Annotated in this window: 64 protein-coding genes and 1 riboswitch (2 of these 65 only partly in view); of the genes, 13 read left to right on the top strand and 51 right to left on the bottom strand. The window is 47.8% G+C overall.

What is annotated here, in order from left to right; all coding sequences use genetic code 11:
* On the bottom strand, positions 1–555 hold the 5' portion of the coding sequence (gene yeiL / locus OQ477_RS08630) for a transcriptional regulator YeiL (protein WP_265972111.1). 117 nt of this gene lie to the left of the window's left edge; the window shows 555 of its 672 coding nt (coding positions 1–555); it begins with the start codon at positions 553–555; its stop codon lies off the left edge, out of view.
* A gap of 81 nt (positions 556–636) precedes the next feature.
* On the opposite strand from yeiL, the gene OQ477_RS08635 reads away from it, so the two are divergent.
* Both OQ477_RS08635 and OQ477_RS08640 read left to right on the top strand, forming a co-directional pair.
* On the top strand, positions 637–1,821 hold the full coding sequence (locus tag OQ477_RS08635) for an MFS transporter (RefSeq protein WP_061581978.1): 1,185 nt from the start codon (positions 637–639) through the stop codon (positions 1,819–1,821).
* Between the two features lie 239 nt (positions 1,822–2,060).
* Entirely contained in the window at positions 2,061–3,104 is a 1,044-nt protein-coding gene (locus OQ477_RS08640) for a BclA C-terminal domain-containing protein (RefSeq protein WP_265972113.1), read from the top strand.
* Between the two features lie 20 nt (positions 3,105–3,124).
* Here the strand turns inward: OQ477_RS08640 and OQ477_RS08645 are convergent, their stop codons facing one another.
* From OQ477_RS08645 to OQ477_RS08660, 4 genes are all read right to left on the bottom strand, one after another.
* Entirely contained in the window at positions 3,125–4,252 is a 1,128-nt protein-coding gene (locus OQ477_RS08645) for a glycosyltransferase (protein WP_265972115.1), read from the bottom strand.
* Positions 4,253–4,256: 4 nt separating this feature from the next.
* A complete protein-coding gene (locus OQ477_RS08650; RefSeq protein WP_265972117.1) occupies positions 4,257–4,718 on the bottom strand; it encodes a hypothetical protein in 462 nt (153 codons plus the stop codon).
* Between the two features lie 20 nt (positions 4,719–4,738).
* A complete protein-coding gene (locus OQ477_RS08655) occupies positions 4,739–5,323 on the bottom strand; it encodes a hypothetical protein (RefSeq protein ID WP_265972119.1) in 585 nt (194 codons plus the stop codon).
* 140 nt (positions 5,324–5,463) lie between these two features.
* Complete coding sequence (locus OQ477_RS08660; RefSeq protein ID WP_061581974.1) at positions 5,464–5,874, bottom strand: organic hydroperoxide resistance protein; 411 nt, start codon at positions 5,872–5,874, stop codon at positions 5,464–5,466.
* A gap of 73 nt (positions 5,875–5,947) precedes the next feature.
* Here OQ477_RS08660 and OQ477_RS08665 point away from each other — a divergent pair, with 73 nt between their 5' ends.
* Positions 5,948–6,457, top strand: coding sequence for a MarR family winged helix-turn-helix transcriptional regulator (locus tag OQ477_RS08665; protein WP_061581973.1), 510 nt, complete (start codon positions 5,948–5,950; stop codon positions 6,455–6,457).
* A gap of 27 nt (positions 6,458–6,484) precedes the next feature.
* On the opposite strand, the gene OQ477_RS08670 is transcribed toward OQ477_RS08665, so the two are convergent.
* The 8 genes from OQ477_RS08670 to OQ477_RS08705 form a co-directional block, all read right to left on the bottom strand.
* Positions 6,485–6,910: an organic hydroperoxide resistance protein gene (locus OQ477_RS08670; protein ID WP_007610880.1), complete on the bottom strand. Its 426-nt coding sequence runs from the start codon at positions 6,908–6,910 to the stop codon at positions 6,485–6,487.
* Between the two features lie 113 nt (positions 6,911–7,023).
* Positions 7,024–8,271: a glutamate-5-semialdehyde dehydrogenase gene (gene proA / locus OQ477_RS08675; protein ID WP_022553456.1), complete on the bottom strand. Its 1,248-nt coding sequence runs from the start codon at positions 8,269–8,271 to the stop codon at positions 7,024–7,026.
* Positions 8,268–9,380, bottom strand: coding sequence for a glutamate 5-kinase (proB, locus tag OQ477_RS08680; protein ID WP_007610876.1), 1,113 nt, complete (start codon positions 9,378–9,380; stop codon positions 8,268–8,270). Before proB ends, proA begins: the two co-directional genes overlap by 4 nt.
* Before the next feature lie 369 nt (positions 9,381–9,749).
* Entirely contained in the window at positions 9,750–10,652 is a 903-nt protein-coding gene (purU, locus tag OQ477_RS08685; RefSeq protein WP_007407234.1) for a formyltetrahydrofolate deformylase, read from the bottom strand.
* 74 nt (positions 10,653–10,726) lie between these two features.
* The gene (locus OQ477_RS08690; protein WP_007407235.1) at positions 10,727–11,041 is read right to left on the bottom strand and encodes a DMT family transporter; all 315 of its coding nucleotides are present in this window, start codon (positions 11,039–11,041) and stop codon (positions 10,727–10,729) included.
* Positions 11,041–11,379, bottom strand: a complete 339-nt coding sequence (locus OQ477_RS08695; protein WP_007407236.1) for a DMT family transporter — start codon at positions 11,377–11,379, stop codon at positions 11,041–11,043. Before OQ477_RS08695 ends, OQ477_RS08690 begins: the two co-directional genes overlap by 1 nt.
* Positions 11,380–11,444: 65 nt before the next feature.
* Positions 11,445–11,553: riboswitch (guanidine-I (ykkC/yxkD leader) on the bottom strand.
* 11 nt (positions 11,554–11,564) lie between these two features.
* On the bottom strand, positions 11,565–12,110 hold the full coding sequence (locus OQ477_RS08700; RefSeq protein WP_021493807.1) for a GNAT family N-acetyltransferase: 546 nt from the start codon (positions 12,108–12,110) through the stop codon (positions 11,565–11,567).
* Between the two features lie 99 nt (positions 12,111–12,209).
* A complete protein-coding gene (locus tag OQ477_RS08705; protein ID WP_021493808.1) occupies positions 12,210–12,728 on the bottom strand; it encodes an acyl-CoA thioesterase in 519 nt (172 codons plus the stop codon).
* A 189-nt stretch (positions 12,729–12,917) separates the two neighbouring features.
* On the opposite strand from OQ477_RS08705, the gene OQ477_RS08710 reads away from it, so the two are divergent.
* A complete protein-coding gene (locus tag OQ477_RS08710; protein ID WP_265972121.1) occupies positions 12,918–13,778 on the top strand; it encodes a dimethylarginine dimethylaminohydrolase family protein in 861 nt (286 codons plus the stop codon).
* A 70-nt stretch (positions 13,779–13,848) separates the two neighbouring features.
* Entirely contained in the window at positions 13,849–14,898 is a 1,050-nt protein-coding gene (locus OQ477_RS08715; RefSeq protein WP_265972122.1) for a lactonase family protein, read from the top strand.
* 27 nt (positions 14,899–14,925) lie between these two features.
* Here the strand turns inward: OQ477_RS08715 and OQ477_RS08720 are convergent, their stop codons facing one another.
* The 10 genes from OQ477_RS08720 to OQ477_RS08765 all read right to left on the bottom strand — a co-directional run bounded on the left by OQ477_RS08720 (position 14,926) and on the right by OQ477_RS08765 (position 26,007).
* Positions 14,926–15,897, bottom strand: a complete 972-nt coding sequence (locus OQ477_RS08720; protein ID WP_265972123.1) for an ABC transporter ATP-binding protein — start codon at positions 15,895–15,897, stop codon at positions 14,926–14,928.
* 3 nt (positions 15,898–15,900) lie between these two features.
* Positions 15,901–16,800: a C40 family peptidase gene (locus tag OQ477_RS08725; protein WP_265972124.1), complete on the bottom strand. Its 900-nt coding sequence runs from the start codon at positions 16,798–16,800 to the stop codon at positions 15,901–15,903.
* Positions 16,797–17,864 carry a dipeptide epimerase gene (locus OQ477_RS08730; RefSeq protein WP_410570529.1) on the bottom strand — a complete coding sequence of 356 codons (1,068 nt, stop codon included), beginning with the start codon at positions 17,862–17,864 and terminating at the stop codon, positions 16,797–16,799. Before OQ477_RS08730 ends, OQ477_RS08725 begins: the two co-directional genes overlap by 4 nt.
* A 36-nt stretch (positions 17,865–17,900) precedes the next feature.
* Complete coding sequence (locus OQ477_RS08735) at positions 17,901–18,836, bottom strand: S66 peptidase family protein (protein WP_416346522.1); 936 nt, start codon at positions 18,834–18,836, stop codon at positions 17,901–17,903.
* An 87-nt stretch (positions 18,837–18,923) separates the two neighbouring features.
* On the bottom strand, positions 18,924–20,543 hold the full coding sequence (locus tag OQ477_RS08740) for a peptide ABC transporter substrate-binding protein (RefSeq protein ID WP_265972126.1): 1,620 nt from the start codon (positions 20,541–20,543) through the stop codon (positions 18,924–18,926).
* Complete coding sequence (locus tag OQ477_RS08745) at positions 20,543–21,568, bottom strand: ABC transporter ATP-binding protein (RefSeq protein ID WP_265972127.1); 1,026 nt, start codon at positions 21,566–21,568, stop codon at positions 20,543–20,545. Before OQ477_RS08745 ends, OQ477_RS08740 begins: the two co-directional genes overlap by 1 nt.
* Positions 21,569–21,573: 5 nt before the next feature.
* Positions 21,574–22,521 (bottom strand): ABC transporter permease, encoded by a 948-nt coding sequence (locus tag OQ477_RS08750; RefSeq protein ID WP_025284618.1) that lies wholly within the window; start codon positions 22,519–22,521, stop codon positions 21,574–21,576.
* 5 nt (positions 22,522–22,526) lie between these two features.
* Positions 22,527–23,453 (bottom strand): ABC transporter permease, encoded by a 927-nt coding sequence (locus OQ477_RS08755; protein WP_007407247.1) that lies wholly within the window; start codon positions 23,451–23,453, stop codon positions 22,527–22,529.
* A 14-nt stretch (positions 23,454–23,467) separates the two neighbouring features.
* Positions 23,468–24,292 (bottom strand): M55 family metallopeptidase, encoded by an 825-nt coding sequence (locus OQ477_RS08760; protein ID WP_007407248.1) that lies wholly within the window; start codon positions 24,290–24,292, stop codon positions 23,468–23,470.
* 155 nt (positions 24,293–24,447) lie between these two features.
* Complete coding sequence (locus OQ477_RS08765) at positions 24,448–26,007, bottom strand: MFS transporter (protein WP_265972128.1); 1,560 nt, start codon at positions 26,005–26,007, stop codon at positions 24,448–24,450.
* Between the two features lie 286 nt (positions 26,008–26,293).
* Between OQ477_RS08765 and OQ477_RS08770 the strand changes: the two genes are divergently transcribed.
* Positions 26,294–27,643, top strand: a complete 1,350-nt coding sequence (locus OQ477_RS08770; protein ID WP_265972129.1) for a S1C family serine protease — start codon at positions 26,294–26,296, stop codon at positions 27,641–27,643.
* A gap of 99 nt (positions 27,644–27,742) precedes the next feature.
* Positions 27,743–27,919, top strand: coding sequence for a hypothetical protein (locus OQ477_RS08775; protein WP_265972130.1), 177 nt, complete (start codon positions 27,743–27,745; stop codon positions 27,917–27,919).
* A gap of 87 nt (positions 27,920–28,006) precedes the next feature.
* Here the strand turns inward: OQ477_RS08775 and OQ477_RS08780 are convergent, their stop codons facing one another.
* From OQ477_RS08780 to OQ477_RS08790, 3 genes are all read right to left on the bottom strand, one after another.
* Positions 28,007–28,978 carry a glycosyltransferase family 2 protein gene (locus tag OQ477_RS08780; RefSeq protein ID WP_265972131.1) on the bottom strand — a complete coding sequence of 324 codons (972 nt, stop codon included), beginning with the start codon at positions 28,976–28,978 and terminating at the stop codon, positions 28,007–28,009.
* Between the two features lie 11 nt (positions 28,979–28,989).
* Positions 28,990–31,131 carry a glycosyltransferase family 39 protein gene (locus tag OQ477_RS08785; RefSeq protein WP_265972132.1) on the bottom strand — a complete coding sequence of 714 codons (2,142 nt, stop codon included), beginning with the start codon at positions 31,129–31,131 and terminating at the stop codon, positions 28,990–28,992.
* 183 nt (positions 31,132–31,314) lie between these two features.
* Positions 31,315–32,265: a ring-cleaving dioxygenase gene (locus OQ477_RS08790; RefSeq protein WP_265972133.1), complete on the bottom strand. Its 951-nt coding sequence runs from the start codon at positions 32,263–32,265 to the stop codon at positions 31,315–31,317.
* A gap of 322 nt (positions 32,266–32,587) precedes the next feature.
* On the opposite strand from OQ477_RS08790, the gene OQ477_RS08795 reads away from it, so the two are divergent.
* The 6 genes from OQ477_RS08795 (at position 32,588) to OQ477_RS08820 (ending at position 37,071) form a co-directional block, all read left to right on the top strand.
* Positions 32,588–33,913, top strand: coding sequence for an APC family permease (locus OQ477_RS08795; RefSeq protein ID WP_265972134.1), 1,326 nt, complete (start codon positions 32,588–32,590; stop codon positions 33,911–33,913).
* 285 nt (positions 33,914–34,198) lie between these two features.
* Positions 34,199–34,816, top strand: coding sequence for a DUF47 domain-containing protein (locus tag OQ477_RS08800; RefSeq protein ID WP_003154804.1), 618 nt, complete (start codon positions 34,199–34,201; stop codon positions 34,814–34,816).
* A gap of 12 nt (positions 34,817–34,828) precedes the next feature.
* The gene (locus tag OQ477_RS08805) at positions 34,829–35,827 is read left to right on the top strand and encodes an inorganic phosphate transporter (protein WP_265972135.1); all 999 of its coding nucleotides are present in this window, start codon (positions 34,829–34,831) and stop codon (positions 35,825–35,827) included.
* Positions 35,828–35,931: 104 nt separating this feature from the next.
* A complete protein-coding gene (locus OQ477_RS08810) occupies positions 35,932–36,678 on the top strand; it encodes a type II toxin-antitoxin system SpoIISA family toxin (RefSeq protein WP_007407256.1) in 747 nt (248 codons plus the stop codon).
* The gene (locus OQ477_RS08815) at positions 36,679–36,849 is read left to right on the top strand and encodes a type II toxin-antitoxin system SpoIISB family antitoxin (protein WP_003154807.1); all 171 of its coding nucleotides are present in this window, start codon (positions 36,679–36,681) and stop codon (positions 36,847–36,849) included.
* A gap of 96 nt (positions 36,850–36,945) precedes the next feature.
* Positions 36,946–37,071 (top strand): hypothetical protein, encoded by a 126-nt coding sequence (locus tag OQ477_RS08820; protein ID WP_003154809.1) that lies wholly within the window; start codon positions 36,946–36,948, stop codon positions 37,069–37,071.
* A 34-nt stretch (positions 37,072–37,105) separates the two neighbouring features.
* On the opposite strand, the gene OQ477_RS08825 is transcribed toward OQ477_RS08820, so the two are convergent.
* The 25 genes from OQ477_RS08825 to OQ477_RS08945 form a co-directional block, all read right to left on the bottom strand.
* The gene (locus OQ477_RS08825; protein ID WP_007407257.1) at positions 37,106–37,984 is read right to left on the bottom strand and encodes an N-acetylmuramoyl-L-alanine amidase; all 879 of its coding nucleotides are present in this window, start codon (positions 37,982–37,984) and stop codon (positions 37,106–37,108) included.
* Positions 37,985–37,997: 13 nt separating this feature from the next.
* Positions 37,998–38,261 (bottom strand): phage holin, encoded by a 264-nt coding sequence (locus OQ477_RS08830; protein ID WP_003154813.1) that lies wholly within the window; start codon positions 38,259–38,261, stop codon positions 37,998–38,000.
* A gap of 13 nt (positions 38,262–38,274) precedes the next feature.
* Positions 38,275–38,538, bottom strand: a complete 264-nt coding sequence (locus tag OQ477_RS08835) for a hemolysin XhlA family protein (RefSeq protein ID WP_003154815.1) — start codon at positions 38,536–38,538, stop codon at positions 38,275–38,277.
* Positions 38,539–38,589: 51 nt separating this feature from the next.
* Positions 38,590–39,351, bottom strand: coding sequence for a hypothetical protein (locus tag OQ477_RS08840; RefSeq protein ID WP_057079948.1), 762 nt, complete (start codon positions 39,349–39,351; stop codon positions 38,590–38,592).
* A 56-nt stretch (positions 39,352–39,407) separates the two neighbouring features.
* Positions 39,408–39,605: an XkdX family protein gene (locus OQ477_RS08845; protein WP_007610833.1), complete on the bottom strand. Its 198-nt coding sequence runs from the start codon at positions 39,603–39,605 to the stop codon at positions 39,408–39,410.
* A 4-nt stretch (positions 39,606–39,609) separates the two neighbouring features.
* On the bottom strand, positions 39,610–39,981 hold the full coding sequence (locus OQ477_RS08850; protein WP_265972136.1) for an XkdW family protein: 372 nt from the start codon (positions 39,979–39,981) through the stop codon (positions 39,610–39,612).
* Between the two features lie 12 nt (positions 39,982–39,993).
* Positions 39,994–41,616 (bottom strand): pyocin knob domain-containing protein, encoded by a 1,623-nt coding sequence (locus OQ477_RS08855; RefSeq protein ID WP_265972137.1) that lies wholly within the window; start codon positions 41,614–41,616, stop codon positions 39,994–39,996.
* A 2-nt stretch (positions 41,617–41,618) separates the two neighbouring features.
* Positions 41,619–41,891, bottom strand: a complete 273-nt coding sequence (locus OQ477_RS08860) for a hypothetical protein (protein WP_015239690.1) — start codon at positions 41,889–41,891, stop codon at positions 41,619–41,621.
* Positions 41,888–42,466, bottom strand: a complete 579-nt coding sequence (locus tag OQ477_RS08865) for a YmfQ family protein (RefSeq protein ID WP_265972138.1) — start codon at positions 42,464–42,466, stop codon at positions 41,888–41,890. The genes OQ477_RS08860 and OQ477_RS08865 overlap by 4 nt, the downstream gene beginning before the upstream one ends.
* Entirely contained in the window at positions 42,450–43,496 is a 1,047-nt protein-coding gene (locus tag OQ477_RS08870; RefSeq protein ID WP_021493826.1) for a baseplate J/gp47 family protein, read from the bottom strand. Before OQ477_RS08870 ends, OQ477_RS08865 begins: the two co-directional genes overlap by 17 nt.
* A complete protein-coding gene (locus OQ477_RS08875; protein ID WP_020955689.1) occupies positions 43,489–43,914 on the bottom strand; it encodes a DUF2634 domain-containing protein in 426 nt (141 codons plus the stop codon). Before OQ477_RS08875 ends, OQ477_RS08870 begins: the two co-directional genes overlap by 8 nt.
* Before the next feature lie 103 nt (positions 43,915–44,017).
* The gene (locus tag OQ477_RS08880; protein ID WP_007610818.1) at positions 44,018–44,284 is read right to left on the bottom strand and encodes a DUF2577 family protein; all 267 of its coding nucleotides are present in this window, start codon (positions 44,282–44,284) and stop codon (positions 44,018–44,020) included.
* Positions 44,284–45,261, bottom strand: coding sequence for a phage portal protein (locus OQ477_RS08885; protein ID WP_265972139.1), 978 nt, complete (start codon positions 45,259–45,261; stop codon positions 44,284–44,286). Before OQ477_RS08885 ends, OQ477_RS08880 begins: the two co-directional genes overlap by 1 nt.
* Positions 45,262–45,274: 13 nt before the next feature.
* Entirely contained in the window at positions 45,275–45,934 is a 660-nt protein-coding gene (locus OQ477_RS08890) for a LysM peptidoglycan-binding domain-containing protein (RefSeq protein ID WP_007610816.1), read from the bottom strand.
* On the bottom strand, positions 45,927–50,789 hold the full coding sequence (locus OQ477_RS08895; RefSeq protein WP_265972140.1) for a transglycosylase SLT domain-containing protein: 4,863 nt from the start codon (positions 50,787–50,789) through the stop codon (positions 45,927–45,929). Before OQ477_RS08895 ends, OQ477_RS08890 begins: the two co-directional genes overlap by 8 nt.
* Positions 50,777–50,929: a hypothetical protein gene (locus OQ477_RS08900; RefSeq protein ID WP_015239684.1), complete on the bottom strand. Its 153-nt coding sequence runs from the start codon at positions 50,927–50,929 to the stop codon at positions 50,777–50,779. The genes OQ477_RS08895 and OQ477_RS08900 overlap by 13 nt, the downstream gene beginning before the upstream one ends.
* Positions 50,930–50,970: 41 nt before the next feature.
* Positions 50,971–51,417, bottom strand: coding sequence for a phage tail assembly chaperone (locus OQ477_RS08905; RefSeq protein WP_032874591.1), 447 nt, complete (start codon positions 51,415–51,417; stop codon positions 50,971–50,973).
* Between the two features lie 75 nt (positions 51,418–51,492).
* On the bottom strand, positions 51,493–51,936 hold the full coding sequence (locus OQ477_RS08910; protein ID WP_003154837.1) for a phage tail tube protein: 444 nt from the start codon (positions 51,934–51,936) through the stop codon (positions 51,493–51,495).
* 1 nt (position 51,937) lies between these two features.
* Entirely contained in the window at positions 51,938–53,335 is a 1,398-nt protein-coding gene (locus OQ477_RS08915) for a phage tail sheath family protein (RefSeq protein WP_209388140.1), read from the bottom strand.
* Positions 53,335–53,544: a hypothetical protein gene (locus tag OQ477_RS08920; RefSeq protein ID WP_007610809.1), complete on the bottom strand. Its 210-nt coding sequence runs from the start codon at positions 53,542–53,544 to the stop codon at positions 53,335–53,337. The genes OQ477_RS08915 and OQ477_RS08920 overlap by 1 nt, the downstream gene beginning before the upstream one ends.
* Entirely contained in the window at positions 53,541–53,987 is a 447-nt protein-coding gene (locus tag OQ477_RS08925) for a hypothetical protein (RefSeq protein ID WP_007610808.1), read from the bottom strand. The genes OQ477_RS08920 and OQ477_RS08925 overlap by 4 nt, the downstream gene beginning before the upstream one ends.
* A complete protein-coding gene (locus tag OQ477_RS08930) occupies positions 53,984–54,487 on the bottom strand; it encodes an HK97 gp10 family phage protein (protein ID WP_265972141.1) in 504 nt (167 codons plus the stop codon). The genes OQ477_RS08925 and OQ477_RS08930 overlap by 4 nt, the downstream gene beginning before the upstream one ends.
* On the bottom strand, positions 54,484–54,840 hold the full coding sequence (locus tag OQ477_RS08935) for a DUF3599 family protein (protein WP_007407272.1): 357 nt from the start codon (positions 54,838–54,840) through the stop codon (positions 54,484–54,486). The genes OQ477_RS08930 and OQ477_RS08935 overlap by 4 nt, the downstream gene beginning before the upstream one ends.
* On the bottom strand, positions 54,837–55,220 hold the full coding sequence (locus OQ477_RS08940) for a DUF3199 family protein (RefSeq protein ID WP_265972142.1): 384 nt from the start codon (positions 55,218–55,220) through the stop codon (positions 54,837–54,839). Before OQ477_RS08940 ends, OQ477_RS08935 begins: the two co-directional genes overlap by 4 nt.
* Before the next feature lie 16 nt (positions 55,221–55,236).
* Positions 55,237–56,030, bottom strand: the 3' portion of a protein-coding gene (locus OQ477_RS08945) for a phage major capsid protein (RefSeq protein ID WP_007407274.1). The gene runs 142 nt beyond the window's last position; 794 of the gene's 936 nt are visible here — the last part of the coding sequence; its start codon lies beyond the right edge, outside the window; it ends in the stop codon at positions 55,237–55,239.

Consider the following 56,030-nt stretch of genomic DNA (forward strand, 5'->3'; position numbering starts at 1 on the left):
GAGATGACGGTAAGATACACCCAAATAATCACAGACCGTTACGTGCTTCTCTTTATAAACCCCTTCATAAGCCGTCTGCAAAATAAAATCAGCCAGCCGGTTTTCAAGCGGGAACGCCAGACTTTGTGAATATTTCGAAGCCATAAGCGTTGCCTTAGCACTTAAAAACTTAGCCAACTCACGCAGGAATTTCGCATCCTGCAGCAATTGCGCGCGGCAGCGGTAAATAGGCAGAGCAAAACAAACAGTCTTCGCTGAGGCTTGAATTCCTTTTGTGTAATACACTTCATGTAACAGTTCCATCTCTCCGATGTAATCATTTTTGTTGATAAAATTAATTAAAGAAACTTTCCCGTTTTGATGGGTTACATATATTTTCGCTTTTCCTTCAATCACGTAAAACAGGAAGTCAGGCCTCCTGCCCTCTTGAATAATCCATTCGTCCCGCTCATATTCGCGCACTTCCATAAACTCTTCAGCGGGGAAAGAGAATAAATGCGCGATTGAGTGTTTTTCTAACTGATGTTTCTTTTTCTCGCCTTTATAAATTTCCATCGTCCACCCCAAAAATATGAGATATCTCATATTGTCTTTATGTCCTTACATGATAACATGCCAATTAAAGGAGGAACGGGGATGAAAGCATATCGCTGGATGAGTCTGCATTTTTTTAGTTTTTTTATGACATGGGGTGTTTTTCTGCCCTATTGGACGGGATGGATGGTGCATATAAAAGGGGTTTCCGTATCCGAAGCCAGTTTCATTATGAGCCTGGGCTTGGCGGCAAGAGGGATTTCCACATTATTTTTCTTCCCTTATTTATCAGGAAAATTCAGCAGCAAAGCCTTATTAAACGGCGCCAGAATCGGGACGCTTCTCGCACTTTTATGTTATATTCCCGCTGATTCTTTTCAAAGCCTGCTTCTTGTCACATTAGTGCTGCATGTGTTTTACCCTGCTTTAATGCCTGCTTTAGACAGCGCTTGCGGCGTCCTTGTACAGCATAACGAATTAAAGGCTTATGGGACAAGCCGCCAGTGGGGGTCCGCGGGTTTTGTTTCAGCCGGCGTCATCCTGTCCGTCTTTACAGGTATATTCGGAGATCAAGCGATTTTATGGGCACTGCTTTTGGGCACCCTGATATTCGCATGTCTCAGCTTTATGCATGCGCCAGCTGTTCTTTCAAAACGGCCGGAAACAGACCGCGCAAGAAAAGAGGGTATGTTTGCCTTATTCCGCATCAAATATTTCGGTCTGGTGCTCGCAATCGTTATCTTACTGCAGGCGGCACATGCATCTTACTACAATTACGGTTATCTCTTTTTGCAGGAAATCGATGCGCCCGCATATGCCATCGGAATCATCATCAACATCGCCGTTATCGCGGAGATTATCTTCTTTGCAATCGCTGACCGATACTTTCATCAATTTACGGCAGGCTCTTTGCTCGCTCTGGCGGCGCTTGGTGCTACCGTACGCTGGATACTCGTATTTGCCTTTCCGCATGTCATCATTTTCTGTATTGCGCAGACGCTGCATGCCTGTTCATTCGCGATGGGACACTATGCCTTTATGAAATACTTAATTAAAAATATTTCACCCGCGCAAATCCCGAAAGCCCAAGGCATATATTCAGCCCTTGCTCTCAGCTGGAGCACTGCGGTATTTACTATTTTCGGAGGTTTTTTATATGAAATTGAACCCCGGTATGCCTTTATCGGAATGATTGTTTGTACGATCCCATCCATGCTACTCGCCCTTGTATACAGAAAACTTGAAATGAAAAAGAGAGTTTTTGCAGGAAACGCACAAGATATATAGCCATCGCAAATTAGACGATCACATGTCCCGCTGTCATTTTGACCGATTTGCGAATGCTGTGCGATGTATTTTCTCTATATTTAAAGTATTTCCTTCATATATGAGGAAATTAATGAAGGGAATTCGTTCAGAAACTTGGACAGAATCCCTGAATATAATGATACAGTACTGCTTACGCTCATTTCGGGAACTTTGTTCGTAATAAAATGATTTTCAGCCAACTCATAAGGAGGGACATTGTGTCACAGCCTAATTTGCCCAATATCACCCCTGTCGTTACACTTTCCAGAGACGATACCATTAACCTTCTTCTTTCGTCAATTGCTATGGAAGAGCTGGGAATGGCACATATTCTGAATGCGGAAGGGAAAAAAATCCAATACGCGCTCGGAACGATTCCCGGATTAACAGGACCCCCGTCAAGTCTTGCTGATATTCTTAACCTGAATGAGAGCGTCCGGGATACGCTTGACAGCTTAATGAAACAGGAGCTTCTTCTCGGTTCAAAATTGGACAGTATCTCAAATATCCCTACACTGGCGGGACCGACTGGTGCTACGGGGCCAACCGGACCGACGGGGGTCACCGGTGCGGGTCTTCAAGGGATTGTTGCTTTTAATCCGCTGATCGCCCCTACTTACACGACCGGACAGGTTGTCTTGTATAACGGCAGCTCTTACGTCGCAAACGTAAACAGCCCGTCGGGAACCCCTGGAGCCTCAGCTGACTATACACTTTTAGCTGCGGCGGGAAGCACCGGCACTACTGGCGGTACCGGGCCGACTGGAATCACCGGCGCTACTGGCGGTACCGGACCGACCGGAATCACCGGCGCTACTGGCGGCATCGGACCGACCGGGATCACCGGAACAAGTCTGACAGCAACTTCCGGCTATGCGAGCAATACGGGCGGCGGTGTTGTCGCAGTCATTGCCGGCGGCACGACCATTCCCTTACCGAATGAACAAAACCTTTCGGCAGATATTACGGCTAACGCCGCAAATACCATATTTACCGTTGCTCCGGCGGGACGGTACTATATCTCCTACCATATTAATTTAACGGCCGGCCTGCTTGTAAGTTCGCGTATTTTAATCAACGGCACTCCTCCTGCAAGTTCGATTATCGCCCCGGTCGCGTCTTTGGCAAACTTTAATAACTCCTTTATTGTGACTTTGCCAGCAGGCAGCACCATCCAGCTTCAGCTGTTCGGATTATTGGGTGCGGCCACATTGCTTGGAGGAAGCGTCGGTGCAGCTTTAAACATTATTCGATTATCTTAATGGAACATGCAAAAAAAGGATCAGGCGTTTGTCCGCTGATCCTTTTTTAATTGAGACAGAAGCTCTTGTGCGGGTTTAAATTGAGGATTGAACTTCACCGATTTTTTGGCGTAAGCGATGGCCGTCATATCATGGTTTAATGCAGCATGACATTTGGCCATATAATAAAAAGCTCTGAAATCGGCGGCACCTTTTAAAATGAAGTGATCAGCGTTTTCTCCTTCAACCTGCGTTCCGTTTTCAAATGCTTTGATTGCCGCTCTGTACTTTTCCAAATGATATAATACAAGGCCTTTATAATAATGAAGATTGCTGTAATCAGGATATAGCTTGAGCACTTTTTCAATCCCTTGTTCGGCTTCTTCATACCGTTTGAGCTCAAGCAATATTGTATATTTCAAATAATACAGGAGAGACGGAGGCATTCGTTTTTCGCTTAAAAATTGAAAAATTGAGCCGTTGACAAGATGTAATGCTTTTTCATAGTCTTTTATTCTGTAGCATTCACTTGCCAAATGATAGACAAGCCACGGATCAGGATTTTCCTCTGAAAGCTCTTCATTTAAAATGCTGATATTCCGTTTATGTTTTTGCTTGATCTTTTCTTCCTGCTCCAAGTAGCCGTAGTGATGAATCACACATGGGAGCGTGAAAAAAGCATTGTTTTCTTCCTCATTGGAAGCCGAGATATTCTCGTGAATTCTGCCCTGATACAGAAGGCCTTTATGATTGCGGAACAGTCTCGGCTGCATGCTTTCAAACGCTTCGTTTTCATCGAGCTGCTTCCCCGTATAATTGATGATTTTCAAAAGACCCCGGCTCGGTAATCCGTCATGAAGCAGCGAAGTTAAAAAGCGGCCCGTCTCCTGATCGAGCTCTTCATCCGCGTCAAGCACTAAAATCCAATCTCCTTCGGCATGCTGCAGGGCGTAATTTCTGGCCTTTGCGAAATCATTCTCCCATTCGAAATCAAATACTCTTGCCTGAAAGCTTTTGCATATATCTTTTGTATTATCTTGTGATCCGGTGTCTGCGATGACGATCTCATCAGCGATATCTTGTACACTTGATAAACAACGGGAGATGTATCTCTCCTCGTTTTTCACAATCATGCAAAGAGTCAGTTTACATTCAGCATTTCCGCTCATTTTCTCACCTTTCCCGATTTTGGAGTTGTTGATTGAACCAAGGCCGTTCAGGAGTGCCGTTCATCGTTATGACGACAGGCCGCACCCATCTGACGGCAGGTTCGGCAGTTTCCGCATCCCATTCCTGAAGCTGCCTGACAGCCCGCTTCGTAATGGGATGCGCCCGGAATTCGCGCGGGCTTTCAAAAATGAATTTTTTCGTTCGTTCCGTCACTGTCTTCATTTCAAGAAAGTGCCGCTCATACATCTGCTTCTGCTCTTCTTCCAGGCTGATCATTAAAAACAGACGGCCGCCTGTTTCCATCTGCCAGCGGCACAATGCGGAGAACAGCCTGATTTCTTCTTTGTAATCTGAACCCCTTCTTTTATCCACGGTCACAGATAATATATGTAACAGCGCAATCGTGAGACAATGCATGGCTTCAAAAGATGCCTGTTTCGCTTTTGAAATGCTTGGATACGGCATATGCTTCACCCGTCTCTTTTTTATGAACGCTCCCCGCCTTTTTTCTTCCAACCGCAGTCCTCACAATCCCCGCACTCACAGCAGCCAATGCGGCCGTAAAACAGGCCGTCACACGAATCTTCCGGATCACTGGGATCGTCTGGATTCCACGGGTCATCAGGATCGCCCGGATCACTCGGATTACTTGGGTCGTCCGGATTCCACGAGTCATCAGAATCGCCCGGATCACTCGGATTACTTGGGTCGTCCGAATTCCACGGGTCATCAGGATCGCCCGGATTACTCGGATTGCTTGGGTCGTCCGGGTCCATACAGGCTTCAGAATCCTGTAAGAAGATAATGTCCTCAAGTTTCGTCTGCAAAAGGAGTTGTGATTTCATGACGGTGCGCAGGAGCCGTTCGGTGCTTCTATTGATTGATGACAATTCCTCCAAGGAGGGATTGCCGGAAGCGCCGAGAAACATTTGAATCCTTTCCGCTTCCGCCTGCAGAATATGGGATAGTCCGATTTCTTCCATAGCCACGGATGAAAGAAGGAGGTTCAGGGTCTCACATCTGGAGAGTGTAATGTCGGGGGTGATGTTCGGTATGTTTGGAAGAGACATCGATATCTCCCTCTTTTCTCTTGGTGTCATTATGCAAAAGTGCTATATCGTATTCTTATTCCGGGAGAGAAGAGATCATTACTGATGTTTTCGTTAATAAAATATCCCGGATATAAAATCCGGGATATTCGTTCGTTGATTTATTTTAATTCAAGTTTGACGTCTACATTTCCTCTTGTTGCTTTTGAATACGGACAGAACTCGTGAGCAGCCTGCACAAGCTTCTCCGCCGTTTCTTTGTCAAGATCTTTTGTATCAATGACGAGCGTTACGCCGATTTTGTAACCTCCGTCACTCTCATCTTTTAAAAGGCTGACCTGTCCTTCAATTTCAGAGGTCATGTCGATTTTTTGTTTTTGGGCGGCGAGCTCAAGCGCTCCCCCGAAGCAGGCAGCATATCCTGCCGCAAAGAGCTGTTCAGGGTTTGTGCCGGTTTCTCCGTCTTTTTTTGCATTCGGCATGACGATGTCAAAATCCAGCACCCCGTCTTCGGATTTAATATGTCCTGCCCGTCCGCCGACTGCGGTCGCTTTTGAAGTAAATAATGCCATTATTATCAGCCTCCTCATTGTACTTACTGTATATATTGCCCCTGCTCATATTTTTAAACATGAGGAATAGGAAATGGGCCGTTTTTCAGCTACAATAGGGGTAACGTTAACAAACAAAGAGTTGGTGAAAGAAGTAATGGCAGAAAAAGATTTTGAACATATGAAACTGGAGAATCAGCTTTGTTTTTTGCTGTACGCAAGCTCAAGGGAAATGACGAAACGGTACAAACCGCTGCTTGATAAGCTCAACGTAACTTATCCCCAGTATTTGGCGCTTCTTTTATTATGGGAGCACGAAGAACTGAATGTGAAACGGATGGGTGAGCTTTTGTACCTGGATTCCGGAACGCTGACACCGATGCTGAAACGGATGGAGCAGCACGGAATCATCATGAGAAAGCGATCGGCTGAAGACGAGCGATCCGTGACGATCAGGCTCACAGATGAAGGACGGGCCTTGCAGAAAACAGCGGCGGATATTCCCATTGCCATGCTGGAACAGACGGGACAGTCAAAAGAGGAATTAAAGCAGTTAAAGCAGGCGCTTTATGAGGTTTTGAATACGTTGCACGGCAAAAAATAAGGATGCCCCGAATGGGCATCCTTATTTTTATTCTGCTGCCAGAAGCTTCACTTCAATATTTCCCGCTGTCGCTTTTGAATACGGACAGACACCGTGCGCTTTTTGGATAAGGGCTTCAAGCTCCTGTTTATCAATGCCGGATGCTTTGACCTCAAGCGTAACGCCTAGTTTATATCCTTGGTCTGCTTCATCTTTCAGCAGACTGACATGCGCAGTGACCTCTGTTTCAATACTCAGACGCTCTTTTCTTGCTACGAGCTGAAGAGCGCTGTCAAAGCAGGCTGAATATCCTGCGGCAAACAGCTGTTCAGGGTTTGTAGCATGCTCGAGCTTTTTTGCTCTTGGCGTTCCCGGCATGGCAACATCAAGATTCAGCACTCCGTCAGAAGACGTGACTTTCCCTTCACGTCCGCCGGCGGCTGATACGGTTGCAGTAAATAATGGTTTTGTCATGTAAATTCACCTCTATTATATTGTGTACAATTTAATATTACACAATACAATAGAGGGCGTCAATCTTTCCGCATAAAAAAAGCCTACCCTTTTTGAAGGATAAGCTTAAAAGATTATACGCGGATTTGCCCGTTTCCTTTAATGATGATTTTTGTAGATGTTAACGCCGGAAGCCCCATCGGCCCTCTCGCGTGAAGCTTTTGCGTGCTGATGCCGATTTCCGCTCCGTATCCGAATTCAAAGCCGTCCGTAAACCGGGTTGAAGCATTATGATACACGGCGGCGGCGTCAACGGCGGTCTGGAAGTAAGCCGCATGCTCGGCGTTCTCCGTCAGAATAGCTTCTGAATGGTTTGTGCCGTACTGCTGAATGTGGCGGACCGCCTCCTGTACGTCCTGCACCGTTTTCACACTGAGAATCGGCGCCAGGTACTCCGCTCCCCAATCGGCTTCTTCTGCTTGTTTCGCTTGAGGATCCAATCTGCAAATCACCTGGTCTCCTCGGAGCTCCACCCCTTTTTCTGTCAGCTGATTCAGCAGCTTTCGCCCGTGTTCTTCCGCCCATTTTTCATGAATCAAAAGAGATTCAATCGCGTTGCAGACCGAAGGACGCTGTGTTTTCGCATTGATGACGACCTCGCTTGCCATTTGAGGATCTGCTGACTCATCTATGTACACGTGGCAATTGCCCGCTCCGGTTTCTAAAACGGGTACGGTTGATTCCCTGACCACAAGATCAATTAAATTTTTACCGCCGCGCGGGATCAATACATCCAGCCCGTCATTTAATGTAAAGAGCTGTTTGGCGGTTTCTTTGCTTGTATCTTCTATGAGCTGAACGGCATCAATCGGAAGCTTTGACAGCCCAAGTGCGCGTTTCATCACACTGACAAGCGCTATGTTGCTGTGGATGGCGGAAGAACTTCCTCTGAGCACAACCGCGTTTCCGGTTTTCAGGCAGAGTGTGGCCGCGTCTACGGTAACGTTCGGTCTGGCCTCATAGATCATGCCCACTACTCCGAGGGGCACGCGGATTTTTTCAATGGATAATCCATTCTCTTTTTGAATGGTCTCCAGCGACTCACCGACGGGGTCTTCAAGACCGATTAACAGTTCCACGGCGTCCGCGATATCGAGCAGGCGTTTTTCATCAAGAGTCAGCCTGTCAATAATGTCAGGTGTCAGTCCTCTGTTCCGTCCCGCTTCAATATCTTTCTGATTCTCTGTTAAAATCAGCCGGCGTTCATTTCTGAGTCCGTCTGCAATACATTGGAGCGCTTCGTTTTTTTCAGCCGTCGTTTTCATGACCATTTCGGCAGCCGCTTCTTTTGCCAAAGCCGCCTTTTGCAATACTTCACTCATTTGTGTTCCCCCTCGTCAAATAAATTCACCCAATCATCTCTGTGAATCACTTCCACCTGCTTCGTTCCTGAAAGCTGGTCGCTCCGCTTCCCTTTGGCTTCTAAAATTTCATCGGATGAGTACTGCGTCTGCCCTTTGCCGATAATGCCCCCGGGTCCTCTGACTTCCACTACGGCCCCTTTCGGAAAACTGCCGCAGACATCGGCGACGCCGGCCGGGAGGAGACTTGACCCGTTATGGATCATCGCCTGCTCCGCTCCCCCATCAATGATGATTTCCCCTGATATCGGAGAATGAAACATGATCCATTGCCGTGTATTATTCACTGAGGATAGGTCTTTATCGCCGATATATGTGCCGTCGCCTTTTCCGTCTAAAATTCCCATCAGTTTTTCCCGTCCGGAGCCGGTTCCGATAAATACCTTCACCCCGAGCGACAATGCGGTCTGGGCGGCGAGAAGTTTTGACTTCATGCCTCCGGTGCCGACCTTTGAGCCTGCTGATCCGGCATATCCGAGCAATTCAGGTGTGATGTCATTCAGATAGTCGAACCGCTTTGCGTCCGGGTTTTCATTCGGATTGGCATCGTACAGCCCGTTAATGTCTGTGAGAATCATTAATTGGTCTGCATGAATCAAACCGCTTACAAGCGCCGACAGCATGTCGTTATCACCGAACGTCAGCTCTTCAACTGATGTGGAATCATTCTCATTAATAATCGGCACGACGCCGCGCTCCAACAGTTCCATTACAGTAGCATAGGCATTTCTGTACCGCTCTCTTTTTGAGAAATCATTTCTTGTTAATAAAATTTGTGCCGGCGTCAGACCGTATCTTTTTAAATGGTCCATATATTGCTGCATTAAAAGCGTCTGGCCGACTGCGGCAGCTGCCTGCTTTCCTTTTATCGTAACGGGTCGCGACGGATAGCCGAGAGCGGAAAAACCCGCTGCCACCGCGCCTGAGGTAATGAGGATCACTTCATGCCCGTTTTCTTTTAATAAAGAAATGGCTTCCGTATGTTCCTTGATTTTTGCTTCATCAATACTTCCGTTACTGTTGGTGAGCGAGCTGCTCCCGATTTTCACAACAATTCTTTGTTTTTTCATCGTTTCTCCTCCGTGGCAATCAATCCAAACCGGCTCTCGTCAATAAAAAAAGCCCATTCCGTCCTGAAAAATAAGGACGAAATGGGCTTTCCGTGGTACCACCTTGTTTGAACGCGTTTTTCACGCGTCCCGCTTTCCTGTAACGCCAGGTTATCGCGCCTGAGTTTTCCCCTCAGGACTCCAAGGCAGGTTCGGCAGGTTTCATGCGGCAAAATGTTTCAGCGGGCCATTTTGCTCTCTGTCACAGAAAGTTCTGCGTACTGATCCTCTTCAACGCTCAATGATTTTTTTATATTATGCAAAGAAAACAGGTTCTTGTCAAGACATTTTCATCCATAAAAAACAGTCCGCCTCCCCGGCGGACCGTCATTAATTAAATACGATCGTTTTGTTTCCGTGAACGATCACGCGGTCTTCCAGATGCCATTTTACGGCTCTTGCCAACACGCTCCGCTCAATCGTTCTGCCGATATTCTTCAGATCCTCTGCGTGATCTCTGTGATCGACGCGTTCAATATCCTGTTCAATAATCGGCCCTTCGTCAAGATCGTCCGTCACATAGTGAGAGGTCGCGCCGATTAATTTCACTCCGCGCTCATAAGCCCGTTTATACGGATTAGCGCCGATAAAGGCCGGCAGAAATGAATGGTGGATGTTAATAATCCGATTCGGATGGGCAGATACAAAATCAGACGTCAAAATCTGCATGTAGCGGGCAAGAACGATCACATCAATCTTATACCGCTCCAGCAGCTCAAGCTGGCGCCGCTCCACTTCGGCGCGGATGTCTTTGTTAGCTTTCATGTAATGGAACGGAATATTCAGCGGTTCGACCACTTCTTTGGCCTCTTCGTGGTTGCTGATAACGACCGCAATTTCGGCCATCATATTGCCGCTTTGCCATTCCCAAATCAGTTCATGAAGGCAGTGCAGCTCCTTCGATACAAAGATCGCCACTCGCTTCAGCTCACTTGCCAGAGACAGGCTCCATGTCATGCCGAATGTCTGGGCGATTGAGGCGAACGCCTGCTGTAAGTCCTCTTTTTTCTCACGAATGCCCTTGCAGTCGAATTCGATCCTAAGAAAAAACCGTCCGCCTTCAGGGTCAGTCGTATATTGATTTGATTCAATAATATTCGCGCCATGTTCAAACAAAAACGCGGACACAGCCGATACAATTCCCGGCTGGTCAGGGCAGCTGACAAGCAGGCGCCCTTTTTCCTCATTCCCGCGGCGGTATTCTTTCAGCCGCTGTGTCATATATGAATTCATCTGTTTTAATCCCTCGTATCTTCATAATTCGTAACTTACTAATAGATTATACTGAAGATTTGATAAAAATCAATTTACGAAAGAATTTTCAGCCCTACGGCAGCGCATAAAATAAGCGCAATGAAAAAGATGCGCTTCGCATCCTTCTGCTCGCCGTAGAAAAGAATGCCGGCTAGTGCGCCGCCCGCTGTGCCGATACCGGTCCAGATCGCATAGGCCGTGCCCATCGCGATCGTCTCCATCGCATAAGAAAGCAGGGAAAAAGAAGCCGCAAATCCGGCGATAATGAAGAGAATCCATTTGACTTTCTTTTCTTTTTGAAATTGATTCATTAAAATCACCCCGAGCATTTCACAAAGACCCGCGGCTATCAGGCTGATCCAATGCATTACGCCTTCTCCTCCTTCGTCTCAGGCTTATCCTGTGTGACCAGCTTTAACCCGATGACACCGATCAGCAAAACGCCGATCAGCACGATTTTCACCGGATCGGCCTGCTCTTTGAAAAGCAGGATTTCACTGAGCACGGTGCCCGCTGTCCCGAGTCCGGTAAAGACCGCATATACCGTTCCTACGGGCAGGCTGTCTGTCGCCTTGATTAATAGATAAAAACTGATGATGATTCCCGTAATCGTGCCGCTCCACGCCAGTGCCGAATCAGCATGTTTCAGGCCGGTGACCCATACCACTTCAAATACGGCCGCTATGACCACTAAACCCCATTTCATGTTCTTCATCCTTTCTGTTTCCGGACAATACAAAAAGCCCGGATAGTCGTCTCTCATGAGATTGACTCTCCCGGGCTTTTTTCCCTCCGTGCGCATATGCGGGATATGTCCGCATATGTGTTTTCTCTCGGACCAGGCCATGTATGAACATGCGGAACCCTAGAAAACAGTCTGTTCGTATCATACTACATTTCGCCGAAACGTTCAACGTCAGATGTGATGTCAAAAACCGTCAGCTGCCTCTCCCATTTGGTAACGGTCTCACCGGGCACCATACCGATTTTTTCCGCGACGCGGACGGAGGCAGCGTTTTCCGGATCAATCAGCGCCGCTATGCGTCCGTATTGCTGCGTGTGAAAACCGTAGTCCAGACAGGCGTTCGCCGCCTCTGTCGCATAGCCGCAGCCCCAGCGGCGGCGGGCAAACATATAGCCGATTTCCATCAAAGTGTTTCCGTTTACCGTCTGCGGAACGATTCCGCATTGACCGAGAAATGCGCCCGTCTCTTTATCCTCTGCGATCCAAAGACTGACGCCGTATCCTTTGGCCAATCGTTTGTTCCAGGCAATCCACTCCTTCGTTTCCCGTCTGCTTTTAAGAGAAGGATAATATTTCATGACCTCTCTGTCGGTAAACAGCCCGTACAAATTTTCTTCATCGTCATCCCGCATAGTCCGCAGACGGATACGCCCGGTTGTCAGGATGGTGCCGGAAGACTTATGTTTCATCATGCACGCCACGTCTCCTTTCCCTGTAATAGATTATGGATCCGGCAGGAAAAGTCCTTTCTCAGCATAAAAAAACCGCTTTTTAAAAAAGCGGTTTGACGATTACCAAGGTTTATCTGTTCCGAGCGCCTCGGCCAGGGCCTTGCTGTGTTTTAAGCGGTTTTTTCGTTCTCCGGCGCGCTGAACGGCCGTATTGTGAAGCATGACTTCTTCCTCGGTTTCCGGCACGATCCGCGGAACGGGTACCGATTTCCCGTTTGAATCAAGCGCGACAAAGGTCAGAAACGACGTTGCCGCAAGCTCGCGTTCGCCCGTCATCAGATGTTCTTTAATGACTTTGACAAACACCTCCATAGACGATGTGCCGACCCATGTGACGTAAGATTCAAGGCATACGGAATCCTGTTGGCCGATGGGGCGCAAAAAATCTACAGAATCCATTGAGGCCGTGACTGTTTCACACCGGCAGTGGCGGGCCGCGGAAATTGAAGCGATATCATCAATGTAGCTCATCAGCTTTCCTCCAAACAGCGTATTGTGATTATTCGTATCAAGCGGAAAAACCCTGCTTGTTTTAACAACCCTTGTTTCTTTGCAAAATCTTGATTCTGGCAACTTCATATTATTTAAACTCCCCTTTGGTGTCTGGTCGTTTTGACTCATTCATCTGTACCCTATTAAACAATACTTTGATCGTTTTGTCTAAAATTTTAAATATTAAGTTGGTTAGATATTCTCTCAGAAATGTTTCATTATTCACCACATCCGGGAATAATAAACGCACATTGAATACCGATAGGAGGATATCACATGGACGTATCCATTCCCAAATCCACGCGGAAACCGGCTTGCCGCAGTGAATTTGATGCTTTGCAGACAGTCATCTTATGCCGGCCGGAACACATGGCCATCAAGGATATTATTAACGGAACGCAGAAACATTTCAAACAAGAAAATATTAACATACCCGTTGCCCTCAAACAGCATAGTGAGTTTATTGACATTTTAAGATCTCATCAGATTGAAGTCGTCCTGCTGCTTGCCGATCCCGCATTGCCTGAGCAGGTATTCACCCGGGATATCGGATTTGTATTAGGCGAGACGGCGTTTATTTCAAACATGGCGGCTTCAGTCCGGCAGGGAGAAGAAACAGTGTTTCAAGGCCTGCTTGACAATAAGAAAATCCCTTATACGCGACTGAAAAAAGCGAACATTGAAGGCGGCGACATCTTGATCGCAGACGGCACCGTTTACGCCGGGCTGAGCAAGCGCACGGATAAAGCGGCTGTTCGGGAGCTGCAGGAGGCGCTGCCGGAGATGACGGTTGTGCCGATCCCTCTCAAGGAGGATTTTTTACATTTGGACTGTGTATTTAATATGATCTCGGAAACGGAAGCTCTATACTGCAAAAATGGCTTGCGGCAGAAAGAAATTGATCTTCTCGCCGAACGTTTTGAGATGATAGAAGTGCCTGAAGAAGAGCAATTCACGCTCGGCCCGAATATCCTGTCAATCGGCAATCAGACAATTATCAGCCTGCCGCAGCACCATCATACGAACCGCGAGCTCCGAAAAAGAGGTTATACAGTCATTGAAACCGAGTTTTCCGAAATTATTAAATCAGGCGGTTCCTTCCGCTGCTGCACCTTGCCGCTTGTCAGAACATCTTAAACATTTACAAGGCAGTTTCCTTCAAGATACGTTAATATAGAGAAGACAAGACTCTAAAGGGGGAAACCGAATGGCTAAGTACATAGGATACGCGGGAACATATACAAAAGGCGGAAGCGAAGGCATTTATTGTTTCGAACTTGATACAGAAGCGAAAAGGCTCAGCCGGCCGAAGCTGGCAGCAAAGCTCGGCAACCCGACATACGTCACTCCGAATTCTGATAACAGCATGCTGTATTCCATTGAAAAGGCAGACGGAAAAGGCGGTGTCGCAGCCTATCAGATTCATCAGAACAGCGGGGAATTAACTTTTGTGAACAACCAGCTGATTGAAGGCCCGTCTCCATGCCACGTCAGCATTGATGATAAACATGAATATGTGTTAACCGCTAATTACCACAGCGGAAAAGTGCACGCCTTTCCCGTCAATGAGGACGGAAGTCTGCAGGAGCCGGCTGCCGAAGCCGCTCATACGGGAACAGGTCCTCATGAAAGACAAGAGAAACCGCATACCCATTTCGCAGGCTATACACCTGAGCATAACTACATTGCAGCCGTCGATTTAGGGACGGATACACTGTATACTTACCAAATGAAAAACGGTTCGCTCACAGAGGTGAAAACTCACTCTTTCGCACCGGGTTCAGGGCCGCGCCACATCGTTTTCCATCCGGCGGAAAAATACGCCTATGTCATGACGGAAATCAGTAATGAAGTCATCGCGCTTGAATACAACCCGACCTTAGGTGAATTCAGAGAGCTGCAGGTCATTTCCGCTTTGCCTGAAGGCTTTACGGACAAATCGCAAGGCAGCGCGATCCGCATATCTAAAGACGGCAGATTTCTTTATGCCGCCAACCGCGGACATGACAGCATCGCCATCTTTAAGATCAACCAATATTCCGGTGAATTGTCTCTTATTGAATGGGTGCCGACAGAAGGAAACTGGCCGCGTGATTTCGCGTTTGACCCTTCCGAGACATTCCTTGTCGCGTCAAACGAAGAAACGGGAAATCTGGTTTTGTTTGAACGTGATCCGGAAACAGGCAAATTGACTCTGCTTCAATCTGACATTCCGGTTCCGTATCCGGTCTGCGTGTCATTTCTGCATCAGGTTTAATTAAAAAAGAAAGCTGACTTTATATTGTCAGCTTTCTTTTTTGTATAAATGGCAGGCGACAAAACGCCCCGCCTTCACTTCTTCAAGCTCAGGCGTTATCTTACCGCAGAGCTCCATCGCTTCAGGACACCGCGTCCTGAATACACAGCCGCTCGGCGGGTTAAGGGGGCTCGGCAGCTCCCCTTTCAGAATAATCCGTTCACGCTTGTCCTCAAGAAGCGGATCAGGAATCGGGATTGAGGATAAAAGCGCCTTCGTATAAGGGTGAAGCGGTTCCCGGTAAAGCGCAGCGCTTTCCGTAATTTCCATCATGCGGCCCAAATACATCACGCCGATCCGGTCGCTGATATGCTTGACCATTGATAAATCGTGGGCGATAAATAAAAATGTCAGCCCTTTCTCTTTCTGAAGCCTTTTTAAAAGGTTGACGACCTGAGCCTGTACCGACACATCCAGCGCGGAAATCGGCTCATCCGCCACGATAAATTCGGGATGCAGAGAGAGCGCTCTGGCAATCCCGATTCTCTGCCTCTGTCCGCCGCTGAATTCGTGGGGATACCGGCTGCCGAAATCCGGATGGAGCCCGACAGCTTCAAGCAGTTCATCCGCCATCATCAGACGGGCTTTTTTTGTATTGTAAAGATTGTGAATTTCCATCGGCTCCATAATAATTTCCCTTACGGTCAGGCGCGGATTTAACGAGGCGTAAGGGTCTTGGAAAATCATCTGCAGCTTGCGGAAGAAGACCGACTGCTGTTCTGCCGCGGCACGGTGTATATCCGTCCCTTCATATGATACCGAACCGGCCGTCGGGTCATACAGACGGAGAATAACCCTTCCGAGCGTCGATTTACCGCATCCCGATTCTCCGACAAGTCCGAATGTTTCCCCTCTTTTAATGTGAAAGCTGACACCGTCGACTGCTTTTACGGCTTTCTTTCTTCCTGCGTCAAAATGCATTTTCAGCCCGCTGACTTCAAGGAGCGGAGATGCCGTCATTTTCTATTCCCCCTTTTCGCTTATACAGCGGCGTACGGTGCATAATTCTGTTTCATAGACGGTTCCTTCCAAAGACAGCACTTCGATTGTTTTTCCCGTTTTCGGGGAGTGCAGCATTCGGCCGTCTCCCAGCGCCAAACCGACATGGTGGATCGCGCCTTTTCCTTCTTCATAGGCGAAAAACAAAAGATCGGCCTGCCGGATATCGTTTACCGCCGCACCGCACCCGGCTTTTGCTTGGTCCTTTGCATCACGGGGAAGGGTATAACCGTTTGCTTTAAATATCGAATACATAAACCCGGAACAGTCAAACCCGAAACCGCTCAGTCCTCCCCATAAATACGGAAGCCCGAGAAACATCATGCCCGTTTCGATGACATCGGCCGCCCGTCCTTCCGTATGCCGGCACTCGTCTGCGTCAGCTTCATTTACGAACCGTTCTCCGAGCGGCGTCACCACCCGGAAAAAGCCTTTCTCACGTCCTGATGCCGGAAGACGCGTTAAGAAACTTACTTCCAAGTCCGGTTTGCCGTTTGTGTGATATAAAAAAGCGGTCGGTTTGGTAATCCATACGGCGGGGGAAGATGTATGAAAGCCGTCTTTTGAAAACTGGCTTTTTTTCATCCACCCCGGATATCCGCGCACATCCTTGTTTGAAGGCTGGCCGGGAACGGCGACAAAAGCCCATTCCCCTTCCTCTTTGAGAATGATCACTTCTTCCCCGAAAAGCACTTGCGTTTGGACAAGGTTGTCTGTGCATAATTGCAGCCGCTCTTCATATCCCATAGACGCTAACCATTTTCTGATCTGCGGCGGGTTTTCGAGCATCGGCGCATCATCCGAACGGGGAGATGACGGCAGCGTCCATACGTTGGCTGCCGCCGCTGTAACGGCTGCTCTCATCTTTTCGCCTCCTCTTGTATCGACACGCCGGTAATGCCGAGACCCGGTTCATCGGGAATCGTAATCTGACTGCCGCTGTATGTAATGCCGCCTTGAATCAAATCATCTTTCAGCATAAGCGGCGCATCAAAATCAAACCTTGTCACATTCCGTTTGCCCGCGGCAAAATGGGCTGCGGCGGTGATGCCGAGTTTGGTCTCAATCATGCTGCCGACCATACACTCCACGCCGCACGTTTCCGCCATCGCATTGATTGTTTCCGCCTGCTTTATGCCGCCCGCTTTCATCAGCTTAATATTGATTAAATCGGCGCTTCTCGTCTGCAGCACGTGAAAGGCCTGGCGGGGGGTAAAGACGCTCTCATCCGCCATAATCGGCGTGTCTACGGCATCTGTGACCTGCTTCAGCCCGGCGATATCGTCTTTATGAACAGGCTGCTCGACCAGCTCAATGCCGAGGCCGGCGTCTTCCATCTTTCGGATCGCAGTCACGGCTTCTTTCGGCGTCCAGCCTTGGTTGGCGTCCAATCTCAGTTTGACGTTTCCGCCGACACGTGATCTGATCGCCTGAATCCGCGCAACATCGTCCGATATGTCACCTATGCCGACTTTTACCTTTAAAATATGAAATCCTTTGTTCACATAACGGTCTGCATCCCCCGCCATCTCCTCAGGAGAATTGACGCTGACGGTAAAATCTGTTTCCAGTGTATTCCGATAACCGCCGAGAAGCCGGTAAAGCGGCTGTCCGTGCATTTGCGCCCATCCGTCATATACAGCCATATCCACCGCGGCTTTTGCGCTTTGATTTCTTTCCAAAAGCCGGCTGGTATCATACAAAACAGCTTCCATGCCGGAAAGGCTCCGCCCCAAGAGAGCGGGCTTCAGCACATCGTGGACGGCGCTTGCAATACCGGCCGCGCTGTCGCCTGTAATGACAACCGTCGGCGGCGCCTCCCCCCAGCCGGTCAGACCGTTGTCAAAAGTGAGCTTCACAATGACCGATTCAGCATTGTAAACCGTGCGTAAAGCGGTCTTAAACGGCTTTTTCAGCGGCACGGACATCCGTCCCGTTTGAATATCTGTAATCCTCACGCCTGATCACTCCCTTCCGGAAACCCCCGATTCAATCGTTACCGCTTTGGCCGCCGTATCCATAACCGCACGGGCGCCGATCGGAACGGCGAAGCTCGGTGAACAATGGCCGATTTTAAAGCCTTTGAGCGCGGGCTTCCCTGATTTGACAATGTAATCGTTCAGCACTTGCTCTAAAGTAAGCGACTTTTCTTTATGCTTCGGTTCGCATTGGTGAAAATCACAGACCAGGATTCCGGCTGCGTCTGACAGTTTTCCGGCCATCTTTAATTGATTCAGCATTCTGTCGATTTGATACGGCTCCTCATCAATATCCTCGATAAACAGCAATTTGTCTTTCGTATCAATTTCAAACGGCGTGCCGAGTGTGGACGTAATGAGCGACAAATTGCCGCCCGCAAGCTCTCCCTCGGCCCTTCCGCCTGTCAGCACCTCTAAGGGAGAAATGTCCTCCGTATAGGTGAATTCCGTTTCTGTAAAAAGCTGTTGATACGACGCTTTTGTCAGGGGATCAGCATCTTCAAGCCCGACATCCGTGCTCAGCATCGGGCCGTGAAATGTGACGAGCCCCGTATTTTGATGAATGGCGGTATGTAAAAACGTGATATCGCTGTATCCCCAGAAAATTTTCGGATTGCGGCGGATTAAGCCAAAATCGATGTCGGCGGCAATGCGGCCCGTGCCGAATCCTCCGCACGCGCATATCACCGCTTTGACATTCTGATCACTAAACATGTCATGGAGATCATCGAGGCGCGCCCGGTCTTCTCCCGCCAAATAGCCGTGACGGGTCTTCAACGCCCGGCCGAGTTTCACATGAAGGCCAAGCTCATTCTCTAAAAACAGCAGCGCGGTTTGCAGCGTCCCGCTCTCAGGCGGGCTTGCGGGCGCAATCACACCGACCGTGTCGCCTTTTTGCAGTGCTTTCGGTTTATGGTTCATGACTTTTTCAATCTCCTTTCCGGATTGAAAAGTGAAACACGCCGCTCCTTTAACGGCAAAAGAGCGGCGTATGTTTCCGCTGTAAGATCAGGACTTTTCCGCCCACTTCAGATCAATGTAACCGACGGGGTGCCGGACAATGCCCTTCACGCCGCTGTTCTGCAGATGCACCTGATTGTAAAAGTAAATCGGGATGATCGGAGCCTCGTTCATGAGCAGTTTTTCCGCTTTATGCATGAGCGCAAAACGTTTTTTGGCATCGGCTTCCTGTTTTGCCTGCTTGATGTAGCCGTCGTATGCCGCGCTGCCCCAGCCGGTTCGGTTCATGGAATTATCCGTCTGGAAAGCCTCAAGAAAACTGATCGGGTCTGCGTAATCCGGTAAAAATGAGCTTTGAGAGAACTGGAATTTCAGTCCTTTCTGCTCTTCTAAGAAGACGTTCCATTCCATATTGGCGAGCTTAACGTCTATACCGAGCATACTTTTGAGCTTCTGCTGAATCGCTTCCGCTATTTTCTTATGCTCCGGTTTTGTGCTGTATGTCAATGTAACGGCGGGCAGCTTGTCATAATACTCTTCCGCCATGCCTTTTTCCAGCAGTTTTTTGGCTTCTGATTCATCCGGATTTAATAAACTGCCGCCCGCTTCGCGGAAATCTTTCCCGTCAGGCTGAGTAAATCCCGGGGATACAAAGGCATGTGCCGGCTTTTCACTGTTTTTGGTCACATAATCCGTGATTTCTTTCTGATCAATCGCTGCCGCGAACGCTTTTCTGATCTTTTCATTTTGAAACGGCTCCATTTTCACGTTAAAACGATAGAAATAGAGTCCGGCCTGATCCCACGTGCGGACATTTTTTCCTCCCATCAGCTGCTCGCTCAGCTCTGCCGGCACAAAGGCGGTATCCAAATCTCCCGACTGAAACATCTGATAATCGGTATTCCGGTCACTGACCATCGCCCATGTGACTTTATCCAGTTTCACCGTCTTTTTATCCCAATACGTCTCGTTTTTGACCATCGTCATGCTGTCGTCATGCTTCCATTCCGTCAGTTTGAACGGCCCGTTGCCGACAAAGGTTTTTGCTTCAGTGAACCATTTCGGATCAGCCTTGGCGACCTTCTCATTAATCGGGAAATACGCCGGATTGGACACGACGCTCAGAAAATAATCCTGCGGTGCCGCCAATGTGACGACAAGCGTTTTTTTATCCTTTGCCGTGACTTTCACGTCTTCTTGTTTGCCTTTTCCGCTGTTAAATTCTTCTCCGCCTTTGATCATATAGCCGAGAAATGCGGAAGATGCGCCTGTTTTCGGATCGAGCATCCGTTTCCAGGCGTACACGAAGTCTTCCGCCGTAACGGGATCGCCATTTGTCCATTCGGCGTTATCACGGATATTGAAGGTATATGTCAGCTTATCAGCGGACACCTTCCAGCTTTCCGCCATGGCCGGTTCGGGCTTATTATCTTTTCCGAGCCTCGTCAATCCTTCCATGATGTTATTCAGCGGCTGCCAGGAAACATTATTAAATCCGATCGGCGGATCAAGTGAGGTCGGCTCATTTTCGTTATTGAGCCGCAGCACCGTTTCACCCCCCTGTTCTTTTGCTTTGCCGGGTTCTGTCCCCGCCTGTTCATTGGCTGTACAGCCCATCAGAGCAAACGAAACAACAGCAATCACACCGATCGCCCATCTCTTTTTCATTACAATCCCCCTTTTTCCTCTGCTGCCGTCAGCTGCTGTTTCAGCCGCTCTGCACGGTGATCCTGAAGCCAGCAGTTGACGATATGGCTTTTGGATTTCACGGTTGTTGCCGGGTATACCTTTTCACAGACGATCACCCTGTCCGGGCAGCGGGCGGCAAACGGGCAGCCCGGCGGCGGATCGAATAAATCAGGCGGCGTCCCGTCAATCGGCGACAGCTCACTATCCTCCATATCCAGCCGCGGCACTGAACGAAGCAGCCCCTTTGTGTATGGATGAGCCGGACGGTAAAAAATATCATGCCTCGTGCCGATTTCGGCGATTTTCCCCGCATACATGACGGCGACTCTGTCGGCGGTCTGAGCGACGACGCCGAGATCGTGCGTGATCAGAATAATAGACACGCCTGTTTTTCTTTGAATCTTCTTAAATAATTCAAGGATTTGTGCTTGAATCGTCACATCAAGAGCCGTTGTCGGTTCATCGGCGATCATAATTTCCGGCTCGCAGATCAGAGCCATCGCAATCACGATCCGCTGCCGCATGCCCCCGCTTAATTGGTGGGGGTACTGCTTCAGGCGGGATTTCGAGTCCGGGATACCGACCAGATCCAGCATGGCGAGAACCTCGGATTCAGCTTGTTTTCTTGTCATGGCGCGGTGTTCCAACAGCGCTTCTGAAAGCTGATTCCCTATGGTCAAAGTCGGATTGAGCGCCGTCATCGGGTCCTGAAAGATCATAGAAATATCGCGCCCCCGGATTGCCCGCATTTCCCGATCCGACATTTGGCAAAGGTCTTTCTGTTTAAATTGTATGCTTCCGGATTCAATCTTTGCTGAATGTTTCGGAAGAAGGCCCATCACGGCTTGTGACGTCACGCTTTTTCCGCAGCCAGATTCACCGACGATCGCAAACGTTTCACCTTTATTTAAATCGAAGCTGACGCCTCTGACGGCTTTTACAGTGCCTCCGTATGTTGAAAAAGTAACATGCAGATTTTGAACGGAAAGAACTTGCTGCGCCATTTTTCCTACCTCCTCAGTTTCGGGTCTAACGCGTCCTGCAAGCCGTCTCCAAGTACGTTAAACGCGTACATCGTCAAGGAAATGAAAAAAGCGGGGAAAAACAGCCGCCACCAATGGCCTGATAAAATCGCCGGCAGCCCGTCGTTTGCCATGACTCCCCAGCTTGCAAACGGCGCCTGAATGCCGAGTCCGAGAAAACTTAAAAATGATTCCGCAAAAATCGCCGCCGGCACCGTAAGCGTCATTTGGACAATAATGGCTCCCATCGTATTAGGCAGCAGATTTTTCTTAATAATCCGAAATGTTTTCGCTCCAAACGTTTTCGAAGCCAATACGTGTTCATCATGCTTCATCCTCAGCACCTGCCCTCTGACAATCCGCGCCATGCCGACCCATCCCGTCACGGTCAGAGCGACGATAATGGAACTGAGCCCCGGCCCCATCAGCACCATTAACAAAATGACAACGAGCAGATACGGCAATCCGTAGAGAACCTCGATGATTCTCATCATGGCGCTGTCTGTCCGGCCCCCTTTGTAGCCGGCGACGCCTCCGTAGATGACGCCGATCAAAAAGTCGATCAGCGCCGCCATCACACCGACAAATAAAGAGATCCTCGCTCCATACCACGTTCTTGTAAACACGTCCCGGCCAAGTTCATCGGTTCCGAACCAGTGTGAAAAAGACGGCGGAAGATTCTGCTCTGCGAGCGTCTGCCTTGTCACGCTGTGCGGTGATATCAGCGGACCGAACGCAGCCGATAGAAACAGGCAGCATAATATCACAAGGCCGGCCATCGCCAATTTGTTCTTTTTAAGCCGCCGCCACGCATCCTGACTGTAAGACAGGCTCGGACGCTTGACCGACTCGGTTTCACCCTTTCTTTCCGCGCCCGGCTGAAACCAGTCATCAGGCACTTCTGTGTGTTTTACCGTTTCTTGCGGGAGATTCATCAGGATCACCCTTTCTTATGAAGTTTTATGCGCGGGTCTAACAGGCCGTATGCCAAATCAACCAGAAACAGCAGGACGATCAGAATCACACTGTAAAATACGGTCGTTCCCATGATGACCGGGTAATCTCGCTGATTGATGCTTTCTACGAAATATTTGCCCATTCCCGGTATGGCAAAAATTTTCTCGATGACGAAACTGCCCGTTAAAATACTTGCGGCAAGCGTCCCGAGTACTGTCACAACAGGCATAAGAGCATTTTTCAATGCGTGTTTGATCACAATTTTGACGGGAGAAAGCCCCTTTGCTTTTGCCGTGCGGATGTAATCCTGAGTCAGCACTTCGGCCATGCTTGATCTTGTCAGCCTCGCGATAATGGCCATGGGACCGACGGCAAGCGCAACAGTCGGCAGGACCATGTGAACGGGACTCGTCCAGGTAGCTGCCGGAAACCATCTCAGATGAACCGCAAATTGCTGAATCAGCAGTGTAGCCATAATAAAATTCGGAATGGAAATCCCGAGCACCGCAAGGCTCATGGCCGCGTAATCGAGAAAGCCGCCGCGCCTGAGAGCGGCCATTATGCCGAGCGCGAGTCCGGAAATCACAGCGATGATGATCGCCGTTATCCCAAGCTCAAATGAGACCGGAAACCCGCGTTCAAGCATAGCGTTTACACTGTCTGACGGTTTTTTAATTGAAGGACCGAAATCAAAGGTAAGAATGGATTTTAGATAGATGGCGTATTGAGTGATAAGAGGTTCGTTCAGATGGTAGTAGGATTCGAGATTTCGCTGGACCGCTTCGTTTGTGCCCCGCTCTTCGTTAAAAGGCGAGCCGGGTATCACTTTCATCATGACAAATGTCAGAGTGGTGATGACGAGGACGGTCATAATCATGGCGATAAAACGTTTGATAAAATACCGCAGCAATGCCGTTCACCCCTTTAACAGAATGTTGTTCTCATGGCGAGTTCTGTCATGACTAGCATGGCCTGATAGGCTTCCGGCATGTCTTTTGCCTGAAATTGAACGATTGTCGTTCCCGGGATGATTTCTGTGCCCGGCATTAAATGGGCCCATTCAGCCTGTCCGTAGTTGGCAAATTCAATGCCTAATACAGGTCTTTCAGGCGGAGTCAGCGGTTTGACCTTATCTTTATTTTTGAGCGCATAGGCTGTTTTTTCCGTCAGAAGCCGTCCGGCTTTTTGAGGGGACAGGCATTTGACCGCGGTTCTTGAAATGGTTTGTTTGACGGCGGCAGTCGTCACATTCGGGATCAGCTCCTCCGCTTCTTTTGCGGCACAATCATCTCCGGCAGCCATGATGACAGGGACATCGTAAAATCCCGCGAGATAGGCATTTAACCCCAGTTCACCGACCGGCTTATCATTTATGTAAAAGTGGCGGACGCCGAATATCATGCTGTGCGACATGACGCCCGGCATCGACGCTCTCGCATGATAGCCGATAAACATCACGCCCGAATACGATTCATCAAGCCCCTGCATCATGGAAAACGGCTTGACATCCCCCGTAATCAGCTCTGCCTCAGGGTGAAGTTTTTCCGCGAGCAGATTATTCATCTTTGAGTGGCTGTCATTCACAGTCACTTCCGTGCATCCGTTATTAAACGCTTCTGCGATGCACCAGTTTGCTTCTTCGGTCATCAGAACCCTGCCGCGCTCATAATTGTGCATGCGGGAATTGACAAATGTTTCATCAGGCAGTCCGGAAATCCCTTCCATATCCACAGATAGATACAGTTTCATATAATGCCTCCTTTTTTACTTAAAATTTCGATATTAAATTATGAATATTCTAACAAATTATATTAAAAAAGGATGAAACATGCAATATACCATTCTGCCATTATGGGAAAAAACAAACCCTTTTCACCGGGAAAAGGGTTTGCTGATAGAAAAAGTTACATACTGTTTTTGCTTATATGATGACGCTGAAACTGTCTGACCGCACTTCTGTATTCATGATCGGGAATGACCTGATGCCTGATCGGTTCAGGAGCCTGCGGCGAAGGCTCCTCAGCCGCCTGCTTACAGACGGCATGCGGTTTATGCGCCAGCTTATGCCCCATGCCGGTCGCATTCATGACAAATGATAAACACACTAAAAGCAAACTTAAGATGAAAGCAATAAGAAACAAATCGCTGTATGTCCCCATCAGCAGGTCATGCGGTGATTGTGTGCCGCGCGCGCCCCGAAGCGTGCCGGAAGCATCTCTTTTCGTAAAATACCCTATTAAAACAGGAGCGCCCATATACATGAACAGCCTTAAAAACTGAACTGCCGTCATGCGTTTCACCAGTTCCGGAAGCGGTCCGCCCAACGCGGCTCCCATCAGTCCGGCTGCCACAATAAGCCCTGTCCCGGCCGCCAGCATCACGAAAAGCCCCGCAAATAGAATAAGCGGTATATGATGATCTGCCGTCATCCATTGGAAATTCACGAACACCAGTATAACAGAGCCTGTTATGCCGAGCATGCCCGGACCGACTTTATCATATGCTAATGCACTGATGACAGCGGCGATGGCCACGCCTCCTAAAAGGCTCGCATAAAGGAATATCTGTTGAGTTTGTGACATATGATATGCGGTCTGAAGCTCCCCGTGAAATGCCGAAAGACTGACCGCTATGGAAATACTGCCCGCAGCGATCATGAAAACACCCAGAATCGGCTTTGGAATCAGCATAAGTTTAATCGAAATCAACGCATGTTCGTTTCTGTACTGCATGATCAGCAAGATCAGTAGAATGACGATGCTTCCTCCAAATCCCGCCAATGTCTGCCATGATGAAAAGCCCCATTTCGGCAGATGAATAAATGTATAGGCGGTCAGCACGGCTGATACACCCGCTAACAGAAAACCGATGCCGTCAAATGGAGATTTTTCAGCATTTTTATGAGCGTCGTCATCCCGCAGCCACATATAACTGAAAATGAGGCCGAAAAAAGACAGCAGGCCAAAAATGCCGAACAGCCAATGCCAATGGCCGCCGCTTGCCGCCGTGCCTAAAACGGTCCCCATAATGACGGACCCGTAAAACCCGCCGATTAACACAAATAATGCGTAATTCCGGCGCTCAATCGGAAACGAAAGCACCAGCATCGGAATCATAATCATCAGCATAGTACCCGCCGCAGCTCCCTGTAAAAAACGGCCCGCGGCGAGCGGATAAATATTATTTGTCACAGCAGCAAGGAGCGCTCCGATGACACCCGCGGCCATCGAAATCATATAGACAGGCCGGGAGCCGAATCTTTTTCTTAAATACGGCCCCGCCGGCACGAATAAGGCAAATGCCATATTACCGATAATAATCGGATGAAAAGAGTCAAAGTTTTCCCCGCCGACCGTCTGCCGGACAAGGCTTTGGACAGCCGAAAGAGCGGTATTCGACATCAGCCCCGGCCCGACCGCCAATACAGCAAGCAGAGAAATGATCCAGTGATGTTTTTCTTTCATGTGACAGCTCCTTTCTGACTATTTGACAAAGTGAAAAAGCTAACAGATTTCCCCCATTAGCTTGACAGAATTTTCATATCTTTTCATGTGAAGGATTGAACATAATATCTCATTTATTATTTCAAATCCGATGGAAATTGTCAATATAAAGCGCCGCCGTCCGATTTCATCTTTTTCACAATTTCCCACAATCTTTTCATTATTATCCCACACTTTTTGTTTAAGATGGAATCAGTAATAATAGGCAAATCATGCTATGATGAAATAGAGAAACGGAGTGAACATGATGGATAACTATCGTGATGAAAATCGGACAGACCAAAAAGAACAGGAAGTCCTTTTAGTAAAAGAAAACCCGCAGCCGGCCGGATATTCCGCGCCGGACGAGGACAAGAAAAAACGAAGCTTCGGCTGGTTCAGACCGCTTCTCGGCGGAGTGATCGGCGGAGGGCTCGCCCTCGGCATCTATACATTTACGCCGCTTGGAGACCATCAGACTCAAGATACTTCCAATCCGGCTCCCGCTCAGGAAACGTCATCGGTAACCGCCAAGCAGACATCTTCTGATTCCGGAAGCGGCAAATCGGCAAACAGCTCATCGGCAAATTCAAGCAGCATTTCGAATATGGTGGAAGACATTTCACCGGCGATCGTCGGGATCACCAATCTGCAGAAGCAGCAAAGCAGTTCCGATTTATTCGGATTCGGATCAAGCTCAGATTCAAACTCTAATTCGTCGGGTGATGATGCGGAAACGGGATCGGGTTCAGGCGTTATTTTTAAGAAAGCAAACGGCAAAGCGTATATTATTACGAATAACCACGTGGTCGAAGGCGCCTCTTCCCTTAAAGTGTCATTATATGACGGCACCGATGTAACAGCTAAACTCGTCGGCAGCGACTCTCTGACAGACTTGGCCGTTTTAGAAATCAGTGATAAACACGTGACAAAAACGGCAAGCTTCGGCAGCTCATCCGCTCTCAGAACGGGTGAATCCGTCATCGCCATCGGTGATCCGCTCGGAAAAGACCTTTCCCGCACCGTCACACAGGGCATCGTGAGCGGTTTAAACAGAACGGTCTCGATTTCCACGTCAGCCGGTGAGTCAAGCATCAACGTCATCCAAACCGATGCCGCCATCAATCCCGGAAACAGCGGCGGACCGCTCTTGAATACAGACGGCAAAATCATCGGCATCAACAGCATGAAAATCAGCGAAAGTGATGTAGAAGGCATCGGCTTTGCCATCCCGAGCAACGATGTAAAACCGATCGCCGAAGAGCTTCTCACGAAAGGACAGGTGGAGCGCCCTTATATCGGCGTGAGCATGATCGACTTGGAACAAGTGCCGCAAAACTATCAGGAAGGCACACTCGGGCTTTTCGGCAAACAGCTGAATAAAGGCGTTTATATTCGGGAAGTGGCGCAGGGCTCACCTGCAGCCAAAGCCGGATTAAAAGCAGAAGACATCATTATCAGCTTAAAAGGGAAAGAGACCGGCACGGGCAGCGAACTTCGCAATATTCTCTACAAGAATACGAAAGTCGGCAGCACCGTTGACGTGAAGATTATCAGAAACGGCAAGGAAATGACGAAAAAAATGAAACTGACTCAAAAAGAAGAAACATCTTCTTAACAAAAATCCAAGGCAGCCGCCTTGGATTTTTTATATACAGATGAAGCTTTAGGCCTGGATCAGCCGTATGACTTAGTGTACAAAGGAGGATACATACACATGAAACAAACCGGACTTTTGCTGGTCGTTATCGGCCTGATCTTACTGCAGCTGAGCATTCAGCTTCCTCAGCAAAACGCTGCTTGGGGGATGACGCTTGGTGCAAGCATTTTACTGAACCTTTCGGGAACCGGACTGATCATGCGCTCTCTGCACACGCAGATCGGCCGCAGATGAATAAAAAAGCCGCGGGACATTCTGTCATCCCGCGGCTTTTATTTCACATAAAAGCACCCTGTCCGCTGGCCGGACAGGGTGTTTCGGTTAAGACATATGCTGGTCCCGATAAATCTTTTCGTTTTTCATGCCGTACGCTTTTTGCACAATATAGAGCGGACGGTCTTTTGCTTCGTCATAAATCCTTCCGATATATTCGCCGATCATTCCGAGCATTAATAGAACGATGCCGCTGAATAACAGCTGTATCACAATCAGAGAGGACCAGCCCGTAATGGTGCTGTTCGTAAACAGCTTCATGTATAAAACGATAAACATATAGAGAAAACCCGCTCCGGACATGATCATTCCCGCATAGCTTGCCGCCTTGAGCGGTTTATGAGAGAACGTTGTGATCCCGTCCATGGAAAGCTTCAGCATTTTTTTAAGCGGGTATTTCGTTTCCCCCGCAAGCCGCTCATTTCGTTCATATTCTACAGCAGTCTGCTTAAAGCCGACCCAGCTGACGAGTCCTCTGACAAAAGGATTTTTTTCTTTTAATCTTTTCATCTCATCACAGACTTTTCTGTCCAGCAGGCGGAAATCTCCGGTGTCGAGCGGAATATCAATATCAGTCACGCTCCGCAGCAGCCGGTAAAACATAGAGGCCGTCTGTTTCTTGAAAAAGGTTTCTCCCTTTCGTTTCGTTCTGACGGCGTACACCACATCGTAGCCCTCTTTCCACTGCTCAATCATATCAAGGATTAATTCAGGAGGGTCCTGCAAATCGGCGTCAATGACGGTGATTGCATTCCCCTCTGCATAATCCATACCCGCTGTGATCGCGATCTGATGTCCGAAGTTTCTGGAAAAATCAATAATTTTCACTCTCGGATCAATCAGACTTTGCTCTCTTAAAATCTCAATACTGCGGTCTTTGCTTCCATCATTGACAAAGATCAATTCATAATGCTCTTTTGTTTGATCCATGACTTCTTTCAGGCGCTGATAGGTTGTCTGAATGACGAGTTCCTCGTTATAAACCGGGACGACTATTGAATATTGAATATGTCTGCTCATGTTTTTTCCTCCTATTCATCAGATTGAAGTTCGTATAGTGAAGCTGACTGATTCATTCCGCCCGGCCCGCCGCTCATTCGGCTGTTTTTACCTGCGGCCTTGCTGCTTTTTGAATCAGCTGGATCACTATTTTTCGTTTTCTGATCTGTGCTTGATTGCCATTTATCTGAAGATACTTTCTTTCCGTTTTTCTCAACCCACTGCACAATATCGTTATTTCCGCCTTTGCCCATTCCGGATGTTAAGAAGTATTTTACTTTCCCTTGTTTTACGAGCTTTTTAAATTGAGACAGCGTAATGGCCGGGTCAGACCCGCTGAATCCGCCGATCGCCATGACCGCTTTTTTCGTTTTAATAATGTAAGGCGCCGCCGTGTTGGAATCGGTTGCAGCAAATAGATAGTCCGCTCCGGCGTTATGTTTCTCTAAATAGTTGATCAGTTTTGTATTGACAGATGCGTTATCCATTCCCATGCCTTTTCCGCTTGTTGAAGCGAGCTGAGGGCCTGTTTCAGGCAATGAGCTGTTGCCTCCGTACAGAAGCGGTGTGCTCGCCCAATAAATCGGCATGATCATCAAGACGAGAAGGGCTGCAAGTGAAACATAATAACTTAGCGGTTTTTGGCGCTGTTTGAATACGAACAGGGCGATTGCTGCCACTGCGCCGATAACGCCTGCTCCGATGCTCCAGCCTGCGCCGATTTGATCATTGTAGTTTCTGAGGATAAACAGCTCAAATCCGGTTGTCACAAGAATAGCGGCCGGCAATAGCCACGTTTTCCATCCCGCCTGCTTGCGGTACAGATGAACGAGGGCGACCCATCCCGCACCGACAAGTGCCGCGATCGGAGGCGCCAGCATAATGAGATAATAATGGTGGAAAAATTCCGCCACACTGAAGAATCCGGCAATCGGCACAAGCCACGCTGCCCAAAAGATCGTTTCCTTCTGTTCTGCTGATAATCGTCTTCTTTCTCTCGCCCCGGCGATCAATAAACCGGCCATTCCAAAAATCGCAAACGGCAGGAGCCAGCTGATCTGATCAGATAATTCCGTTTGGAAAAGGCGCAGCGGACCAGGGGTTCCCGTACCGAACATTCCTGAACCTGATTGCATTTTCGAGCCGGTGCCTGCACCGCTTTTTCCTCCGCCGCCATCTCCGCCGCTTGAAGGGCCTCCTTGACCGCCGCTTGGCATTTTCCCGTTAGATGGAGGTGCCGTCATACTGCCGTTTTGTGATTTGTCTCCGCTTGCTGAACTGCTGCTTGAAGACTGGCCAGGCGGTTTTTGCATTTGTGAAGAACCGCCGGAAGAAGACATCTCTTTCGATGCGTTTCCGTCCGGCCCGCCCTGGCCGCCGCCGGAACTTTGCCCTGTCAGCCGCTGAATCCCGTTATATCCGAAAGCCAATTCCAATACGGAGTTTGTCTGGCTGCTTCCGACATATGGCCTTTTGCTGGCAGGAATATTGTCAACAATGAGCGGCCATGACAATGAAACGGCTGTTAAAACGGCTAACGCGCTTACCAATGAAATGATTTTTTTCTTAATCGTGGTGTTTGCCGCAATCATATAGAACAGCAAGAAGGCCGGCAAAATCATATAAGCCTGAAGCATTTTTGTGTTAAAGCCTGCTCCGACGACAAAAAATGCCGCCAAAAGCCAGATCAGTCTGCCTTTTCTGATCGCTTTAAAGAGAAGCCATGTGGCGAACAAGAGGAAAAAGACCAGTAAAGCATCGACATTGTTCGTCCGCGCGACCGCTACTGCGATCGGTGTACACGCCATGACAAATGAGGCGATGCGCGCCGCCGTTTTTCCGAACGTCGGCTTTATTAATAAGTACATGAATAGAACTGAACCTACACCCGCCAATGCCTGAGGCAGGATGACGCTCCACCCGTGCATACCGAATATCAGCGCGCTGATCGTTTGAATCTGGTATGTAACAGGCGGTTTATCTACCGTGATAAACCCGGCTGCGTCAAATGAAGCGTAAAAGAAATTATGAAAGCTTTGAAGCATACTCGTTACCGCTGCGGTGTAATAAGGATTCACCGTATCGTCATTCCAGATGTTGTACATATTCAAGAATGCGGAAGCGAGTAAAATGAGAATTAAGACTGCGTCTATCTCGCGTTTTTTCATTTTCACCTGTGTTTTCACTCCTTTTGTTTAACTTTGAACAAGTGTAACAACCAAATGTGAAAAATTTATTAATAAACAAAGACAATTATTTTGCCGTTTACAAATAGGTAAAAAGAATGACAAAACGGGTAAAAAAGCAAAAAAAAGATGCCCCCGTCAAGCCGGGAGGCATCTGTCATGATTTCTGATTTACTGAATCGGTTTCAGCCGTGCTTCTATTTCAGAACGGCGGTGTTCGAGATAAGGCGGGAGCGCAACCGTTTTGCCTAGCTCTTCAGGTTTTTCATCAACCATAAATCCCGGACCGTCCGTTGACAATTCAAACAGAATTCCGTTCGGCTCCCGGAAGTACAGCGCTTTGAAATAATAACGCTCTACAATGCCTGAGTTGCTGAAACCTTCTTTCGTAATGATGCGGTGCCATAAAGCAAGCTCCTCTTCATTCTGAACGCGGAAGGCCACATGGTGCACGCTGCCTTTTCCAGGACGCTCGCGCGGAAGATCGTTTCTTTCAATGAGATGGACTTCTGTACGCGCACCTCCGTTTCCGGATTCGAGCACCGTAACCGTGCCCCGGTCTTCATGCGTTTCTTTCCCGATTTCAGTGAAGCCCAGCACATCGGTTAAGACACGCAGCGTCGGTTCTGCATACGGGACGGTCAATTCAACGGGACCAAGACCGCGGAAAGAATATTCTTCCGGTATGCCGCTTTGCTTCACCGCTTCACCGATGTCTTTTCCTTTTTCGTCAGCTGTCAGCACAAGCCGCTGTCCTTCATGATCCTGAAAAGCGAGTGTCTCTCTGCCCGCTATTGTCATGATGTCGGCATGAGCGACCTGATGTTCTTCAAATCGTTTTTTCCAATATTGCAGTGCTTGTGCATCCGGGACACGCAGGCCGATTGAAGAAATACTGTTTGTCCCCGCATGAAACGGCGCAATCCGCGGAATCTCGAAAAACGTCAATTCAGATCCCGGATTGGCTGTTTCATCACCGTAAAACAAATGATACATCGTCGGTTCATCTTGGTTTACGGACTTTTTCACAAGCTTCAGTCCCAGGATGTTCCGATAGAAATCTAAATTTTTCTGCGCATCAGCCGTCAATGCTGATACATGGTGTATTCCATTAACTTTCATTATGTTATCCTCCAGTCAATTATCTCGATTTCGAGATATTTTATATATACAATTTATGTTATCCGGATCGTAAAGTCAACTCATCTGCTTCACAGACGGTCTGCAGACTGCCGCTTCCTAAATAACGAACCTTTGATATTGAAAAACCATTAATGTTCGCTTTTAAAACGGTATTTTTTCCTTCTCAAAAGCAGAAACCTTTATCTTTTAGGGAAAACGACAAAATCAGAAAATTTATTTTATTCGTGTTTCAGCAATTAGGGTTTACAATATGGAAAATAGTTTTTTCAGCATGACGATTTTACATCTGGAGGGAAAGGATATGCAGATTGAAGAGAACGGACTTAAAAAAGAGATCGGCCTTACCATCGCCCTCTCACTTGTTATCGGCACCATCATCGGTTCCGGCGTATTTATGAAACCAGGCGCCGTGCTTGCCTACTCCGGTGATGCGAAAACCGCGCTTATCGCGTGGCTGTTAGGAGGCATTTTGACGCTTGCCGGCGGCTTGACCGTTGCGGAAATCGGCACTCAGATTCCGAAAACGGGCGGACTTTATACATATCTCGAAGAAGTGTACGGCGAATTTTGGGGCTTTTTGTGCGGATGGGTTCAAATTATCATTTACGGCCCCGCCATTATCGGAGCAATCGGCTTGTATTTCGGCTCTTTGATGGCGCACTTGTTCAATTGGGATTATTGGGATTCCGGCTGGTCTAAATTGATCGGGATTTCAGCCGTTTTGTTTTTAAGCATCATTAACATTATCGGAACGAAATATGGCGGCATCGTACAGGGAATTACGACTGTCGGCAAATTGATTCCGATTATCTGCATGATCGTGTTCGGCCTTTGGAAAGGCGATCAGCATATTTTTACAGCCGTTACAAGCAGCATGTCGGACATGAATTTCGGCGCTGCCATACTGGCCACCTTGTTTGCTTATGACGGATGGATTCTGCTTGCGGCACTCGGCGGCGAAATGAAAAATCCGGAAAAGCTGCTCCCGAAAGCGATGACAGGCGGACTCTTGGTCGTCACCGCCATTTATCTTTTCATTAACTTTGCGCTGCTGCACATTCTTCCTGCGACCGACATCGTCAAACTCGGTGAAAATGCGACCGGCACCGCTGCCGGAATGCTGTTTGGCGACATCGGAGGAAAATTGATCAGCGTCGGAATCATCGTCAGCATCTTCGGCTGTTTAAACGGAAAGATTCTCGCTTTTCCGCGTGTCTCGTTTGCGATGGCAGAACGGAAACAGCTGCCGTTTGCCGGACAGATTTCGCGGGTGCATCCGACGTTCCGCACCCCGTGGATTGCCGTGTCATTTCAGATCGCGCTGGCCATTATTTTTATGATCGCCAGCAATCCCGATAAGCTGTCTGAAATCTCTATTTTCATGATTTATATTTTTTACGTCATGGCCTTTTTCGCCGTGTTTATCCTCAGAAAAAAAAGCGGCGGAAAACCGCGCGCCTACAGCGTGCCTTTGTATCCGATCATTCCTGCTTTGGCCATCGCGGGTTCACTGTTTGTGCTGATCAGCACGGTCATTACAGATACACTGAGCTGCGCGCTGTCCCTCTTGATCGGCCTCGCCGGGCTGCCGCTTTATTTTTGGCTGAAAAACGGCAGAAAAAACTGATAAAAACGGTTCCTTTTACGGGAGCCGTTTTTTTTCTGGCAAAATCACGTGCAAAAGTTGACAGCAAATTCACATCTTTTGTTATACTTTTTAAGCAAGATGTCTGAATTCGAAGTATGTTACGTTTTTTTGGTGAAGTGGGTAACATAAGAAAAACAGGATGAGACACGTTTTTACGAAAAAATCAAGAGGCGTTTTTTTCGACTTTATCTGTTTTTTTTCGACAAAAGGCTATATAATAATTTGATGTGTGCATTGTCTCATTCAAACAATGGAGGGTTTTTAATGATAAAAAGAAAAAAAGATAAGTTCTCACTCCTTTTAACAGAAATCGCAAAAAATATAGACGAAACCGCAGAATACTTTGTCAACTTTAAAGTGACGAACCAGACGACTTTAAAGGAATTTGCCGATACGTTAAAAGAGTTTGAAACAAAAGGAGATAATCATGTTCATGTCATGATTAAAGAGCTGAACAAAGCTTTTATCACTCCCATTGAACGTGAAGACATCCTGGAGCTGACAAACAGCCTCGATGACGTGCTTGACGGAATCGAACATTTTTCAGCAATGATGGAGATTTTCTCGATCACTTCTTCCGATGAGCATATCGATAAGTTCAGCGGATACATCAGAGAGTGTGCGAAGGAAATTTTAATCACGATTGAGCTGCTTGCAGAAAACAGATTGAAGGACATTCACCCTCACGCCATTAAAATTAAGGAATACGAGCACAGCTGTGATAACCTGCACCGTAAATCATTAAAAAATCTGTTCGGCACAGAAACCGATCCGATTAAAGTGATTCAGTACCGCGAGATTTACGAAACGCTTGAGGAAATTGCCGACTCTTGCCAAAGCGTTGCCAATAACCTTGAAACCATTATTATGAAAAACGCGTAACGAGGGGTTATAATGGATACTCTATTACTTTTAACGATATTAATTGTCATATGCGCTTTGGTATTTGACTTCATTAACGGATTTCACGATACCGCAAACGCAATCGCCACCTCAGTTTCGACAAAAGCTCTGAAGCCGCGGCACGCAATCGTCATGGCCGCCATCATGAACTTTCTCGGAGCGATGACGTTTACCGGTGTGGCGAAAACCATTACGAAGGACATTGTGAATCCTTATACATTAGACAACGGGTCAGTTGTCATTCTTGCGGCTTTACTCGCCGCAATCGTCTGGAACTTGATCACATGGTATTTCGGCATTCCGAGCAGCTCTTCACATGCGATTATCGGAGCGATCGCCGGTGCGGCCATTGCAGCATCAGGTTTTGCGACGCTTAATTATAAAGGGTTCATTAAAATTATCGAAGCACTTATTTTATCACCGATCATCGCCTTTGTTCTCGGCTTTATCGTATATTCGATCGTGAAGCTGATTTTTAAAGACAGCAACCTGGCGAAAACAAATAAACGCTTCCGCAGAGTGCAGATTTTGACGGCTGCCATTCAGTCCTATACACACGGAACAAACGACGCGCAAAAAGCGATGGGTATCATTACGATGGCGCTTATGACGGCCAATTTACATAAAAGTGATACAATTCCTTTCTGGGTGCAGCTCTCCTGTGCCCTGGCAATGGGTCTCGGCACATCCATCGGCGGCTGGAAAATCATTAAAACCGTCGGCGGTAAAATTATGAAAATCCGTCCGGTAAACGGCGTATCTGCCGACTTAACCGGCGCAGCCATTATTTTCGGGGCCACGTTTATTCATCTCCCTGTCAGCACGACGCACGTCATTTCGTCTTCCATTCTCGGTGTGGGCGCTTCCCACCGCGTAAAAGGCGTAAACTGGGGAACGGCTAAACGGATGCTCATTACATGGGTCATCACCCTGCCGATTGCAGGTACACTCGGCGCCATCGCCTTTTTCATCTTAGATCTGTTTTTCTGATGACATCCGCTTCTTTACAGAAGCGGTTTTTTTTGTGACAGGAAAATGATGTCATGACATAGAATGAACATAGCAGACCATTTTTCAAATTGTGAGGGATGCTCATGCTTTTGTTTTTTCAGATCATGGTGTGGACGATGGCGGCCGCACTCATTTTATATGTGTACGCATCCTGGCGGTATGAGGCAAAGGTAAAAGAAAAAATGTTTGCCATCCGTAAAACGTGGTATTTACTATTTGTACTGGGCTCCATGGTCTATTGGACATATGATCCTGAATCGCTCTTTGCCGCATGGAGACAATATTTGATTGTTGCCGTCTGCTTTGCCCTTATTGATGCGTTTATCTTTTTGAGCGCGTATATCAAAAAGCTCGCCGGCAATGAATTAGAGACGGATACGCGGGAAATTTTAGAAGAAAATAACGAAATGCTTCACTCCTATCTTGAAAAACTGAAAACCTATCAATATCTGTTGAAAAATGAACCGATCCATGTATATTATGGAAGTACAGAAGCTTATGCGGAAGGCATCAGCAGACTGCTGGCCGCTTATGCCGAAAAAATGAATGTCACGGCTTCCTTGTGCGACTATTCCGCACAATCGGATAAGGACCGCTTGACGGAGCATATGCCTGATGCGGCAGACGTTCAGTCCCGTCTTAACCGTAAAGACGTCTACTATGATCAAAAAGGCAGGCTTGTGCTTATTCCGTTTACAGTCCAGAACCGCCATTACGTGATCAAACTCACGTCGGAAAACCTGTTGACGGAATTCGATTATTTGCTTTTCACATCGCTAACGAGCATTTATGATTTAATGCTGCCAATAGAAGAGGAAGGTGACGGTTAAATGGAGCAGGCATTTCAAAACGGGCAGCCGGAACAAAGAGCGAAACCGTTCAAAATGTTTAAAAAACGTTCTATGACAAGTATCGCAAGTTACCAGGTCAGCCCTCATACCGCCAGAATTTTCAAAGAAAACGAGCGGCTGATTGACAAGTATAAACAAAAAAAAGCTTGATTACACTAAGGACAGGAGACACGGCTCTTGTCCTTATTCCTTTTTTCCTTATCTTTCATATAATAAAACCAACAAAGAGATGCGACAGGTGATGATGTGAAGAAAATTGTCAGACGCGTAAAGTTTGTGGATTACGGACGCTTCGGGCTTTCCGCTTATTCGCTGAGGATGCGGGCGAGGAATCTCGGGCTATTGAACCGGTTAAAAAAGAAAAAAGGCTGAATCCCGCAATGTGAACGGGACTCAGCCTTTTTTGTTAAAGCTGCATCAGAATTTTCGCTTTTACAGCGGGGCCGTAGACGCCGTCAGACGTCAGCCCGTTTACAGATTGGAAGCGGGCCACGGCATCTGCGGTTTTCGGACCGTAGATACCGTCAATTCCGTTATTGACAGCTCCTTTTTCAGGATAGAAATAAAGCGCGGCGAGCGCGTTTTGCACCTGGTATACCTTTTCGCCGGACGTGTACGGCTCTGTCAGCTGAATCACCTCGTCCGGGAGAGAATACAGTGCTTCAACCGGCGGGCTGACGATCAGCACTTGTCCGACTTTAATCAGGTTCGGGTCAGCGATGTTATTCCATTTCTGCAGATCGGCCACGCTGACGCCGAATTTCCGCGCGATCGCTGACAGCGTATCTCCTTTTTGGACGGTATACGTCTGTCTTTCCCCAGAACCGATTCCCGCTTTAAACTCATCCCATGTATCCAACAGTCTTCTTGGACAAAGCTTTCCTGACCAATGCTTGTGCGCAACGACATTTGCAAGCGGGATGCCGTGCGATGTCATTAATGTGCGGATGAGCCATTGGGCGTTTGCCACGGCCTGTGAAAAGTTGCCGTCTGCGTTTTCACAAATTTCAATACCGATGGATTTACGGTTGCCGTCCCCGTTTCCGTCACCGGCATGCCAGCCGTTTTCGTTCAGCGGAAGATGCTGATAAATTTCCGTATCATCGACTGTGAAATGCCAGCTTGTCGGTGTATCGGGATTTTTCACATAGCTTGCGTGACTTTTGGCGTTAGCTCCGACTGCAGTATTGGCTGTATTGTGCACCGTAATGTAAATCGGTGTCATTGCATAGCCTGGGCGGTTATTGTTTCCTGCCGGGATAAAATCCTGTGTGATTTTTACCATATTCTCATCTCTCCTATTTCGATAAATTGTTTATTTTTAATAAAGCCTGCTGTTTTTTCCCTTTTGCTGTAACGTAATTGTTTTTAAACCAGGCGGCGGCAGTCGTTATGATTGTAAAAACGGCCGACCCGGCGGCATACAGCGTATCTGCAAGCTGGCTGACCTGGTCCTCCTGAATATTCAGCGGCGATTTGCCGAACATCAGCAAAGTTTGATTCAATAAAGCAAGCAAAAGAAGCACCGTCCTGACGACCGTGCCTTTGTCCGCGAATTTCATATCGGTTTCCCCCCTACTTTTGCAGCAGATTGTACATGATGGCGATGGCTCCGCCAATGACGCCCGTGCAGATTGCTGTCACGATCGCTCCTGTAATGGTCCGCTTAATCCATGTTGTGTTTTCGTCAATTTTGTTCAGTTTTTCATTCAGCGTCATGATTTGCTGATCCTGCCGGTCGGATACCCGCTCTAATGCGGCCACCCGCTGTTCAAGCACCTTTTGTTCACCTTTGATGCCTGCGAATTCTTTTTGCACCGCTTGTTCATCCAGAAGCACTTCCGCTCCCCCCTCTTACATTGTTCTCACCTCCCTTCGGAAGTTTCATTCTTAAGAAAATGCCGTGCCTTTGACAGAAAGGCTCCCGCCGGAAATGCTTTTGATTTCCATGACGATTTCCTTAAAGCCGGCAATATCAAATAACCACACTTCTTCTGTGCCTGACGTACCGGCGGCTGATGTTCCGTCTTCAGACCTGATTCCTCTGATCGGCACATTTCTTCCCGAGATGGATCTCCCCCAAAACGCGACATGGCCCGACTCAGCCGTGCCGGTGATTTCGACGAGAAGTTTTTTCCAAGCGCCCGCTGAGAAGATGCTTCCCTCGCCCGCCTCTGCTGCATTTTCATGAAAAATCACGTCTGTATATGAAAACGCCATATCACCGCCCGTACCGACAGATTGGTATAAAACAAATTCGGACTGCTTTTGATTTCCATTTTCAAAACGGAACCGGTAATATCTTTTTGTCAGACTGACCCACCCCGAAGCGGTCAGCACTCCGCCTTTGACTGCGACAGAATGTGAAGCCGTCCACGAATTGTTATCCTCGCTCTCTTCGATAAAAAGAGTTCCGCTGCGGTCCGAATAAGCCCACCCCTGTGCTCTGTCTATTAAGACGGCTCCTAAACGGTCTTGTCCGAATTGGCTGTATACTTCAATCGCTTCTAGCGGCGTATTGGTAAGAAGCTCTGTCATTCCGGACAAATCAGCAACCGGTGTGACATAATCGTTTTTGTTACCGCGATAAGCTTTTACTGCGCCGGGTCTGCCAAGTTGATCGGCGGGAAATTCAAATGAATGCTTTTTCATCGGCCGTCCTCCTTTTCTGATTTATTAAAAATGACAAATAAAAAAAGCCGTTCGGCTTATGACACAGCATTTTTATAGTTTTCGTATGTTTCACCCGTTATTTCTTGAAATTCCTCAGGCGTGATATACTTCGCGGCCACACCTTCAGCCAGATCTTCGGCAGAGCAGTCATCATAGCCCATAGCTTGTTTTACCATTTCTATTGAGGCCCACTTATAAAACAAAGCGTAAACCCAAAAGTTAAGTCTCTTCATTTTTTCATTCTCCTTTTACGTTTAATAATTCTAATTTTAAAGACGCTAATTGCCTGCCGAGTGACTGCTGCGCCTGTTCGGCTGCTTTTCTGGCCAATTTCTCATTCGCCAGCTGTTCCCCGAGGCCTGCAAGCTGGTTTGAATCGGGAGCCGTATCTTTTTTTAAGCTGTCTTTATATGCTTCGTCAGCCGTTTCCACCCATTTTTGTTTCTCTTCATCAAAAAATGGGCGCCACATGCCTTCGCCGTTTATTTCCGGCGGAAAGTCCGCAGCGTTAGCCGGCATCAAATAATCTCCTGTCTCAGAATCCGGATAAAGCTCAATCGGAGTGCCTGTATAAATGTTGTCATTGTCATACGGAAATATTAATTTCATATTCTCGCTCCTTTACGTGAGTGCCAAAACAAGGTCAATATAATAGCCGTTCACATTATTTTCTATATTGGCCATAATTCCCGTCAGCTTCATATCTCCATTAGAATAAATAATAAATTTGCTGTAACCGGTGGTGCCGCTGGCTGCAACCATCGTTACAACGCCTTTGGCCGGCGCACAAGAGGATGGCACACTCCCGAATACCACTTCTCTGTCCGTAAGAACGTGTCCGTTCAGGTGAAGGGTGTTTCCCACTTTGCGGTATTGAAGCGGCCTGTCTCCTGATTTAGCGCCATTTTTATAAGGAACATTGATCCAAGGTACATTCTCAGTATCAAGTTCAGTAACGAGGCGCCGCCAGCCTTGCCAGCCCAAGTTCAAATCCAAATAGTTCGTGAACATATTATTTTTATAATCAACGGCAATGACATACCCAAACGTTCCCTTTCCCTCACTGTCAAGAGAGGTAAAATGAAACATGCCGCGGGTCGAAGCGTTGCTCGGACTGTTTGCCGCTTTGCCGGTTGAATAAAAGGTGCCGAACGCCCTGCCGTTTTTAACGATTTTTTCAAGAAAGTTATCATCATCACCAATTGTAAGAAGATAGCCGCCGTTATCGTTTGTTATTTTCGAAAGCTGTGCGCCGTTCCACATATTTTTATCCGCCTGCGTGACATGGATGTCTTTTTTATTGGCGTGAGCGTCTACTTTTGCTTGAGAGCCGGCATCTGTTTCTCTTTGGATCCATTCCGACCATACGCCTTTAGTGCTGAAAATTCGGACGTATATGGGGTTTCCGGCGGTCACTGTGTCTATAAACATTTGGACAAAAGTCGGTGATGCTCCGCGGGTTCTTTGCATTACAATTAATTGTCCGTATTCCGCAGGCTTATTTTCCGTATGCTGAACCGATATATAGTAGATACCGGACGTTTTTATATTGTCTAAGTTTGTTTCCGTTACCGTTTTAGCATTCCCGTCATTGTCAGTCAGATTGAATAACTGCCCTGCATTCCATTTGTCTTTGTCAGACTTGGTTACATGAAGATCTGTTTTGTCGGCATGCTCATTTACTTTTGCTTGTGCTCCGGCAGCTGTTTCAAATGGCATCCATTCCGTCCAGATGCCGTTTTTCAGCGTTTTTCTCCAAAATCCCCCGTCATCTGAGAAAGCGGCCGCCTCTCCGTTATTCTTTGAAGAATAAAGGTATATACCCTCTGACGGTTTAGGCGGGGTATTTACTCCAGTTGCAGCTGCTGAGAAAGTAAAGGTCTTATTCTGGCTGGCAGCGGTCTGATGAAAATCCTGTCCGTCAGAGATATCAATAAAAGCGGAGCCATTATCTTTTGTCATTTTAGACAATTGCCCGTTATTCCACTTCTGGCGCTCTTCCTTCGTCACATGCCGGTCCAGATCTTGATTGTGCCGGTCAAAATCTTTTTTTGCTGCCTGCTGGACATTGTCCACGTTTCCGAGACCGATTTGCGCCTTTGTCGTTTTGTGCGGATTGTTCATGTCGTTTTTATGGGCCGCCAGATCCGTGTGGGCGTCTTTTATGCCTTTTTCCCAGCGGTTGACGTCATCTTCATTAATAGGATCGTCCGGAAGCCAGTCTGTTTTTTCTTCGTAAGCCATCGTTACACCACCTCAAAGGTAAATCTTAAATCAAGCGTTCTGTTATTGCTGAGATCTAAATTTGTTTTTCGTTCTGTGATGACGCTTCCTGTTTCGTCAAGCATCTGCACGGTTTCAATGTGTTTGATGTCTTCTTCCCTGCGTGTGAGAACGGTGACTGCGGCATCTTTTACGGAAATGTCCGCAATCGGAGTTTCTTTGCCGTTTAACAGCACTTTTGTGATCCTGTTTTTCAGATCGGCTGCGGCACGCTGTCTGTAAGCGGCTGATATCATGGTAAGACCACCTCGTTATTGTTGAGTGTGACGGAATAACCGACCTTCAGTTCACTGACTTTTCGGTATCTCCGATTGTTGAGAATGACCCGGTCTTTGATTTCCAGTGTTTCGTTTAATGCGGCTCTCAGTGTATACGCCAAATGAGCAGGTTTGATTTTTTCAATCGTTTCAATCAGCTCGTTCATGTGCTGCAGGTCATCAAGCCCGATATCGGCATAAAAACGATACTGCCCCGGAAACATCCGAACGTAAGCTGACGGATGTTTTAAAAAACGGTTTAGCGCCTGCTCGATCGCTTGATGTGTGATGGGCGGAATATTCGACATCTTGGAAATCAGCCTGAGCCGTCTCATATCCTCCGTGTCACCTGATTCCCGCGGTATTTTTAATATTTTTTCCCAGCGGTCAAGCCCCCACGTCGCCGTCGTGATAAAGAGCTGATCTGTCAAATCGAAAATATCGTTATTCTGCCGCTCAAACTCAGGAGCTTCCGCCTCAAGCAGTTGTGCCATCTCCTTTAATCGGGTTAAAAACGGCGGGAGGTACGCCGTCATCTCATCGAGTCTGCTCAAGGATTGTCACCTCTTTGAGTTTAGGAATTTCCACATCACTGAGCACGAGGTTTTCCGCCGCACCGTTCATTTTGATATCGGCATAGTCACTGACGGATGCCGAGTTATAAACAATGTTGTTAATTTGTGATAAACGGACGGTGTTTTCTTCGAAGGCCATTTTCTTAAATAAATTCAGGACGCCTTTTTCAATCTCCGCTTTTACGTCATCAATCGAGCTGTTCAGCTCAGGCAGCACGGAAGCGGAGATTTCGATTTCCTTCCATACGGCGCTTTCCACCGTTACTGCCGCTCCGATCGGCGCCTGTCCTTCTCCCTGCCCTTCGTCCGGATCAATATAATCCTTTACTTTTTTGATCAGAATATCTGATGCCGGTTCCAAGTTCGCATTTGTGATGACAACCTTCACCGTTCCGGCTCCGTTCCAAAGCGGAAAGATTTTCGCCCTGCCGACGCCGTCAACCTCTTCGGCCCATTGTTTATAATGCTGTTTATTTGCGCTGACTGCCTCCCGGCGGACACGGGTAAAATAGCGCGCCCTTAAGCTGTTGTCATCTTCTTCCTCACGGCCGGGAATTAATATATCGCGCATGACTGCTTTCTCAAGCCCGGGTATCGTATCAAGCGGCAGCAGGTTCTGCCCTGAAATGCCGGCATTGCCCGCTTCACCGGCTGTTTCACATTCAAGCGTTCCATCCCCCGTATATTGAAAATACAGGTTATCAACGAAGAAACGGGAGCCTGGCGGAATGGTGATGCCCGCTGTGAATTCTCCTGCTCTGACCGCTTTTGTGGCAGGTGTTCGTTCAATTCCCGCTTCAGCAGCACGCCTGTCCAGAAATTCTCCCTGAGCCGTATCGGAAAACACGAGCTCCAGCACGGTATCCAGCCAAATATAAGACTTTGCGAGCTCAGCGGCCGCAGGCGCGAGCGCATTGTAAATGACGCTGCCTTCTCTCGTATCAATATCTGCCGTAACGCGCGCAAGCATTCTGTCCATAATGTCGTCAAACGTCTGAGCTTCAAACATCCTCACCCAGCACCTCCTCTATCTCAAGCATGCCCTCATCAGTTTCAACGGTAAAAGAGACGGTGAAGGCATCATCTTTTTTCTCAATCTCAAAATTGGTAACGGCCAAAATACGGTCATCATACAGCAAGGCTTCTTCTATCAGTCTTGGAATCTCCATTTTTTTATAAGCATCCGTCGTGTTCTGATCTGAAAGCACTTCCTGAAGTTCGTTTCCGATATCATGGCTGAAAACCGAATATGAATACCGTTCTGTGTGAAGAGCGATATAGACGAATTGTCTGATTGCGTCCAGTCCGTTTATCAGTTCATTGGTAATCCGGTTGTTTTCAAAATCAATTCGGTAGGTTTGTGAAGTCTCAACGGCCTCACTCGCATCCTCCAAATCTTCAAATTCGATTTCCGGTGTCAGGGCCATTGCACCCGCTCCTTTTAGATTTGTTCATGTAAAAAAGCCCTCTTCGGCAGATGAAGCGGCTTTAATAGGCTGATATTCTCGTACATCTCCGTCCGGATGCCGGTTAAATTTTATCCAGTACAAAGAAAGACTGTCCTCCTGTTAAAGCGGCGGTCATCACCCGATCTCCCGCCTGGAGCTGATCATCTTCTCCGGACCTCAGCCGCTTCGGCACAATGAGTGCATCAGACGGAATCAAAAGTTTGTCGTGATCTTTCAGTTTCAGCTCGAGCGGCGAAACGGAGGTCACTTCGGCCGGCATCAGCTCCACCGGCGCTTCGGCGTCAACCGCTCCGACGGCTAAATGTTTAATGGCATCACTTAATCTCATCAGGATGTCCCCTCCGGCAGTGAATTTTTCTCCGTGACGTCAATCGTCATGGTATGTTTTGTTCCTTGGAATTCATGGCGGTCCGTATCTACATAATAGGTTTTCTTCAGCCCGATTTCCGGAATTGAAATATAGACAGGCAACCCGCTTTCCAACCCAGGAATACCGATCGCCTGTATATTTTTCAGCTCTTTCTTAACGCCTTTTTTCTCAGCCTGCTTCACTTTTGCGCGCTGTTTCAGCTGGGCTTCATTAATGTCGTCAGAAACCGTTTCGGTATACTGCAAAACGCCGAATGTTTTCATGCCCGCGCTGTCTGAGGCGGAAGCCTTTATCGTTTTATTGTCTTTTTGCAGCCGCATGACGACACGGGTTGCGGTGTCATCAATTGAGGTGCTGTATTGATACCCTGTAATATTAACTCCTGTTTCCAGCACCCATATGTCAGACGGCTCCGGCCATTCACGCAAGCCGAGCCTGCCTTTTTCTGAATAGAGCTGATAATTGCGCCCCGTCTGGCTTTTTGTCTGCTTTAACGCTTTTAGCATCATATCGTAAAGGCTTGTATCATTTTTAAAAACGAGTGATTTAATGGTATGGCCTGTGTTGGCAATGGATGTGACGGGAATTTGAAAATCGCTGGCGATCCTTTTTAATATTTGATCGGCGCGCTTGTTGGAAAACACGTAAACGTCCTGGTTTTTCACAAGGTATTGAAGCATATCGTATGCGGTGAAGGCGACGGTATGCTCATCGGGCGTTCTTGCAAAGACAATGCCGCGGAACAGTTCTTTTCCGTTCCATTTGAACAAAACCGTATCCCCTTCTGATACGCCGTAATACGTCTGGCCGCCCTGCTTTACGACAATCGTCGCTTCGATGGAACGGGGCGCCTGATATCTGTGTCCTTCCAGCGTTACGCTTTCTGTGACAAGCTCGAGCCACTCCGTTTCTTTTATGACAAATAGTTCAATCATCTTTTCACCCGTTTCATTGCGGTATCTTCAGCTTCTGCCCCGGGAAGATCCAATGCCCCGGCTGCCGGATATTCCGTTTGCTGCGCTTAATCATGGCGGTTTTATTCGCGTTCCAGATTTTCCGCCACTCCGTGTGTTTTCCGTAAAACTTGCCGGCGATGTCCCAAAGCGTATCCCCTTTTTTGACGGTATATGTTTTGGGTGAAGCTTTGGACGGGCGCTTCGCTTTCGTTTTTTTCTTTTGTTTGATTTTTCTTGGCGAAGCGGTTTTATATTCTTTCAGTACGATATCAAAATTCCGGTCGCCGATTTCATTGTCACCTTCGCTGTAATTAAAGCTTTCAATGCTGCATGTGACATTGATTTTTGTCCCTGTAATCAAAAACTGAACGGGTTTTTTCGCTTTCATCCATGCTTCAATGGCTGAAATGGCTTTTTCCGGCGAAGGGATGCTTTGATATTCGGCAATCGGGCTGTACCGTTTCGGAAAAAAAGAAGAGAACGAAATTTCTTTCGCTCCCGGTTCTTCGATAAACGTCACCTCTCCGAGTCCGGTGACTTTCACGGAATCATTCTGCACGCTGTTTGCGATATCAATCGCTTCAGGAAGAACGGGAAGCCGGAGCTTGTCCTTCCCCTGAGACAGCCAAAATTCGTAAACAGATTTAGTCAAAAGCAACGGCCCCCTTTGCTCCGGTATAAATGTCTTTTTGCAGTTCATCAATCAGCGCCTGTTTGATTTTGGCGGCGAGGCTGTCGGCGTCCTGTCCGTTATGGAAATGCTGATCGCCGCTGAATTCGATTTTAATTTCTTTTGTTCCCGTTTTTTGAACGGTTTGGCCGCCGCCTTTAACGGCTGCGGAAACCGTGCCGGCTGAAAGCGCCGCCGGTTCCGTCTGGGACGGATCGGACACTTCCATGCCGAGCGCTTGAGCCGCTTTTTGCAGCAGATAACGGCCCCGGATGCCCCGCTCTTCAGGGATAATCCACTCCCGTTTGTTCCCTTCGCCGACACGGGCGATCTGCTCCTTGGTAATCAGACCCCCATTGGCATAACCGACGTAAGGGCCTCCATGAGCCATACTTTTAATCCCGGGGACATTGCTGATCGAGCCGTATCGGCTTTTAATATAGCCGATAGCGGCAGCGGCGTTGTGAATTGGATTTCTGATATCATTCATGCCCGGCGCTTTGTGATCTTCAAAGGTGCTCGGAATCGTCTGCATAAGCCCCTGTGACGGATGGCCGGCTTTGGCGTTGCTGTCCCATAGATTAATGGAATTAGGGTTGCCGCCTGACTCATGCTGTGCGATCGTCATTAATCCCGGAAGCCAGCTGATCGGCGTATTGGTTGCTTTCATTGCGGCCAAAAGCCACTCTTTGACGCTTCCTCCCGCTGCACCCATGCCGGAAAAGGCTGCTGCAAGCGAGCCTGCCTGTTTTTCGGCGTATTTTTTCACGTCAACTGAGCTGAGCCCTTTGACGACGCCGACTGAAGCAAAGCGTCCGAGACTCATCATGACACGGGAAGGAGAGTGAATATCAAGCTCTTCCCTGAATGCATCCTCGACTTTTTTGGCCATATCTTTGGCCGCCTGTTTGACTTCGCTTCCTTTTGCAGTCATTCCTGATACGAAGTGTCCGATCAGGCCTGACCCCCAGCCGTTCGCGGAATCTCTTGATTGCAGAAACGGTTTATTGATATGTGTGCTTACGTATTGCGACGTTCCCGTATCTTTTGCATTCTGTCCGGCCGAATATCCTTTCACCGTTGCGGCGCCCCATGATGACGATTGGTTAACCGCCGATTGATAAGGTGTTTTCACCTTTGTTTTTAAAAATGAATCGGTGCCCGTCGGCGAAGTATTCTGACCTTTGGCATAGCCCCCAACGACTTGCTTTCCGTAACCGGATGAAGACGAAATGAGGGCATTGAACGGCGTTCCGATGTTTTTTTCCTTCCAGCCGTCCATATCCACTGCTTTTTTGCTGATTCCGCTGTCAAAGCCTTCAGTAAACTGTTTGCCGAGTGATGAAGCCGTCCCGGCAAATCCGGAAGAATCCACAGACGCTGCGGCCGATACAGATGCAGAAGAAGAAACACCGCCCGTTCCCGCCGGAACAGCAGAAGACTGAGCCGAAGCCGCGCCCATATCATCAACAACACGCATGCCGAGCTTAGACGCAGCTTGTGAAAGCAGCATCTTTCCGCGTCCGCGATTGTTGTCGACGGGGATGACAAATTCTTTACCGGCTTCACCGATCCAGGAAATGGTCGGCTTTGTAATGTAGCCGCCCGTGGCGTTTTTGTCCGGTTTTTTCTTTTTATCTCCGCCGCCTCCTGTGACAAAGTTCATTATGCCTGAAATCATTTTGCCGCCGGTTTTATCCCAAATCTTTTTCACCCAGTCGAATGCTGCAGAAAAAGCATCTGATATGGCTGTTCCCACTTTTACAAGAGGTTCTTTTATATGTTTCTCAAACCAGCCGCTTAACCCTTTCCATATATCCTTTACCGTATCTAAAGCAGTCTGGAAAGCATCTGATATTCCTTTACCGACATTTTTCACCATGTCTTTCACCGGATTCCAGACAGTATCCATGAACCAGCCGGAAACCGTACTGAAAACAGATTTAATTTTATCCCAAGCTCCTGTGATTTTACTCCAAATGGACGTCGCCACTCCGACGACAGCCGATTTTACGGGCCCCCACACCGTGCTCATAAACCAGCCGGATACTGTGCTGAAGACACCTTGAATCGTCGTCCACGCATTCACGATATTTGACCAGATGCTGGTTGCCACTCCGACGACAGCCGATGACACCGGCGTCCATACATTTTCCATGAACCAGGATGACACCGTGCTGAAAATCCCTTGAATCGTCGTCCACGCATTCACGATATTTGACCAGATGCTTGTCGCCACTCCAACGACAGCCGATGACACCGGCGTCCATACATTTTCCATGAACCAGGATGAAACGCTTCCCCAAGTATCTTGTATTGTTGTCCAAGCACTTTGCGCCGCTTTGGAAATATCATTCCACGTGTCCTTCAAAGCCCCTGAATCAAAGGCCTCTCCCAAGCTTGAACCGCCTAAACTGCCGGCGATGCCGCCTACCGCGCCGCCGATTAATGTGCCCACTCCGGGAACAACGCTGCCGATTGCCGCCCCGGCCGCGGCTCCGGCAAGACCGCCGCCTGCTGAGCCGACCTTCTCTCCTGCATTATCTTTATTGATGCCGGCTAAATCAGTGAGTGATAACAATTCACCTATGCCGGGAATTCCTTTAGCGGCACCTTTTAACCCTTTCATACCGCCTTTTAGCGCCTTTGAATCTCCTAAGCCTTTCAAAAGCGCGCCGATGCCTTTACCTGCCCCTGTTGTTTTCGGCGTATTTACGGATGCCTGTTTGCTTCCCTTTGCGGATGAACCTCGTTTTGAAGATTTATTCCGCCCTTCGACTTTACTGCTTTTGCCCCTCGTCACTCCGGTACAGCAGCAGCAGCCCCCCAAAGCCCCGCCGGTTTTTTTGGCTGACTTTCCTGAAGATTTTGGCGCTGTTACCGTGCGCTGCGGACCCTTTGTCAGATCAGGACGCTTCGGGCTGTTGCCCTTACTCTTTTCTTTTTTCGTGCCGCCTCCTAATAATCCGCCGATATTGAGTTTGCCTAATTTTTCAGCGATTCCTGAAAATATTTTTTCTATTAATTCCCCGGCTTTTTCGATGATTTTGTCCGGGCTGAATTTCTCAAATTTCTTTGCAATCTTGCTGACAATTTTATCAACAAATGCCTCGGCTTTTTCGATGATCGCATCAGGACTGAATTTGCCGAACTTTTTATCAATGCCTCCGAACAGTGAGGATGTAAACTGCTCCACTTTTTCCAAGATCTTATCCGGATTGAGAAAATCGAATTTCTCAGAAATTCGGTCAACCGTGTCATTTACAAATTGTTCGGCGCGGTCGATTAGCTTATCAGGCCTGAATTTACCGACAACGTCGTCGACTTTCTTCATAAACGAATCAGTAAAATGATCCAGCTCTTTCAATATGGCCTCCGGACTGAATTTGCTGACAACGTCATCTATCTTTTTCATAAATGAATCAGTGAATTTATCCAGTTCTTTCAATATGGCCTCCGGACTGAATTTACTCACGACCCCGTCTACTTTTTTCATAAACGAATCAGCGAATTTATCCAGTTCTGATAATATCGCCTCAGGGCTGAACTTGCTCGCGATTTCGTCTACTTTTCCCATGAATGAGGTCGTGAACTTGTCCAGCTCTGCTAAAATCGTCTCAGGGCTGAACTTACTCGCGATTTCGTCCACTTTTCCCATGAATGAGCTCGTGAACTTGTCCAGTTCGGCTAATATCGTCGCAGGGCTGAATTTGCTCGCGATTTCATCCACTTTTCCCATGAATGAGGTCGTGAACTTGTCCAGTTCGGCTAATATCGTTGCAGGGCTGAATTTGCTTGCGATCTCGTCCACTTTTCCCATGAATGAGCTCGTGAACTTGTCCAGCTCTGCTAAAATCGTCTCAGGACTGAATTTGCTTGCGATTTCGTCCACTTTCCCCATGAATGAGGTCGTGAACTTATCCAGTTCGGCTAATATCGTCTCAGGGCTGAACTTACTCGCGATTTCGTCCACTTTCCCCATGAATGAAGTCGTGAACTTGTCCAGTTCGGCTAATATCGTCTCAGGGCTGAATTTGCTCGCGATCTCGTCCGCTTTCTTCATAAAGCTTGCAGCGAATTTATCCAGTTCCGCTATGATTGTTTCCGGATAAAATTTGGATGCGATGTCATTGACTTTTTTCATGAAGGTGTCTGCAATGGAGTCAAGCATTGAAAAATCGTTTTTCGGCGAAGCAGGAGCAGCAGATGCAGAAGCTTTTCCGACGTCCGGCATATTCTTTTGCATTGCAGCCAGCTGTGCTGTCACCTTTTCGTTTAACGATAATTGAATGACATTGTTTTTTCCCGTCAGCGAATCAATGCCCGCTGAAATTCGGCCGACTGTTGTCATGACGTGATCTATGACGCGTATAGTGACAGAGTACCCGTTCTTTAACGCAGATTGCATGTAGCGTTTGATGCGTTCCATGGCAGGGGTCACTTCGTCTGACGCATAAAGTGAAACGGTAAATCCTTTAAAACCGGCAGCCAGATCCCGCAATCTCTCAAATGCCGCTGTCGCGCTGTCTTTTGCTCCTATTTTAACGGTTAAAGACGCAGGCAGACCCGCTAATTGGGTTTGCACCTTTTGAATGACGGCACTGGCTCCGTCTTCAGCTGAAATAGAGATCATTTGTGCGCCCAGCTTTCTTTTCATAGAGCGCTGGATGCGGTCAATTGTTCTTAAAACAGATTTACTCTCTTTGCGTATATCAATTTCACTTTGGCGTTTTGTCATTTTCCTGTATTTCTCAAGCGCTCTGAAGCCATTTTGGATTTTCCTTATTTTCTTTGAAACCCGATCTTCCAATTCAAAACGGGCGGTCAGCTTTGCCATGATGTCGCTCCCCCTTTCTTCGCTTGTTTTTCAAGAATGTCCAGCTTGTAACCGATTAAACCGTACAACAGCGCCTTAAAATGTCTCGGTGCTTCATATAACTCTTTCAGTTCTGATGGAGAATAATGAAGCTCATGCATCGCGTAATAGAGATACACGGCTTCCTTATTCCCATCTTTTATCAGTTTTTTGCTTCTTGCTCCAGATCTTCTAATTCATCTTCAAAACCATTGATCTCAATCGCTTTATTCAGCCAATTTGCATACTCACCGCCGACTGAAAGCACACGTTTTGCCACCTCGACCGGATCTGCCGTTTTGTAAGCGTCGCGGAGCTCCTTAGACCGGAAATCAGGGTAAATCGTAGATTCAACCGCGATCCGCGCATAGAAGCGCTGGCTGTCTAAGTCTTTTACGCGGCCTCTGCCCTTCACGTTTTTATATGTCGTGCTTTCCTTCTCCAGTTCATCAATGCGCTCAGTCGTAATGGCTTTAAAAATAAAAGGCACGATGTTTCCTTTTTTATCGACAAAACGCTTTGAAAGCGGAACCCGAATCTCCTCAGCCTCTACTGTTTTACCCGGCATAAAGAATGATAGATCAAATACTTGTTCGTTTTTTTCGCTCATGATGAAAACTCCCTTACTCTTTTTTTTATAAAAAACAGGCCTGTAAAAGGCCTGTTTCACTCATACCGATCTTAATTAAAACGTTTCAGAAAGCTTTTCCGGCACATCGAAATCTTCAAAGGTAAACGGCACTTCTTCTTCGAGTGCTTCTGAGTCTACGTCCAGGCCGGCGATTTTTGCAGAATCAAAGTTGACGTCATACAGAGTGACGCGTTCTGTTCCGCGGCCCGATGATTTGTCATCAAGAACGGCTTGCAGCGTAAAATACGGGTCGCTGCCTTTTTTGACGTAATCCATCATAAGGACGGCGAATTTGGATGTGACCTTATAGAATGTTGCCGTGCCCGTTCCGTTGGCGCCTGTTGTTTTATGTCCCGTCATGCGGCGGCCCATGATGTTTACTTCTGATTTGTTTTTTTCCACGTTTGCTTCAAACGTTTTAATATGCGCCATCTCTTCTCCGTCGAGAAATAAACGGCCTTCTTTTCCTGAAATCGTGTTTTGCGCTTTTAATGCCATCTTAGTTTACCTCCACGTTAAAGTAGAATTTTTCTGCCGCATCCACAGGCTGTACGGCGAGATCGATTAAAAAGCCGTCGCGGTCTTCATTCAGCCCGATTGTAATGTCTTTGTCTGAATCAAAGTTGGCGATGCCGCCCGCATCCTGAAGCGTTGTCAAATATTGAATGATCATCGTTTTGACGAATTGAAGGCCGTCATTTGTCGCAGGAAGATCGCTTCCCGTGCCTTTTTTCGATTTAATTAAGGCTTTCAGTTCACGTGTCAAATCGTTATTCACCGCATCAAGCACACGGACGATTTTGTTTTTCGCGAACTTTTTGTTTTTCTCTGCCGTAAATGTCACCAATGAGTTGATATCTTTTTCAACGCTGACTGACTTATCACGGGCATCATAAGAGAAAAGGAATTCACCTTTAGAAAGACGTTCGATCACTTCATCATGAGTCAGGCGGTGCAGCACATCGACGGCGCCTTCGTATTCAACGAATGTTAAGGATTGATTAAATGCGGCGCTGGCACTTGCGCCTGCCACCCAGGCGGTCGCATCTTCAGCTTTAATCTCCGTTCCGTCTTCCAGCAGCACACCTTCAGTAACATTGATAATGCCTTCATAATCCCCGCTGTAATGGGCGGTCACCCCTTGCACTTTCTGTCCCTGCGCATCGCGAAGGCGTTTAATGAATGCGGCAAATGTCGCTTTCAGCTGATCGTTTTCCGCGACAGGAAGAGCGATGACATCGAAATTCTCCGTTTCAGCCGCAGCTAAAAAATCCGTATAGTCTGAGTTGACCGGTGCTTTATCAGTTCCGCCTGCAAGACGGATGCCTGCCTGCAGGTTTAACGTTTCCCCGGATTCTTCCTCAGTGCCTGTCAGCGGGATGGAAGCCGACAGTTCGCCCGTTCCCGTGAATGTGACATAGCCGTTTGCTTTTAATTCTTCGGCTTTTTTCACCGTTTGTTTGTCAACTTCCGCTTCATCCATGTAAGTGGTCACATCGAAAGCGGTCTGATCAAGGACGTTTTCACTGATGCGGATGATGATGTCATTTCCTTTTGAACCGCCGTACAAAGCGGTTGCTTTAACACCTTGCGAAAGATCGGCGCTTGCTCTGATTCCCTCTGTCAGACGGTACATCAAAACGGTTTTTGCTTTCTTTTTCGCCTCACGAAGCAGAATCAGTGACGGATCTTCAATACTGAGCCCCACTTTTTTATTCAAATCTTCAATGCTTGAAATGGAAACGAATGTTTTCGCTTCCCCCCAGCCGGATGCAACGGGAAGGGCGACAATCCCGCGTTCACCGATCGATACCCGCTCCTGGGCGGTTGTTTTAAAGTTAAAATAGATCCCGGCACGTTCTTTTTCTTTTCCTTGTGTAAATGTTCCGCCGTTCATTATTGCATGACCTCCTTGGTTAAAAATGCTTCAATGTAAGACTTTGCTTGCGCTTTTGTCATTTGTTTTTGCTTCACGCCGAATAAAGCCCCCTGGAGAATCTCAGGTTTTACGCCGAAAAGCTCCTTCGCGTGCTTTGTTAAATCCGCCGTGTCATAAAGAACCGCTCGTTCCGCCGCTGCGGCGTTTTTCTTTTTATGTTGTTTCACTTTTCTATCACCCCGCTGTTAATGTCCACATCCCGCAGTGCGGGAGATGTTTGTTTCTGATAGTAGTAGCGGCTCGTCCAGCGGATTGTGATCACTGCCTCGCCTTTGTCTCCGACTCTTGTTTCGATACGGCTGATGCGGACGAAATCACCGGTATCCTCCCCTGATTCCGTAAGCAGCGGAATCAGCTGTCTTGATTCTCTCACCGCATCGGCGATCCGGTCGGCTGCATAGAGCGCCTGCACCGAGTCGGCATGGAACAGCTTCACATTCAGACTGTATGTCTTCTTAAAGGTGGAGACTGTGTCATTCTCGTCAAAAACATACGGGGGCGGAATGTATAGTGACGGCACCTGAAATTGTTCAGGCAGTTCATTTTCATATACGGGCACGCCGCACTGCTGATACAAAAAAGCGGCGATTGAACCAGTTTCGCGATTCATCCGATATCTCCCCCCAACGTGTTAAGCCACTGATCGAAACGCTTGTCCAGCGATTCTGCGAAGAGTGTTTCATACAAAAGAAGGGCTTTGTCCCAAAACCCATTCCCGCTGATCCATTGTTTTTTGAGCGCCATTCCCGTTGAAGCTGACGGATCATAGATGAACCGGGAGCCTTGAAAATACCCGGGCACCCATCTGACATTTTCATCTGAGACGGTCCAATGTCCGTCATTTATGAATGAGGCATACTCTACATTGGTGCCGATTTCAAGGGTCAGTCCCCCGTTTTCAATGATCCATACATGATCCTGCGCTCCTTTTCGGAAAGAAGACAGCAGGTTTTCTGTTTCAATTCCTCCCGAATGAATAAGCTCCTCCCGTACCATGTCGAGAAAATCCTCTCCTGACTGTTCCAGCCATCCGCCTGCCTGACGGGCAAATTCTCCGGATGATGCCTTTTGCAGCGACCGATTCCATTGTTCAAGGTTTTTTATGCTCATAGTCTGTCATCTCTCACAGCGATAACCTCCCAATGGTGCTGTCTTGCTTTCTTCGGCATTTCCAGAATATACGCCTGTCCTTCCCAAATGATTTTGTCATTGACACGCACAGCGGCCTCTTTCGGAAAATGAACGAGAAACCGCTGATATACCTTATGATCAGGCGCAAGCTGAATAAGCTGCTGCTGTTTTTCAACAAACAGACACGGCACGTCTTCAGCGTCGGGCACTTCCGGATAAGAAAAGACAGGCTGGAGCTTTTCGGCGGGAATCCCGAAGCGTCCGGCCTTCGGAACTGACACCGTCTCATGATAAATATCGCATCTGTCAGTGAGCAGCCGTTCGTAGCTCATAAAGGTCTCACCTTTGCGTTTGCAGAAACCAGGGAATAACCCGGCGCGATATATTCACAGAGCAGATGGTGCACCGCCGGTTTTCTGATTCCGCCTTCATCTGCCACCGTATACGAGTAGTCGCCTATCTTTTCAGATTGATAGGCGGAAGCGGCTGCTTCATTCTGGTTGATCAGCGCAAAATATTGAGAAAGCTTTAATAACGCAAGCTTAATCTTTTCGGGAAGCGGTGAGTAAATAGGGTCAGTGAACGAATGCCCCGCCATTCTGGCCGCTTCCGCCTCCGCCTCCAGAATGTCCTGTATTAGAAGCGGCTCCGGCCTGTTTTTGACTTGATCATAAACTGAATATGAAACAACGTCAGACGGCTGAATTAACATAACTGCCACCCCCGTCTTATTCTTTAACGTTTACGATTTTGGCGCTTGCATCTTCTTCTTCAAATTTGCTGTCAAGTTTAGCCGTCAGTACGATAATAAATTTGCGGCTGCGGATATCTTTATCTACTTCGATTCGGATATTCCGTGAAAAACCGAGAATGATATTTTTCGGGTGAGTCAAAATGATGTCAGACGCATCGTACTGGGAGTCACCTTCTCCGACCGAGTACGGCTGCAGATTGGACACTCCTTTGACCGGAACGCCGAATGCTGAAGACAAACCGCCCTGCACCGCAAGATCCCCCAGATTGGTCTGACGGTCAGCCACACGGTCTTTCCATTCAATCTCCATGCCTTGAGATGTGTAAAATCTGAATTCCTGAGGCAGGCGCAAATATTTTGCCGGAATGGCTTTTAAGCCTTTTTTAAATGTGGCTCTGGACAGCTCTTCCCCGTTTCCGTCAATGACGTGAGAGACAGTCTGCTTACGGATTCCGTCAAGCTGTGCCAAGTACGGATCAGAAGAAGATGTATCGCCGTTTACGACAAGCTCCTCAATATCGACTGCCGCCCGCTCCGCCAAAATCTGCATGATCGTCTGCTGCAGGCCGTCTTTTTCTATATTGTTTTCAAGCGTGTCATAGGTGATATTAATTTCCGCAATGACTTCTTTCGTATTCAGCTGCACCGTACTTGTTGCCGGGACGGTCAGCTGATCGTCAGTTAAGGCTTTTCCTTCCTCAGCGGCACGCAGAATCCGCTGGCCGAAACCGATTTTTTCAAATTTCTGCGAGTCATTTTCCATTTGAA

Source organism: Bacillus sp. ChL18 (genome assembly GCF_026241425.1).
GTDB classification, from domain to species: domain Bacteria; phylum Bacillota; class Bacilli; order Bacillales; family Bacillaceae; genus Bacillus; species Bacillus velezensis.

What these genes read in the sequence shown, in the direction of transcription:
- OQ477_RS08635 (WP_061581978.1), top strand. Translation starts at nt 637, where the DNA reads ATGAAAGCATATCGCTGGATGAGTCTGCATTTTTTTAGTTTTTTTATG.
- OQ477_RS08645 (WP_265972115.1), bottom strand. Translation starts at nt 4,252, where the DNA reads ATGAGCGGAAATGCTGAATGTAAACTGACTCTTTGCATGATTGTGAAA.
- OQ477_RS08650 (WP_265972117.1), bottom strand. Translation starts at nt 4,718, where the DNA reads ATGCCGTATCCAAGCATTTCAAAAGCGAAACAGGCATCTTTTGAAGCC.
- OQ477_RS08655 (WP_265972119.1), bottom strand. Translation starts at nt 5,323, where the DNA reads ATGTCTCTTCCAAACATACCGAACATCACCCCCGACATTACACTCTCC.
- OQ477_RS08660 (WP_061581974.1), bottom strand. Translation starts at nt 5,874, where the DNA reads ATGGCATTATTTACTTCAAAAGCGACCGCAGTCGGCGGACGGGCAGGA.
- OQ477_RS08665 (WP_061581973.1), top strand. Translation starts at nt 5,948, where the DNA reads ATGGGCCGTTTTTCAGCTACAATAGGGGTAACGTTAACAAACAAAGAG.
- OQ477_RS08670 (WP_007610880.1), bottom strand. Translation starts at nt 6,910, where the DNA reads ATGACAAAACCATTATTTACTGCAACCGTATCAGCCGCCGGCGGACGT.
- proA (WP_022553456.1), bottom strand. Translation starts at nt 8,271, where the DNA reads ATGAGTGAAGTATTGCAAAAGGCGGCTTTGGCAAAAGAAGCGGCTGCC.
- proB (WP_007610876.1), bottom strand. Translation starts at nt 9,380, where the DNA reads ATGAAAAAACAAAGAATTGTTGTGAAAATCGGGAGCAGCTCGCTCACC.
- purU (WP_007407234.1), bottom strand. Translation starts at nt 10,652, where the DNA reads ATGAATTCATATATGACACAGCGGCTGAAAGAATACCGCCGCGGGAAT.
- OQ477_RS08690 (WP_007407235.1), bottom strand. Translation starts at nt 11,041, where the DNA reads ATGCATTGGATCAGCCTGATAGCCGCGGGTCTTTGTGAAATGCTCGGG.
- OQ477_RS08695 (WP_007407236.1), bottom strand. Translation starts at nt 11,379, where the DNA reads ATGAAATGGGGTTTAGTGGTCATAGCGGCCGTATTTGAAGTGGTATGG.
- OQ477_RS08700 (WP_021493807.1), bottom strand. Translation starts at nt 12,110, where the DNA reads ATGATGAAACATAAGTCTTCCGGCACCATCCTGACAACCGGGCGTATC.
- OQ477_RS08705 (WP_021493808.1), bottom strand. Translation starts at nt 12,728, where the DNA reads ATGAAGTTGCCAGAATCAAGATTTTGCAAAGAAACAAGGGTTGTTAAA.
- OQ477_RS08710 (WP_265972121.1), top strand. Translation starts at nt 12,918, where the DNA reads ATGGACGTATCCATTCCCAAATCCACGCGGAAACCGGCTTGCCGCAGT.
- OQ477_RS08715 (WP_265972122.1), top strand. Translation starts at nt 13,849, where the DNA reads ATGGCTAAGTACATAGGATACGCGGGAACATATACAAAAGGCGGAAGC.
- OQ477_RS08720 (WP_265972123.1), bottom strand. Translation starts at nt 15,897, where the DNA reads ATGACGGCATCTCCGCTCCTTGAAGTCAGCGGGCTGAAAATGCATTTT.
- OQ477_RS08725 (WP_265972124.1), bottom strand. Translation starts at nt 16,800, where the DNA reads ATGAGAGCAGCCGTTACAGCGGCGGCAGCCAACGTATGGACGCTGCCG.
- OQ477_RS08730 (WP_410570529.1), bottom strand. Translation starts at nt 17,864, where the DNA reads ATGTCCGTGCCGCTGAAAAAGCCGTTTAAGACCGCTTTACGCACGGTT.
- OQ477_RS08735 (WP_416346522.1), bottom strand. Translation starts at nt 18,836, where the DNA reads ATGAACCATAAACCGAAAGCACTGCAAAAAGGCGACACGGTCGGTGTG.
- OQ477_RS08740 (WP_265972126.1), bottom strand. Translation starts at nt 20,543, where the DNA reads ATGAAAAAGAGATGGGCGATCGGTGTGATTGCTGTTGTTTCGTTTGCT.
- OQ477_RS08745 (WP_265972127.1), bottom strand. Translation starts at nt 21,568, where the DNA reads ATGGCGCAGCAAGTTCTTTCCGTTCAAAATCTGCATGTTACTTTTTCA.
- OQ477_RS08750 (WP_025284618.1), bottom strand. Translation starts at nt 22,521, where the DNA reads ATGAATCTCCCGCAAGAAACGGTAAAACACACAGAAGTGCCTGATGAC.
- OQ477_RS08760 (WP_007407248.1), bottom strand. Translation starts at nt 24,292, where the DNA reads ATGAAACTGTATCTATCTGTGGATATGGAAGGGATTTCCGGACTGCCT.
- OQ477_RS08765 (WP_265972128.1), bottom strand. Translation starts at nt 26,007, where the DNA reads ATGAAAGAAAAACATCACTGGATCATTTCTCTGCTTGCTGTATTGGCG.
- OQ477_RS08770 (WP_265972129.1), top strand. Translation starts at nt 26,294, where the DNA reads ATGGATAACTATCGTGATGAAAATCGGACAGACCAAAAAGAACAGGAA.
- OQ477_RS08775 (WP_265972130.1), top strand. Translation starts at nt 27,743, where the DNA reads ATGAAACAAACCGGACTTTTGCTGGTCGTTATCGGCCTGATCTTACTG.
- OQ477_RS08780 (WP_265972131.1), bottom strand. Translation starts at nt 28,978, where the DNA reads ATGAGCAGACATATTCAATATTCAATAGTCGTCCCGGTTTATAACGAG.
- OQ477_RS08790 (WP_265972133.1), bottom strand. Translation starts at nt 32,265, where the DNA reads ATGAAAGTTAATGGAATACACCATGTATCAGCATTGACGGCTGATGCG.
- OQ477_RS08795 (WP_265972134.1), top strand. Translation starts at nt 32,588, where the DNA reads ATGCAGATTGAAGAGAACGGACTTAAAAAAGAGATCGGCCTTACCATC.
- OQ477_RS08800 (WP_003154804.1), top strand. Translation starts at nt 34,199, where the DNA reads ATGATAAAAAGAAAAAAAGATAAGTTCTCACTCCTTTTAACAGAAATC.
- OQ477_RS08805 (WP_265972135.1), top strand. Translation starts at nt 34,829, where the DNA reads ATGGATACTCTATTACTTTTAACGATATTAATTGTCATATGCGCTTTG.
- OQ477_RS08810 (WP_007407256.1), top strand. Translation starts at nt 35,932, where the DNA reads ATGCTTTTGTTTTTTCAGATCATGGTGTGGACGATGGCGGCCGCACTC.
- OQ477_RS08815 (WP_003154807.1), top strand. Translation starts at nt 36,679, where the DNA reads ATGGAGCAGGCATTTCAAAACGGGCAGCCGGAACAAAGAGCGAAACCG.
- OQ477_RS08825 (WP_007407257.1), bottom strand. Translation starts at nt 37,984, where the DNA reads ATGGTAAAAATCACACAGGATTTTATCCCGGCAGGAAACAATAACCGC.
- OQ477_RS08830 (WP_003154813.1), bottom strand. Translation starts at nt 38,261, where the DNA reads ATGAAATTCGCGGACAAAGGCACGGTCGTCAGGACGGTGCTTCTTTTG.
- OQ477_RS08840 (WP_057079948.1), bottom strand. Translation starts at nt 39,351, where the DNA reads ATGAAAAAGCATTCATTTGAATTTCCCGCCGATCAACTTGGCAGACCC.
- OQ477_RS08845 (WP_007610833.1), bottom strand. Translation starts at nt 39,605, where the DNA reads ATGAAGAGACTTAACTTTTGGGTTTACGCTTTGTTTTATAAGTGGGCC.
- OQ477_RS08850 (WP_265972136.1), bottom strand. Translation starts at nt 39,981, where the DNA reads ATGAAATTAATATTTCCGTATGACAATGACAACATTTATACAGGCACT.
- OQ477_RS08855 (WP_265972137.1), bottom strand. Translation starts at nt 41,616, where the DNA reads ATGGCTTACGAAGAAAAAACAGACTGGCTTCCGGACGATCCTATTAAT.
- OQ477_RS08860 (WP_015239690.1), bottom strand. Translation starts at nt 41,891, where the DNA reads ATGATATCAGCCGCTTACAGACAGCGTGCCGCAGCCGATCTGAAAAAC.
- OQ477_RS08870 (WP_021493826.1), bottom strand. Translation starts at nt 43,496, where the DNA reads ATGTTTGAAGCTCAGACGTTTGACGACATTATGGACAGAATGCTTGCG.
- OQ477_RS08875 (WP_020955689.1), bottom strand. Translation starts at nt 43,914, where the DNA reads ATGGCCCTGACACCGGAAATCGAATTTGAAGATTTGGAGGATGCGAGT.
- OQ477_RS08880 (WP_007610818.1), bottom strand. Translation starts at nt 44,284, where the DNA reads ATGAGATTAAGTGATGCCATTAAACATTTAGCCGTCGGAGCGGTTGAC.
- OQ477_RS08885 (WP_265972139.1), bottom strand. Translation starts at nt 45,261, where the DNA reads ATGATTGAACTATTTGTCATAAAAGAAACGGAGTGGCTCGAGCTTGTC.
- OQ477_RS08895 (WP_265972140.1), bottom strand. Translation starts at nt 50,789, where the DNA reads ATGGCAAAGCTGACCGCCCGTTTTGAATTGGAAGATCGGGTTTCAAAG.
- OQ477_RS08900 (WP_015239684.1), bottom strand. Translation starts at nt 50,929, where the DNA reads ATGCATGAGCTTCATTATTCTCCATCAGAACTGAAAGAGTTATATGAA.
- OQ477_RS08905 (WP_032874591.1), bottom strand. Translation starts at nt 51,417, where the DNA reads ATGAGCGAAAAAAACGAACAAGTATTTGATCTATCATTCTTTATGCCG.
- OQ477_RS08910 (WP_003154837.1), bottom strand. Translation starts at nt 51,936, where the DNA reads ATGGCATTAAAAGCGCAAAACACGATTTCAGGAAAAGAAGGCCGTTTA.
- OQ477_RS08915 (WP_209388140.1), bottom strand. Translation starts at nt 53,335, where the DNA reads ATGAACGGCGGAACATTTACACAAGGAAAAGAAAAAGAACGTGCCGGG.
- OQ477_RS08925 (WP_007610808.1), bottom strand. Translation starts at nt 53,987, where the DNA reads ATGAATCGCGAAACTGGTTCAATCGCCGCTTTTTTGTATCAGCAGTGC.
- OQ477_RS08930 (WP_265972141.1), bottom strand. Translation starts at nt 54,487, where the DNA reads ATGAGCATAAAAAACCTTGAACAATGGAATCGGTCGCTGCAAAAGGCA.
- OQ477_RS08935 (WP_007407272.1), bottom strand. Translation starts at nt 54,840, where the DNA reads ATGAGCTACGAACGGCTGCTCACTGACAGATGCGATATTTATCATGAG.
- OQ477_RS08940 (WP_265972142.1), bottom strand. Translation starts at nt 55,220, where the DNA reads ATGTTAATTCAGCCGTCTGACGTTGTTTCATATTCAGTTTATGATCAA.